Source organism: Bacillus songklensis (assembly GCF_042649685.1).
In the GTDB taxonomy this organism is placed as follows: domain Bacteria; phylum Bacillota; class Bacilli; order Bacillales; family Bacillaceae_H; genus Bacillus_BA; species Bacillus_BA songklensis.
Genome location: NZ_JBHRZT010000073.1, coordinates 440,284 through 495,537 on the forward strand (window position 1 = coordinate 440,284; position 55,254 = coordinate 495,537).

The window sequence follows — 55,254 nt, forward strand, 5'->3', positions numbered from 1 at the left end:
CCAATAAAGTGTTCTTGCCTACTTTATGTGTTTTATTCTTGATCATTGTATTACGAGCGGTAACGTTAGATGGAGCAGTCGAAGGATTAAATGCGTTTTTCAAACCGAATTGGGATGTTATCTTTGATGGGAAAGTTTGGGTATCCGCCTACGGCCAAATTTTCTTTAGTTTATCTATTGCATTTGCAATCATGGTGACGTATTCCAGCTATCTTCCAAAGAAATCGGATATCACGAATAATGCATTCATCACAGGTTTTGCCAACTCGGGGTTTGAGCTGTTAGCCGGTATCGGGGTATTCAGTATTCTAGGGTTTATGGCAAAACAACAAGGAGTAGGCGTTGATGAGGTAGTATCAGGCGGGGTTGGTTTAGCTTTCGTAGTCTTCCCGCAAATCATTAATGAATTTCCTGCGTTCAATGAGTTTTTTGGATTTTTATTCTTTACTTCTTTAGTGCTAGCTGGATTTACATCGTTAATCTCCATTGTAGAAACGTTTGTTGCCGGTGTTCAAGATAAGTTTGGAGTGTCCCGTACGAAATCGGTCCTTATTGGGGGAGGCCTTGCGTCGGTTTTATCGTTACTGTTTGCAACGCAAGGTGGATTACACTTCCTGGATGTTGTAGATTATTTCATTAATAGCTTTGGTGTGACAATGGCAGGTTTAGTGGAAGTTATTATCATTGCATGGGTATTCAAAGAGCTGAAAAATTTACAACAGCATGCTGACTCTGTGTCTGATATGATGTTAGGAGCATGGTGGAGAATTTGTTTATCTGTTGTAACACCAGTCGTACTAGGCTATATGATGTTTGATAATATTAAAACCAACATTGCTGAAAATTACGGCGGTTATTCGACAGCTTTTGTTGTTTCATCCGGATGGGTCGTAGCAGGGGCGGTTCTCCTTGTCGGGCTTATCCTCTCAACTGCCAAATGGAAAAAAGAGACGGTTAACAATGTATCTTCTCAAAATAAGGGGGCTGCAAGCTAATGGAAACAAGTGCACTTATTATGATGGTTAGCGGAATGGTCATTATTTGGGGCGGATTAGGTGCAAGTATTACACACGCAGTAAAGAAAGCCAAAGAAAGTAAAGCCTAATAAAACAAAAAGGTTGGAGGCGTTTCGTTTCCAACCTTTTTTGTTAAATCATCTACGATTTCTTTTGCCTTAATTTTATTCTTTCTGCTCGCTCCCACATTCTTAATTGGGGATACGGATCAAACGACCATTCCGTTATACCATTGTCTTTATACATACCGTAATGCAAGTGAGGAGGGAATTTACCGGAAGTGCCGGGCGGGCCGTAGCCGGAGCTTCCCACACCGCCGATGAGCATGCCGGGTTCAACGATTTGCCCCACCTCTAAATCTTTGGCGAAGCCGCTTAAGTGTGCAAAATAATGATAGACGTTGTTAAGATCCCGAATGCCAATTCTCCATCCGCCATATTTATTCCATCCTTTTAATTCAATAATCCCATAACAGGTGGAACGAACAGGTACCCCGTAACCCGCAAATATATCGGTTCCTTCGTGAATGCGACGTCCTCCCCATCCACGTGCATCTCCCCATGTGCTTCTATAACTGTAATTGGAGCGTAATGGAACGGGGAATACTTTATCGTGAAGGTCCAGCCGATTGAATTTCTCAAACATCTTAGCATTGCCGATGATAATGTCAACCGCTTTTGCTCGTCTGTAATAATTCCACAAGGCCATCTTGATATGCTCATGACTTGTTCCAAACGATTGAAGGTAACTGGCGATGGACAGAATTAAATCTTCATCGTTATGGACATCAGCTTTGCCATCTCCATCCCCATCTTTCCCGTATCCTCCAAAAAGGCGAATGGTAGCGGGATTAGTATCGTCTGGATTTGGATTCAAAGGTCCTGCCCACTTTCCGGGTTCAAAATAAATGGATAGGGCTCCTTGTTCTCTTGGAACATTTTTTCTTCCACGCCTCGCACTCCGCTCGTATTGATCCAACCCTGCAAAATAAGACCAAGGGATTTGAGTAAACGCTTCAGCTTTTTTGTATAACTCCATCCGACGGGCATTTATTTTTTCTTCATCTTGCACATTTGTCGCAGCATAACCTATCATACAGTCAGAAAAAGTGAAGATGAAAAGTAGAAACCATATTAAAGCTTTCAATTTCGTTCCTCCTTCCAACTGCCTCATAAGAATAGTGTGCGTGATAAAAACCAATTCATAAATATAAATTATTACCAATATATTTAAAAGCAGAAAAATGGAATAGGGGTAAACGGTTCGGTTTTTGAAGAATAAATAAAAGCAAAAGACCCGAAAGTAATAAAGTGAATCTTTTTTCCAATATTTTAAAAGATGAGAATTAGATAAAGATTAGGCAGAGAACTTGTCGAATATTCTTTTTAATGTTAAAGTGACATATAGCTATGCTTTACTAAAAGAGTCATATATACTTACATATACATTGAAATTTGGAACGATCATGAATGGGGTGAATGTAGATGGCTACAAAAGAAGAACATGTTCGCAAACCAGAATGGTTGAAAATTAAATTAAACACAAATGAAAACTATACGGGTTTGAAAAAGATGATGCGTGAGAACAACCTTCATACGGTTTGTGAGGAAGCAAAATGTCCTAATATTCATGAATGTTGGGCTGTTCGCCGTACAGCTACCTTTATGATTTTGGGCGATGTTTGTACACGCGCTTGCCGTTTCTGCGCGGTTAAAACCGGTCTGCCGTCTGAACTTGATTGGAAGGAACCAGAACGTGTAGCGGATTCTGTGCAATTAATGAATTTGAAACATGCTGTTATTACCGCCGTAGCTCGCGATGACTTAAAAGATGGAGGAGCGGCAGTGTTTGCAGAAACGGTACGAGCAGTACGCCGTAAAAATCCATTTACATCAATTGAAGTTCTCCCTTCTGATATGGGAGGAATAGAAGAAAACTTAAAAATGTTAATGGATGCTCGTCCTGACATCTTGAATCACAATATTGAGACGGTTCGGCGCTTAACGCCAAGAGTCCGCGCGCGTGCTAAATATGACCGTTCGTTAGAATTTTTACGCCGTGCAAAAGAAATGCAGCCGGATATTCCAACGAAATCAAGCTTGATGATCGGGTTGGGCGAAACAAAAGAAGAAATTATGGAGACAATGGATGATTTGCGTGCTAATCAAGTAGACATTATGACCATTGGCCAATACTTACAGCCTACAAAAAAACATCTCAAGGTTGTTAAATATTACACACCTCAAGAATTTGAAGAGCTAAGAGAGATTGCTTTAAGCAAAGGATTCAGCCATGTAGAGGCAGGTCCTCTTGTTCGCTCATCTTATCATGCTGATGAGCAAGTTAACTCTGCTACAAAGCAAATGCGCGATAAAGAAAATGCATAAAAAAGTCCCCTGGTGATTCCGGGGGATTTTTTTATGGGGAAATTTTACCGAAATTCATCTCCCACTTACTCATTGGACTACGCCCTGCACATTCCTTGAAGTGGGGGTATTCTTTCGGAAAATGATAAAAATGTTCATTTTATTAAAAATAATGATGATAATATCGATTATCTACTAGGGAAGTCTAATGGTTTAGGCTGAGAGAAGAACGCTTGAAGTTCTCTGGCCCTTTGACTCCGGTCTGGCCCATGCCAGCGGAGGGAAATGGTACCAGAGGGTCACGAAAGGGTATTCAAGTGCCAATGCGTGAGATGGAACAGCATTTTATAGTAGGAGTATTCGGTGAAGAGAAAAATCCTTCAATCCGCGTTTGTGACAGCAGCGGTTTCGATACGGATCCTTCCCAGAAGGGTATCCCAAAAGTACGATTTTTGTACTTTTGGGATACCCTCTTAACAGAGAGGTCCTTATCTTACTAATAGCGCTTTTCATGCTTATTTGGGGATTTAGTCCTTTAATTGATGTTCCATGGAAGAACGGTTTTTAACGTCACCATCTATGGGATCGTTTAATTCGTTTTTCATTTCGCCGTTTGCATCTTCCCCATCACTCATTTTGCGCCCTTGTGGGGATTTCAGCATGTCCCGAATCGTGTTTTCAATGGATTGCTCTATGTTTGGAGTGGTAGAGCCAACTGTGCTATAGTTTTCGATATCCTGCATAATCTGCGGATTATCTGTTACGTAGACATGGTAATATCTAGGAATCACTGACATAGCTGTCCGCTTGACCTGATCGGCTGCTTCCATTCGATTATCCGCATCTGTTTTGTAACCGATGAGTACCTCTTCATCTGTTACTAGTGTGGCTACATCATTAATATTAGGAATAGCAACAGCTAGACGGCTAATGGTATCCGCTGCTTTTTCACGGTCAAATGTTGCTATTTTTTGGTACAAGTTTGCGTTATTGCCGGTTGAACTCTTTTGGTGTCTTACAAATCCATAACGGGACTTTCCGCGGTTGTCTGTCATGTCTTCTTCATTATAAATTTCATTTCGTTCTGAAACATTAATGGTATTGCCGTTTTTTTTGTACAAAGCCTCTTCGTCTTCTGTGGCACCTGACTGACATCCGGCGATGGTAAAGAGGGAAGCGGTGACAATATACCAAAACTTCTTATTCAATATTAACACCCCCTTAGTGGTTAGGGTGCTGCATTTACCATGATTTTTTCGTGTTAATTGATGGTTTCATGCTGATAATTATGGTATTGTTAACAGAAAGGAGGGAAGAATGTTTCATGATTTGTATCAACAATATTTGTTATGAAGTCATAAAAGATGTCCGAAATGGCTTCAATGAAGAGGCGTTCAAAGCACGATACAGTGATATTTTAACCAGATATGATTATGTTGTGGGTGATTGGGGATATAATCAGCTTCGTCTGCGTGGATTTTTTGACGATCAAAATCAAAAAGCGACATATGACACCAAAATTAGTACAGTGAATGATTATATACAAGAATACTGCAATTTTGGCTGTGCTTATTTTGTCGTGAGGAAAGTACATAAATAAAAAAGGTCAAGAAGAAAGACGCTTTGTCCTTCGCTTGACCTTTTTGTTTAGATAACTTCGTATAAGAACTCACGTAGTTCCCCGGCATCTTCTTCATCGAGCTTATAAACGTCCTCTAAATAGCCGGGCTCATCTAGATCATCCTGCCCGATAATGGCAAAACGCCCTCCTTGAATATCCAGTACCAGATGTTTTCCATAATAGCGGTCAGACTGAATAATTGCTAAATCGAATCGCTGTTTGTCTCCCATGAAGCTAACGAACCTTGTTCTTGTTTGTACAATATCATCATATAAAAAAAATCGTTCACCCATCCTATTATCCTCCCATCGATATTCCTTGGTACCTATGTACAACTCCAACTTCATTTTTTAACATCAAGCTTCACCTTTGATTCTTTTATGCCTCTTCCGATTTTCTCATCTTGAATCAGCGAAAAAGGTCTTCCTATGAGCCTTTGCCGATGGACCGTAAGGTAAAGCGGCAGAGGCTTACGCATAAAGAATGCAGCATGGGCTTTTTTTGCCTATGCTACATTCTTTGTGTGGATTTATATATATCATAACAAGAAATGTCTCGATTTACATAATGAAATTCACTAATGATATTTTTAATTATGTTAAAATAAAGGTAAGTCAAAGAAAGGGGAATTACGATGTATTTTGTCGACCGTAACAAAATTGAACAAACGTTAAAATTTTTAGAACAGCAATGCACACTGTTTAAGCAGCAAGAAACATGGGAGACATTATTTGAACAGAAGGCTCTTGAACGCATTGGTCACTTGACTATTGAATGTATATTGGATGTAGGGAATGCCGTGATAGATGGATTTATTATGCGTGACCCTGGAAGTTACGATGATATTATCGATATTCTAATGGATGAGCGTGTTGTACCAGGTGAAGAAGGGAAGCAGTTAAAACAAATCGTTCGTCTTCGAAAATCGCTTGTTCAAGATTATATCAATGTTAATCATACAGAAGTGGCTGTGGCAATGAAAAAGGTCATGGGGGCAGTCGAGCAGTTTCCAATTCGTGTTCGCGAATATTTGGAGAATGAATTGGGACCGGTTTCAGCTTTTAAAAACTAATAAGAACGAATCAAAGATTTGTATTTCCAAATACAATAAGCTATCATTTGAAAGTAAAATTGACCTGTCCATTAAAGTAAACCAAGAATGGAAGGTCTGTTTTTTATTTACGGAGTTGGAGCTTGTCTAGTTTTGTACATATTAAGAACAAGTAACTGTGACAATAGGAGGATCATTATGAAAAAGTATAAAGGCTATTTAATTGATTTAGATGGGACAATGTATAAAGGAACAGAGTTAATTCAAGAAGCGCGTGATTTTATCATGGCTTTAAAAGAACAAAATATTCCTTATTTATTTGTGACGAACAACTCGACGCGTACGCCTGGGCAAGTAGCGGAGAATTTGAATAAATTTGGAATTCCTGCCGGGGAAGAGCAAGTGTTTACCACGAGCCAAGCAACAGCCAACTATTTATATGAACGCAGGCCGAATGGTTCTGCATATGTAATTGGAGAAGAAGGAATCCAACATGCACTGCAGGAAAAAGGATTTACATTGAAAGACGAGAATCCTGACTTTGTAGTAGTAGGTCTTGATCGCGGTGTAAACTATGAAAAATTCGCCAAAGCTTGCTTAGCGGTTAGAAGCGGAGCGATGTTTGTTTCAACAAACGGAGACATTGCCCTTCCAACGGAACGTGGATTGCTGCCGGGCAATGGATCGTTAACCTCTGTCATTACTGTTTCGACTCAAACAAAACCTGTCTTCATCGGAAAGCCTGAAAGCATCATTATGGAACAAGCGTTACAAGTATTAGGCACAGCCAAAGAAGAAACGTTAATGGTGGGAGATAATTATGATACCGACATTAGGGCCGGCATGAACGCTGGTATGGACACATTACTGGTCCATACAGGAGTAACAACAAAAGAATTATTAACCGGCTATGAAAAGCAACCAACGTATGTTGTAGATTCGTTAGAAGAATGGATTCCCCGTATCTGACAAAATGATAGAGGCCGGCTCAAAAGTTTATTCCTCTCTGTGCCATAAGAGTCTTTTCATCAAATGAACCGTCATAAGAACCTTTGATTTTACTCGATCCTCCATGAAGATTCATTTGATGGAGCATCCTAAAACCACAAAAGCATGGGGTTTTGGGAAGCTCCTTTTTTGGCTATATATATAGGAAAGTACAGATTGTGCGTTGAAATTGTCCGGCTTCAGCGGCTAGGGACTCGCGACGCTTCGCCTTCTTCTTCAGAAGCAAAAAGCGCTTCTGGTGAAGAAGTCTCCAGCGCGTGTCGTCCCTGGACGAGCCGCTTGTGCTTTTCACGTTGTCCGGCTTCAGCGGCTAGGGACTCGCGACGCTTTTCTAATTTCTTATTCTATATGAGCAGCCCGGTGAGCGAGACGACTGGAGGCCGCAGCGGCAATGGCTCCAACGATATCATCTAAAAAAGTGTGGCATTTGCCCGTTGATTTATCATTTAAAAAGCCTAAAATTCCTGGTTTTTGTTTATCGATATAACCATAGTTTGTGAACCCTATGGATCCATACACATTAACAATCGATAAAGCTAAAATTTCATCGATTCCATACAACCCTTCATCTGTTGCTAATATCGTTTGCAGTGGTTCCTCCAGCTTGCGTTGTTCTGCTAAAACGTCAAGATGGATTCCTGTTAAGATGGCATTTTGAACTTCCCGTTTTGCCAGAACGCGCTCTACATTATATAAACATTCTTCCATATCTAGGTTTTCATGATATTTTGACTGTAAATAATAAACAAGCTCCGCAATATCATTTGGAGTAACCCCGCGATTGTGCAGCCATTCCCTTGCCTTTTTCTCAAGTTCTGTCATTTCCTCTTTCTTCTTCAATCCATCTCACCTAATTTCTTAATAGTTTCTGTTGTTAGTATGGCACTTTGTTGGGAAACCATGTTGGGAGTTTGTAATGCTACTCTATTCTCGCAGCAAGTAACATTATGACAAATATTTCCTTACCCTTTCATATAATTTTAAAAAAAGATTAAGAAAGGATTTCAAATTATGATTAAAACGATTTACGATCATTATGGGGTAAAGCCAGCCGAACTGATTGATGTTTATCATTACAAAGGCTTTCAATACCGGAATGTGTTGTATATCATCATGGATGTAGGATATTTAGAACCGGAAGAAATGTATGAATTTCACCAAATGAGCCAATTTCTAATCGCCCAAGGAGAAAGACAAGTCGCTTCCTTCATGATAAACAAAAGCGGAAATATCATTACGGAAGAGGATGGGAAAAAAATTGCCGTTTTCCGTGTTCCTTATCAGCATCGAACCCCGGTAGTATCCTATGGGGGAGAGCTGGCCGCTTTCCATCAAAGAGGTAAATTGTTGCCTTATCCTATGGAAAAGAGTAATCGAATTGGCCAATGGAAAGCTTTATGGGAAAAAAGGCTGGAACAAATAGAGAAATTTTGGGGCATGAAGGTACAGGAGCATCCAAATGATGTCACCGATAAAAGGTTTATCGAATCATTTCCTTATTATCTTGGGTTAACAGAAAATGCCATTCAATATTTGGCCGATACTGAAATTGATGATTTACCGCGTGCGTTTGATACGGCGACTATATGCCATCATCGTTTTACTTCTGTTACCTGGCAGCATCCATTTTTTTTCAAGTTGCCGACCGACTGGGTGTTTGATCATCCAAGCCGGGATTTAGCGGAGTATATTCGCCATCAGTATTTTGAATCATCTGTATGGGAAGAAAGGAGACTATACACATTTTTGAGTGAGTACGAGAAAATAGCTCCACTTTCATCGTTTGCTTGGAGATTATTATATGCAAGACTTTTGTTCCCTGTTCATTACTTTGAATCGATAGAAGGGTATTACAGTACACGAAATGAGGAAGAAAAACAAAAATATGCTCGGAAAATAGAGAAAACCATCACTGAAAGTGTAGAGTACGAACAATTTCTATCCAATCTTTATCGTTCGGTTGGAATTTCCACTCAAAGGCATCATATTCCGGAAATAGAATGGTTCAAGTGACAAGAGCGGGCATTGTCGAAAAAAATTGTGATAAAATAAAAATGGATGATTTAATATTTTTTGACAATGAGGTGATGGGGAATGGTAAAACCGTATGTGTTTATTACACGCAAGCTGCCAGAAGAACTGGTACAGCCTTTAAGGAATATTGCGGCTGTCGAAATGTGGGACCAAGAAGAGGAGCCGGTTCCTTATGAATTACTAGTAGAAAAAACTAAAAAAGCTGCTGCATTATTAACAATGCTGTCTGACAAAATGGATGAGAATATCATGAAGGAAGCACCTCATTTAAAAGTGATTGCCAACTTAGCAGTGGGCTACGACAATATTGATATAGGGGCGGCTACAAGCAGGGGGATTGTAGTGTGTAATACACCAGATGTATTATCTGACACAACCGCTGATTTAACATTTGGTCTATTAATGGCAACGGCCCGCCGTCTAACAGAGGCAGCGGAGTATGTGAAAAAGGGCGAATGGCAAGGATGGAGCCCCTATCTGCTGGCTGGACGTGATATCCATCATAAAGCGATTGGTATTATTGGGATGGGGAATATTGGCCGTGCTTTGGCGAAGCGTGCTACAGGTTTTGAGATGGAGATTCTCTATCATAACCGGAGCCGCCAATTAGAAGCGGAAAAAGAGTTGGGGGCAACATATTGTTCGTTTGATGAGTTAATTACTCGCTCGGACTACATTGTATGTTTAACTCCTTTAACGAACGAAACGAAACATTTATTTAATGCAGAAGCCTTTAAGAAAATGAAAAAATCCGCCATCTTTATTAATGCTTCCCGTGGAGCGGTCGTAGATGAGGATGCCCTTCTTCAAGCATTGAAAGAAGGAGAAATTGCGGCGGCTGGTTTAGATGTATTTACGAAAGAACCGATTGATCAGCATCATCCGCTCCTCGGGCTTTCAAATGTTGTAGCTCTCCCGCATATTGGAAGTGCAAGCATAGAGACAAGAACAGCGATGATTCAGTTATGTATCGATAACATTCAACTTATGTTAGAAAGCCATAAGCCAAAAACAGTCGTAAACAAAGACGTATTGGCACAATATTGCTCATCTTAAAGATAGCCGTCAAGTTAAGAAAAGGCTTTTAGAATCTTTCTATTCTGACCATCCTTGTCAATAAAGAGTTGACAGAAAGGGATGGTTTCTTTGAGTTTGCCAACTTTGTCTTTACAGGAAGAAATGAGGACGTTTGAGTCAGCTTCTTTTTGTAAAAAAGGGGGATAATGTGGAGTTTTAAGACTTGGCCCATTCATTGGATTGTCGCTTTACGTGAACCATTCAAACTTTCGCATTCGAACTTTCATAGTGTTTTGTAAAAAAAGAAATGTGAAGGGGAATAAAACATGTTATTATTATTAAATAAAAAATTTTTTCAATATTTTAATTTATTGATTTTCCAAGGTGTGAAGCGTTTTCGCAAAGATATGAGGATTAAGTAGCTATTGTAAATTTTCAAATGTTTATCTATAATGTCTTTTATAGATAAACATTTGTGTTCTCTAAGAAAACAAAAGGGGTGGAAAAGATGGTTAAAAGTATTTCAGCCGGTTTATTAGGACTTGGAACGGTCGGCAGCGGAGTAGTAAAAATCATTGAAAATCATCAAGACAAGCTTATGCATCAAATTGGCTGTCCGGTTGAAGTGAAAAAGGTGCTAGTAAAAAACCAAGATAAAAAGCGCGATGTAAAAATCGATTCATATAAATTAACGACAAATGTAGAAGACGTTCTTTTTGATCCGGAAATTGATGTAATCATTGAGGTGATGGGAGGAATTGAACAAACGCGTGATTACATCTTAACAGCATTGCGCAACAAGAAACATGTGGTCACGGCAAATAAAGATTTGATGGCTCTGTACGGTTCTGAGTTATTAACGGTAGCCGCCGAAAATGAATGTGATTTATTTTATGAAGCAAGCGTTGCGGGAGGAATTCCAATCCTTCGTAGTTTAGTAGAAGGACTAGCATCAGATCGCGTGACAAAAATGATGGGAATCGTGAACGGGACAACAAACTTCATTTTAACCAAAATGAGCAAAGACGGCCGAGCATATGAGGATGTACTCGCTGAAGCCCAGGCACTCGGGTACGCCGAATCAGACCCCACTTCCGATGTAGAAGGATTAGATGCAGCACGCAAAATGACCATCCTGGCGACTCTCGGATTTTCTATGAAGATTGACCTCGATGATGTTCGTGTAAAAGGCATTACCGAGATTACAGAGGAGGACTTACAATATAGTAAGCAATTAGGCTATACAATGAAGCTAATCGGTTATGCCCATCGTACGGGAGATCATGTAGAAGTAAGCGTACAGCCTACATTGTTGGCGGATTCCCATCCGTTAGCATCCGTTAACGATGAATATAATGCCGTATATGTGTATGGAGAAGCGGTCGGCGAAACGATGTTTTATGGGCCGGGAGCAGGAAGCATGCCGACAGCGACAGCGGTTGTCTCGGACCTCTTGGGCGTCATGAAAAATATGCGCCTTGGAGTGAATGGCCGAAGCGCGGTAGCTCCTCAATATCCAAAGCAATTAAAATTGCCCGATCAAATGTTCTCAAAATATTTCTTGCGTATCCACGTGAAGGATCAAGTGGGAGCCTTTGCTACCCTTACAGCGTTATTCTCTGAAAGAGGCGTAAGTTTCGAGAAAATTATTCAGCTGCCTGTAAAAGATAGTGAATTAGCGGAAATCGTCATTGTGACGCATCAGGCATCATTAAAAGATTACGAGGAAGTGTTACAACAGTTGAACGATTTAGAAATCGTTAAAAGCGTAAAAAGCAGTTATCGTGTTGAGGGAGATGGATCATTATGATGTGGCGCGGCTTATTGCAGCAATATAAAGATTATTTGCCGGTAACAGAACATACACCGATGTTAACATTAAATGAAGGGAATACACCCCTTGTCCATTTACCTTCTCTTTCAGAAGGGCTGGGAATCAACTTATATGTAAAAGTGGATGGTGTGAACCCAACCGGATCATTTAAAGATCGTGGAATGGTCATGGCGGTTGCGAAAGCGAAAGAAGAAGGTAGTAAAACAGTTATTTGTGCATCAACAGGAAATACATCCGCAGCTGCGGCTGCCTATGCAGCGCGTGCAGGAATGGGCTGTATCGTGGTCATTCCAAACGGGAAGATCGCGATGGGCAAGCTGGCGCAAGCCGTCATGTATGGAGCTGAAATCGTAGCAATTGAAGGAAACTTTGACCATGCATTAGCAATGGTACGCAAACTGAGTGAGACAGCTCCCATTACCCTTGTAAACTCTGTAAATCCATATCGAATTGAAGGGCAAAAAACAGCTGCTTTTGAAATTTGTGACCAGTTAGGGAAAGCACCGGATGTACTTGCCATCCCAGTTGGAAACGCAGGTAATATTACAGCTTACTGGAAAGGATTTAAAGAATACAACGAACATCGCCAAACAGGTCTTCCGAAAATGCATGGATTTGAAGCTGAAGGGGCAGCAGCCATCGTTCGTAATCAAGTGATTGAAAATCCGGAGACGATTGCCACAGCCATTCGGATCGGAAATCCTGCAAGCTGGCAATATGCGGTCAATGCGGCAACGGAATCACAGGGAAAAATTGATGAAGTGACAGATAAGGAAATTGTAGAGGCATATCGTCTCATTGCAAGACGTGAAGGCGTATTTGCAGAACCAGGATCTGCTGCATCAATCGCGGGTGTGATCAAGCACGTCAAACAAGGTTTGATCGCGAAAGGTTCAACGGTCGTGGCGGTTTTAACAGGCAACGGTTTAAAAGATCCAAGCACAGCCATCGACGTAAATGATGTTAAACCTGTTGTACTGCCAAATGATGAAGAAAAAGTGTTTGCACACATTCAAGGTGTTGTTTCTGTATGATAAAAGATCAGCGCTTTATCATAACTGTTCCAGCGAGCTCGGCTAACTTAGGGCCGGGTTTCGATTCCGTTGGAATAGCCTTATCCAGATATTTATCTCTCAAGGTCGAACTTGCAGAGAAGTGGGAGTTTATTCCGAAAACAAAAGATGTAGAAGAGATTCCGACAAATGAAGAAAATTTAATGTATCAAGTAGCTGCACAAGTGGCTGAAAAATATGAGGTTCCATTGCCTCCGGCTAAAGTAGAAGTAGAAAGTGATATCCCTCTTACACGCGGCCTTGGAAGCAGTGCATCTGCCATCGTGGCTGGAATAGAACTTGCCAATGAATTGTGTGGCTTACAATTGACTATCGAAGAAAAACTGCGAACAGCAAGCCTAATTGAAGGCCATCCCGATAATGTCGGTCCTTCTCTCTATGGGGGATTGATTATTGGAAATCACCACGAAAAAAGTACGCAGGTTGTTCATCTCTCCGATATTGATTTAGAAATTGTCGCTGTTATTCCACGTTACGAGTTAAGAACGAGTGAGGCAAGAAGTGTTCTTCCTAAAGAGCTTTCTTATAGAACTGCGGTTGAGGCCAGTGCGGTAAGTAATGTGTTGGTTGCGGCATTGATGAGCCGCAATTGGCAGCTGGCAGGAGAGATGATGGAAAGAGACTTGTTTCATGAGCCGTATCGTGCTTCTCTTGTACCTGAATTGGAAGTGGTCCGCCTAGAAGCAAAGAAAAAAGGGGCTTTAGGGACAGCCTTGAGCGGGGCCGGTCCAACAATCCTTTGTTTGGCTCAAAAAGGCACTGGAAAAGATATTGCCGGCCATTTGCAACATCTTCTTCCTTCATGTGACGTAAGCCTCCTGCACGTAGATCAGCACGGGGTTCAAACTACAAGAGAGACAGTAAAAAACCATTGTCTATAAAGTGGAACTTCAAAGAAGAAAAATAGATTATTGTCATTCCCTGAAGGCTTTTGGGCCAGACCCTTTTCGGAATATCGGGAGCATCCTTTCAGCAGCCTTTTGTGAATTCTTATTCTACAGAATGGTATTTTTTAACAAATGATATAAAAAAGCCCCCGGGAATGGGGGCTTTTTCACATCATTAAAATACTTGTTCTACTTCAACAATGCCTGGTACTTCTTCTAAAAGTGCGCGTTCAATACCAGCTTTTAAAGTGATAGTTGAACTTGGGCAGCTGCCGCAAGCACCTAATAAACGTAATTTTACGATGCCATCTTCTACATCCACTAATTCACAGTCTCCGCCGTCACGTAGTAAGAACGGGCGAAGTTTATCTAATACTTCTTGAACTTGTTCTTTCATATCCATATCTGACATACTAATCGACTCCTTTCCTTATGATTTATTATAAACGGTCTTGCAGAAAAAATCTATTCAACTGCTGTCGGTAATGTTAACCTATATATAAATCCACATAAATCATTTGACGTGGATAAAAAACATCCACGCAAATGATTTACGCATAAGCGGCCGCCAATCTCCCTTACGGGTTCGTGTCAGCCGCTTATACGAAGACCTTTGTAAGCCTGCTCAAGGTGAGAGAACAGAAAGGCGCAAATAGAAGACGAACCAGTGACAGAGGTTAAAAAATTAAATTGGATTTATATATGAAAAGTGTTCGAGTATTTTTTGTAATGTGCAATCAAAATTAGGGCGTCCAAGAGGGGGAAGTACCATGGTAAAGGAAAAGGTGGAAATATGTGTATATGGGGCAGAGGTTATTTGTGCAAGTTGTGTCAATTTGCCTTCCTCAAAAGAAACGTATGATTGGCTGGAAGCTGCCGTTTCAAGGAAATTTCCAGATCAGCCCTTTGATTTATCATATATAGATATTCATAATCCTCCCGAGGATTTGGAAAAGAAGCAGTTTGCCCAGCGAGTCATTGAGGAAGACTTATTTTATCCGGTTGTTGTGATTAAAGGGGAAATTGTAGGGGAAGGGAATCCAAAATTAAAGCGTATTTATGAAGAACTTGAGAAATATGGATATCAGCCAAAAGAAACCCCGTAGAGCTCTACGGGGTTTCTTGTTATTGTATAAAAAAGCATGCATGACACATTGAAATGGTCCAGCTGCAGCTCCTAATCTTTCGGTCGTTTCACTTCTGTCCATGAAACCAAAAGTGGTTTCCCGGTCAGAAGCTCCAAAGTACAGGATGTACAAAGGCAGACGTGGTGATTGACGTCGCAGCGTCTGCCAACCTCCTGTTGTATTGTACAGCCACCTCCGCTTTTCTAACCGCTATGATGTTTATACATCCAAAGGATACCGGACTTTAAGAGGCGGGCTACCCGGCCTGTAATAGGCCGCTCTGCTAATAAGCCGAAGCCATGCTTTTTGCCTAAAGAGCCGAGAACGCCTTTTAATTTAATAGAAGGAAGTTCTTCTGGCAGTGATTCACCTTTCCATCTCTTTAACAGCACTTGAACAATTTGCTCGGCTTGCCCTTCCGCTAATTGTGCGCTTGGGGCATGAGGCAGACTTGCGCAGTCTCCAACCACATACACATGTTCATCAGTTGGAAGGTTATGATATTTAGTTAATATAACTCTTCCTTGAGGATCTTTTTCAACGTTAAGATCACGAACGACTTTAATTGGCTGAATACCGGCTGTCCAGACAATGACATCGCTATGAATAGGCTCACCGTGATTATAGACAGCGCTTTCTTCTACTTTTGTGATATTGGCATTGTTAATGACTTCCACCCCATGGGAAGTAAACCATTGCTGTACATAATTGCTTAATCTTTCAGGAAAAGCGGATAAAATATGTTTACCGCGGTCAAACAATTTAATAGTTAAGTCAGGCCGGCTTTCGCTTAACTCACTTGCAAGCTCAACACCGCTTAACCCTGCTCCGACAATCGAAACAACAGAATGGGCAGGCAGATTGTTTAACATTTGATACGTTTTTCTGGACGCATCGATTGATTGGATACTGTATGTATATTCTTCAGCACCAGGAACGTTATGATACTTATCTTCGCAGCCCAAACCAATAACTAAATCATCGTAGGAAACAGAGTCTTGGTCTTGTAAATGGACAACTTTATTTTCTAGATCGATATTTGTGACCATACCGTATTTAATGTGTAAACGAGAGTGCTCAGGAAATGCAACACGAACATGCTGGTCGGCGATGGTGCCTGCTGCCAATGCGTAAAATTCAGTTTTTAAGCTGTGATATGGAGCTTTATCGATGAGTGTGATTTGAACATCTTCTGGTAGTTGAGTCGGGAGAAGTCTTTGTAGTATACGCATGCCGCCATAACCGCCGCCAAGAATAACAAGATTCTTCATGGGAAATTCTCCTTTAGCTTCTAGACATTTACCTTCTATATTCGATAACATATTTTATTGGAATAACACTTTGTGATAACACGTTTAATCTTTATTGCATCTAAAAGTATAACGAAATTAATCAAAAATAACAACAAGTTTTCGGTTAATTTTCAACACATTTCGCTATGTCTCTAAATTGACGTTTTCTGTAAAACAAGGTACGATTAAAAATTAGTAGCGAGGTGAAAAAAATGATTAAGCCAATTGTAGAGTTTTGTATTAGTAATCTGGCTAGCGGTTCTCAAAAGGCACTGGAACAATTAGAGAAAGATCCGAATTTTGATATTATCGAGTATGGTTGTTTAGGGTATTGCGGAAAATGTGCCCATTCTTTATTCGCTCTCGTAAACGGAGAGATTGTCCTTGGAGAAACACCTGAACAATTAGTTGAACATATATACGAATATTTAGAAGAAAACCCAATGTTTTAAAAAAAGCTTGTCGAAAAACAATTTTTCGACAAGCTTTTCTAACGTCTTCTAATCAATATATAAATGAATGCTTTTTTAGAAAAATTTTGAGAAGGGGCAATGGGTTAGAAAATATTTCAATTAAGATAATAAATATTACATGACTGTCGCATGTTGCTCTCTAATTTCATACCAGCGATCTCGTGCCATCTCCACAATTTTTTGATCTCCGCTTTTCGTGTGCTTTTGAATAATTTGAGAAAAATAGAAAGCCGATTGTTTGTAATCGCCTATTCTTCTGCTTAATTCCCCAATCATATATAAAATTCTGGCTGCACTCATTTGTGTACCGCGAAAGTCATCTCTGCTATACGATTGTATATATTCCTGTCTTGCGTAGGTCAAAAAATGCATTTCACTCTGCTCATTTCCTTTTATGCGATAAAGCCAGGCTAGGCGAAGCAATAATCCTGCTGTGGTAATATGTTTCTCTTTTTTTAAGGAGGCACAATAAAGGGCTAACTTATAGCTGCTAATGGCTTGTTCAAGCGTTCTTTTCTCTCCGTAATTTTGGACTTTCCATTGATTCCAAACTTTTTCCTTGATGGTGTTAAGGGAGTTAGGAGGGAAGTAAGGCATAAAATCTTCTGTGGTGGAAAATCCGCAATGTGGGCAAACATTGACGTGATAAAAAATAGGATTCAATTCTTCTTTCTCATAATGAGTAAAAAAATCTGTATCATATTTAACCGCCTTAATAAAGCGTGAACGAATCTTTTTAGTGGAATATGCTTGGTGACAAACCACACAAGTTAGATGCCGATCATATAATGGTTCCAATTGACTCACGCTAATAGCCTCCCATCTAGGTATTTTTGATCATTAATCATTTTATTGATGATTATATCATAAATCTTTTGAACTATTTTGGTAGTTGTGTATAAAAAATAATTAGAAAGAACGGGGGGATAATAATTTCAGGTAAAAAGATAGAAAAAAACCCCCTTGATCGAAAGAATCAAGGGGTTTGAAACGGGGGATATTTTCATTGTGCTCTTTTTTAATTATCTTTATACTAGAAAGCAATAAAAAATTTGCTTGCAGCGGAGGACTAAAATGAAAAGCTTTCAATTTACCAAAATGCATGGTCTAGGAAACAATTATATTTACGTCAATCAGTTTGAAGAGAAACTGGAAGAACATGAGCTGGCAGCCCTGGCAGTGAAAGTATCCAATGTTCATACGGGAATCGGATCGGACGGGATGATTTTAATCTGTCCTTCTGATGTGGCACCTGTGAAGATGCGCATTTTTAATAATGATGGATCAGAAGGGAAAAATTGCGGAAATGGATTGCGCTGTGTCGCCAAATATGCTTATGAGCATAAGCTGGTACAAACAGAGGTATTCAAAATTGAAACTCTTTCTGGATTAGTGGAAGCACAAGTACAGGTGGAAAATGGTATTGTTCAAAGTGTGACGGTAGACATGGGGAAACCGCGTTTAGCAAGGCATGAAATTCCGATGCATGGACAAGATGTTGAGCAAGTAGTGGCTGAAAAAGCTTCTTTTAACGGAGAAGATTATGAAATTACCGCTGTTTCGATGGGGAACCCACACGTCATTTTTTATGTGTCAGATATTACTGAGGCACCCGTGACTACCTTAGGTCCTGTTGTTGAAAAACATGAGCGCTTTCCAGAAGGCATCAATGTCGAGTTTGTAGAAGTAGTAAGTGAAAACGAATTGCATTTTCGCGTATGGGAAAGAGGCTCAGGTGTGACGCAAGCTTGTGGAACAGGTGCCTGTGCAGCAGTCGTAGCATCCATATTAAACGGCTATACAAAGAAAAACGTGCCGACTACCGTTCATTTAGCAGGAGGAGATCTTGTTATTACATGGACAGAAGAAGGGAATGTTTTCATGACAGGGCCTGCGGAAACGATTTGTACAGGGACATATTATTATGAATTGTAAGGCGGCAGATTATTTGTTGAAGCAGCCAGTTATGAGTATACTAGGAATGAAAAGGAGGTCGAATGATTAATGAGTCAAGATATCCTAACAATTACTGAAGCAGCAAGCTTTCAAATAAAAGATATGATGAAAGAACACGGCGAGACAGGTGCTTATTTACGTGTTGCTATTCAGGGTGGAGGGTGCAGCGGGCTTTCTTACGGCATGGGGTTTGATCATGAAGTAAAAGAGGGCGACGTTGAATTTGAACAACATGGAATTAAAATTTTAGTAGACAAGGAAAGTGCACCCGCTTTAAAAGGAACAAAAATTGATTATAAACAGTCTATGCTTGGGGGCGGATTTACAATCGATAATCCGAACGCCATCGCATCCTGTGGCTGCGGTTCCTCTTTCCGTACCGCTGCAAATGCCGGTACGCCTGAAGAGTGTTGAGGAAGAATTTACCCTATAAGCTCAAATAAGCAAGGAAAGTGTTATAAAAAAATGACGGGTGCTTATTGCACCCGTCATTTTTTAACTCTATAAGAAAGTATAAATTATGCTTTAAAATTGTCTAGGTGCATGAGCGAGCTTGCTGCACTTTTCTAGTTAAAACATAGAAGTACTATGTAAAGGCTGAACTCTTGCTTTTGGATCAATGTAAGTTTTCGCATTGTTAACAGCCGTTGGACCTTCACCGAAGCCGGCCACAATCAGTTTTACTTTGCCCTCATACGTGCAAATGTCACCTGCTGCATAAATACCAGGGATGTTTGTTTCCTGTTTCGTGTTGACAACAATGGCATTCTTCTGGATGTCTAAGCCCCATTCTTTAATAGGCCCTAGCGAAGAAATGAAACCAAAGTTAACGATGACATCATCGACATCAATGACTTCCTTTGCTTCTCCTTTTGTATCTTCAAGAACTACTTGAGAAATGAACTCGTCACCAATAAATTCAACAGGGACATAAGGTGTTTTTACTTCTACTTTTGAGTTCATTAACGTTTCGACGCTATGTTCATGAGCGCGGAATTTGTCACTAGGTAGAATTATCAGTTGGAAATTTTTATTGGTACCAATAATACAAACGAATCATTCTGTTTTCAAGTGAATGAATATTCGTTTTTTAATATCGGTGAAGAAAGCAATTTCTGTATCGGAAAGAACGAGAAATAAATGAATTTTGTCTTGAAAAAGTTCGTGAAAAGGAATATCATGTTTGATAGGCATATTGTTAAGAATTTGTGACAATTATATAACAATTTTATGTACTTCTTTGTTTATTTACGTGAAGTAATTCACAAAGTTTGTCGTGTTACATTAGATGAGGCGATGGATAAGAACAAAGTGAGATGCTCACAATAAGGGAAAAACAACATTTCTTTCGTCAAGCTAAAGCTGATTATAAAATATTCAATAGAAAAGGTGGATGACATCGCAATGAGAAAGCCTAAAATTGTAATTCTTGGTGCCGGTTATGGTGGTCTTATGACAACTGTCAACCTTCAAAAGAAGTTGGGGGTTAGTGAAGCGGAAATCGTGCTTGTAAACAAAAACGATTATCACTATGAGACAACTTGGTTACATGAAGTATCTGCCGGTACTTTACACCACGATCGTTCTCGTTTTAAAGTTGCTGACGTTATTGATAAAAGCAAAGTGAAATTCGTTCAAGACACAGTAGTAGATATTAAAACAGCTGAAAAACGTGTTATTCTAGAGAACGGCGAATTGGAATACGATTATTTGGTTGTTGCCCTTGGTTATGAATCTGAAACATTCGGTATCAAAGGCTTAAAAGAGTATGCATTCTCAATTGCCAACATTAACTCTGCTCGCCAAATTCGTGAGCATATGGACTATATTTTTGCTACTTACAACAACGAGCCGGTTAAACGCGATGAATTGTTAACAATTGTTGTTGGGGGCGCAGGTTTCACAGGTATCGAATTAGTGGGAGAACTTGCAAACCGTGTTCCGCAATTATGTAAAGAATTTGATATTCCTCGTGAAAAAGTACGCATTATCTGTGTTGAAGCGGCTCCAATGGCTTTACCTGGTTTTGATCCAGAGCTAGTAGAATATGCTGTAACACAATTGGAGCGTAAAGGTGTAGAGTTCAAAATCGGCACAGCAATCAAAGAATGTACAGAAGACGGCATTATTGTTGCAAAAGATGATCAAGTAGAAGAAATCAAAGCCGGTACGGTTATCTGGGCTGCCGGTGTGCGCGGAAGCCACCTTATCGAAAAAGCCGGTTTTGAAAATATGCGCGGACGTGTAAAAGTAGATCCTTATTTACGTGCTCCAGGCCATGATGATGTATTCATCGTCGGTGACTGTTCATTAGTCATTAACGAAGAAATCAATCGTCCATACCCGCCAACTGCGCAAGTTGCTATGCAAGAAGGCGTTACATGTGCGAAAAACTTGGCTGTGTTAGTGCGTGGACAAGGTGAAATGGAAGTATTCAAACCCGATTTAAAAGGTACGGTATGTTCATTAGGCCATGATGATGCGATTGGTATCGTATTCGGCCGAAAATTATTTGGTTCAAGTGCATCATTCATGAAAAAAGTAGTAGATAACCGTGCATTATTCTTACAAGGCGGAGCGGGTCTTGTAATGAAAAAAGGTAAATTTAACTTCTTTTAAATAAAATGAAGGGAGACAGGCTTTTTAGCCTGTCTCCCTTCATTTTATGAAACGGTATAAGATTTTTGCACGGATGTCTTTTTTTATAAACAAAAAGAGGTGTATAGTAAAGGTAATAAAAACATGGGGGAATGGTGATGAAAGAGAAAAGAGGAAAAGTATGGCTCGCTGTTAGTGGCGTGGTACTGGCAGAAGACGGCCGGTACCTTGTAGTGAAGAAACATTATGGCGGTTTAAAAGGAAAATGATCGTTTCCGGCTGGATTTGTTGAACAAGGGGAAACCATCGATGAAGCTGTTATTCGTGAAGTATGGGAGGAGACGGGAATCTCCGCACAATTAATAGGAATGATCGGAATGCGATTAGGTGTTATACGGCATGATATTAGCGATAACATGATTATTTTTTTATTGAAAGCATATAATACAACCATTACGTTACAGCAAAAAGAATTGTCGGAAGCAAAGTTTTTAACAAAAGAACAATTGCAACAAGATCATGATGCGTCCCTGCTGGTGAAATATTTTATTGAACAGCGGCATCAATTGATGAAGATGTACCATAATTTTAATCCCGGTGAGCAGTTTGGGTATACCTCTTATAAAATCTTTGTGTAGAAAAGATTCTAAATAGTTGAGAAAAAAAGAGAAAAACATCATTGTATGCGTTTACATAACAAGAGAGGAGCCAGTTAGCTCCTTTTCAACAAAACAATTATTTGTTATATTATCAGAAAATTCAGTTAAAAAGGAGGGAGAAAGATGCAAAATGCGAATAGCTGCTTTTTATGTGATGGAAATGGTTACGTGTATGTATTAATGGGAGGTACAGAAACATGTCTTCACTGCGATGGAAAAGGAACGACGGAAGAGGCTGAACCGGAAGCCTCCAATCTATATTGAAGAATAAATTTTAGGGGAGGTTCAACCATCACGTATTTTTCCGTGAGGGTCGAACCTCCCCTTCTTATTTCTTTTATTGACGCAATTTTCGCCTTTTTAGTACACTAAAAAGGACGTGTACGGGAGGTGAAAATACCATGGAAATGAGTATTCCTATTTTATTAATATCTATTTTATTGTTTTTTGTTTTGTTTTTTGGAATCGGTTTCTTATTAAATATGTTATTAAGAATGTCATGGATCATGGCGGTCTTATATCCTATTGTCTTTATTTTAATTGTTGATGATATAAAATTCGTTGAATACTTTCAGAATCCAGCGGCGTCTTTTGCCCGTTTAGGTAACAAAATTTCTTCACTTGCAGCCGCTGATATTGCCATTTTAACAGCCGGATTTGTTGGTGCCATTGTCTCTGGCATCGTTATACGCTTGCTCCGTGCAAAAGGATACAGGATGTTCTAACAAGCACATAATGTTGTTTTATGTATGTCATGGACCGTTACAGAAAACACCATTGATTTATTATAAAAAAAACCATTTGTAAACCAATTGATAACTTGGAAACATATATATATCTTATTTGTTAAAATATGACAACAACTCGATTGCGAATAATTTCTCTTCCGTTTGGAAAGGAATAGAATCGTGAGAGGAGTTGTCATATTCGTAATGATGAAGAAAATAACAAGGCGTTTAAGTATGACATTATTGCTTATAGGAGCTTTCATTACAACAAGTGAAACAATCTCCGGTGTAGAAGCAAAAACGATTGCAGATTGGATTTATGACAAAACATCCATGGTCGGCTCTTACGAAAAACAGTCTGCTTACACATATGAAGAAAATAAATATAAAGCAAATGCCTTGTTTTATAAAACGTTATCCCGTCAAACTCAAGCACTCACCCAAATCTCCAGCCAAGAGACAGTGGTAAACGGGAATGCTCAAACATTGGAAACAGCTTTTGACTGGTCAAAGTATCCATCGCATACCGTTTTGGCCACCGGCTATACGGCAGGATATGAATCGACTGGAAAAAAGCCCGGCCATCCTTCTTACGGAATTACATACTCTGGGGTAAAAGTGAAACGTGATTTGTATTCAACAATTGCCGCTGATTTGAATGTATTCCCGATTGGAACGATTCTCTTTATTCCTGGTTATGGGTACGGAGTGGTCGCCGATAAAGGCGGGGCCATTAGAGGAAATCGTTTAGATTTGTACTATAAGACGGTTGAAGATGTATATCATTCGTGGGGCAAAAAAACATTGAGTGTTTATGTAATCAAGCGCGGGAACGGAAAGCTAACAGAAGAAGAATTGACTTTATTAAACGAGAACAAAGCCATGCAGGTGTTTCGGCAACAATATATAGGGCTAAAGTCTTCATAAAAAGCTTAGGCGGCAGAACCTAAGCTTTTTTCATTGAAGAATCCCTATAGAATAAAAAAGTAAATCAAACATGAAATGGCGATTCCTGTAAGACCTCCAAAAAACACTTCAATCGGTTGATGGCCAAGCAATTCTTTTAATTTTTTCTCTTTTTCTTTTGGTTCTTGTTCGGGCCACATTTTCGCTTCCGTTACAAAGCGGTTAAAGTCTGCCACTAGTCTATTTAACACGATCGCTTGTTCACCGGCATGGCGTCGTACACCAGTGGCATCAAACATGACAATAACGGCAAAGATGGTGGAGATAGCAAAGTAAGGGGAGCCGACCCCTTCTGATAAGCCGATAGCCGTCGTCAAGGCTGCCACGGCTGCTGAGTGGGAACTGGGCATTCCGCCTGTACTGAATACAAGCCCCCATTTAAGCTTTCTTGTAGCAATGAATTCAATGGGGACTTTAACAACTTGCGCAAAAATAATGGCCGCAAATGCGCTCCAAAGCGGAAAGTTTGTGAACAAATCCATAGATAACGCTCCTTTAACATGAATGACTAACAGATTATTTCCAATTTTGATATGATATATTATATAACCTTTCCCTAAAAGAAAGGGAGATAATCTCTAAAGAGGGAGGAGGATATGGGTGTCTTTCTATCCTCTAGAGTACTATGAATTTTTTATAAAATTCAATGAAGGAGATTATTATACGTGCCACGATTTGTTAGAAGAAATATGGATGACAGAAAAAGATAATTTGTTTTTAAAAGGGTTACTGCAGATGACAGTTGCATTGTATCATTATGGATATGGAAATGTAAAAGGCGCGAGAACCATGATGCAAACAGCGTGTCATTACTTGCAAAGCTATCGTCCTTTTCACTGGGGGCTTGATCTTGAGCATGTTTTTGTATTTATGGAGGAATGTTTGAGCCTCATTCCTAAACAAATAGATTTCGTGCCGTTTGAACTCGTTCACACGTTGCCTGAATTGCCTGATTTTGTTTTATATTTGGAAGAGTAACAGAAAGGGGTTTTTACATGTTTACTATAAAGAATGAAGTCAATTTACATAATGAAACTGAAGCTTTAGTTATCGGGATTTTTAATCAAAACCAGCGGCCCCAAGGATTACTGGCTGAAATTGATGAAGCGTTGAATCACGAACTGCTCACCTTGATCAAAGAAGGGGACATTGGTGTTAAAGCAAAACAAATTTCAAAAATTCATACGCTTGGCAAGCTGGGAGCAAAACGGTTATTTTTTGTCGGTCTCGGCAAAAAAAAGAAACTGACAGAACAAGACTTAAAAGAAGCGTTTGGTTCTTTATTTAAAGAAATACAAAAGTCTAAGCTGACAGAAGTTTCGGTTGCTATCGATACATTTTTGACAGATAACCTCGATACATATGATGCAGCCTATGCATTAAGCGAAGCATGGCCTCTCGCAACCTATCGATTTGAAGGCTATAAGAAAAAATCAAACGAACCAGAAAAATCGCTGGAACATGTGACGGTGTATGCGGACGGCGACGAACAAGAAATCAGTGCAGCGTTAACTGTAGGATTTGTGTACGGAAAAGCGACAAATTCGGCTCGTACGCTTGTTAATCTTCCTGGGAACATGCTGACCGCAACAGACTTAGCCAATTACGCGGCAGATTTAGCGAAAAAGTATGATTTTGAGTTAGAAATACTCGAAAAAGAAGACATGGAAAAGCTCGGAATGGGTGCGTTTCTTGCTGTTAATAAAGGGTCTGTAGAGCCTCCAAAGATGATTGTCTTGAAATATCAAGGGAAAGAAACATGGAGCGACGTGATTGGCCTTGTCGGAAAAGGGATTACATTTGATACAGGCGGTTATTCACTCAAACCAAAGGATGGAATTGTCGGTATGAAAACTGATATGGCTGGAGCGGCTTCTGTATTGGGAGCAATGGAAATTATCGGCGAACTGAAGCCGGAGCAAAATGTTGTTGCAGTGATTCCTTCAACAGATAATATGATTAGCGGCGAAGCATTAAAACCGGACGATGTCATTACATCTATGAGCGGCAAAACAATCGAGGTGTTGAATACAGATGCCGAAGGAAGATTGGCATTGGCCGATGCTGTGACGTACGCCAAACACCACGGCGCGAACTATTTAGTGGATGTAGCTACGTTAACAGGCGGTGTCATCGTGGCGCTGGGTATGCATACAACAGGTGCGATGGCAAATAATGAGGAATGGTTTGAACAAGTGTTGGAAGCAAGTATGGAAGCAGGTGAGCCAATCTGGCGCTTGCCGATTTTTGAACGGGATAAAGAACGTGTTAGAAGCAGTAAGATTGCTGATCTGAACAATTCTCCAGGTCGTGAAGGCCATGCCATTATGGGCGGTGCTTTTATCGGAGAGTTTGCAGAAGACACTCCATGGGTTCATTTGGATATTGCCGGAACATCTGACACGAAATCAAGCCATTCCTTAGGGCCAGCGGGTGCAACAGGCGTGATGGTCCGAACGTTAGCGATACTTGTGGAACGGTTTGAAGCGGAATGAGGGAAGAATGAAATGCTTGTTCTGTCCGCTTACAGGGCAGGCATTTTTATTTGTATAGGTACAAGAAAGCATAGATCGCTCGTTTCACGCCTGCCCGTGAAACCAAAGAGCGGTTCCGCCATTATTGAAGATATTTGAAGAGAGAAATCTCGAAAAGCTATTTTTGAAGCTTTTCGGGATTTTTTTATAGGACAACCTATGTGATTCTGGATACAATAATAAAAAGTCATTTACAAGGAAGTGAAGCTATGTTTTTTGGAAGGGTGAAAATGACATCTTCTAAAGATAGCCGGATTCCTCCTAATCAGCATGTCACCACTAAATTTCCTATACTACATCATGGTAATGTTCCTTACTACGCTGACTTAGCTGAATGGGACTTAACGGTTTTTGGCCTGGTGGACAATCCACAAGTATTTACATATGAACAGTTAATGAAGCTCCCGCAAACAAAGATTACCACTGATATCCATTGTGTAACAGGCTGGTCGAGATTGGATAATATGTGGACAGGAATATCTTCGTTAGAGCTTTTAAAGCGTGTCAAAATAAAGCAAGATGCCCGTTATGTTATTTTTCACGCAGAAGAAGGCTGGACAGCCAATTTGCCGCTCGAAGATTTTTTAAAAGAGACCACCTTGCTGGCTCATTCGCATAACGGGGAGCCGTTGACTCCTAAACATGGTTTTCCAATCCGAGCAGTGGTCGCTCATTTATACTTTTGGAAAAGCGCCAAATGGCTTCGCAAGATTGAGTTTACAGCCAAAGATCAACCTGGCTTTTGGGAACGAAATGGTTATCATAATTACGGAGATCCATGGAAGGAACAACGCCTTTCGTGGGATTAATGGTCCATAACAGAAGGTAAGGATTTTGTCCACACGGCTTTTGTTTAAGAAGCATATAATAATCGAACAATTGACGGTAGGAAGTCTAACAATTTGATTGCTCTTTTTTATTAAGTATGATATTGTTTACGGAAATACCTAAAAAGAGGTGACTGGAAATGAGAAACGTAACTCTTACAGATATTTTTACTCATCCGATTGCCCAAAAATATTTGAAACGATCTGGCGTTGCTCATGCCGTTGCCGTCGCTTATCATGCTTATCGTTTTGCTGTACAATATAATGTCAGCCCCGACTTAGCGGCAAAGGCCGCCTTGCTGCATGATATTGGGCATTATGAATGGTATACGGATGGTAAATGGGATTACAGAAAGTATAAGGAAAATGATATCCATGCTATTAAAGGGGCAGAAAGAGCTCATAAGCTGCTCATTCGCCTGGGAGAAAACCCTCAACATGCAAAAGAAATTGCACTAGCCATTTTATTGCATACCGATTCTTATTTGCCGGAGGGGACATTGCATCAACGGCCTCTTCAAAAGGTGGTACGCCTTGCCGATGAAGCCGATGAGGAACCGGGAGGAAAACATCATTACCGTCAAATAGATGACTCACTGGCTCTCAAGAAGATTAGAGAGTTAGATCAAAAAATAGAGCAGTGGCTTAAATATAAACCGTATGAACAGTTAGGATCATAAACAGCAGTGATAATATAATCATTGCTGTTTTTATTTGTGTACCGAAAAGTCTTGCCAACATAAAGAGATGGTAAGACGATAGCAATTGGATGATGTTTGGAACTTGCCCATATCTACAGGAGGAAATTAAGGAAGCCGATGTTGCAGGATATACGGAGAGTCATGTAGAACATAAGGAAAAGGGTAGAAAGTATATCCAGGCGCGGGGGGAATTGAACTATAAACTCTTTCTTGGTTTGTTTGAAAAAGGAGTGGATCGATGAATGGATTTGAAAGATACACTAATGGAAGCGTTAGGAATTGAAATCACACATCTCAGTAAAGAAAAAGTGATAGCAACAATGCCAGTGGATGGACGAACAAGGCAGCCTTTTGGTTTATTGCACGGCGGGGCATCTGTCGCGCTGGCAGAAACGGTAGCCAGTATCGGGGCATATGAATGTGTCGATCAGGAGCATGAAGCCTGCGTAGGGTTAGAGATCAATGCGAACCATATTCGTTCAAAGCGGGATGGAGTGGTGACGGCAACGGCTATTCCTTTACATAAAGGTAAAACGACGATGGTATGGGAAGTGAAAATAACGGATGAGCAAGAGGAGCTGATTTGCATTTCCCGTTGCACCATGGCTGTATTAAAGCTAAACAAATAGGACCGGAGAAAAAAAAGCGCCTTTTCCCGCGGCTTGTACAGGAAAAAGGCGCTTTTTATATGTTTACATTAAATAGCGTAAGAAAATGTAAATGTGAGAGATGATGAGTGCAACCAACGTTAAAGGAGCGCCGATTTTCAAAAACTGCATATAGCTGAAGCCGTGCCCTTCGCGAGAAGCGATACCGGCAACGATAACGTTGGCGGATGCACCGATTAAGGTTCCGTTTCCGCCTAAACATGCACCAAGGGCAAGCGACCACCAAAGAACGTCAATTTGGGCAGAATCTGGTGATAATCCCATTCCAACAGCCATGTCTTGAATAAGCGGAATCATGGTAGCCACGAAAGGGATGTTATCGATTGTCGCAGAGGCAACGCCAGAAATCCATAAGATTAAATAGGAAGCAGTCGTAATATCCCCGCCTGTAATATCCAGAGCTTTTTGTGCGAGAGACTTGATGAGGCCAATATCCACTAAACCTCCGACCAGTGTGAATAAACCGACGAAGAAGAAGATAGTGACCCACTCGACAGAAGCGAACACTTCCTCTAAATCATGTTCCTTGACACCAATCAACATTAAAATAGTTCCTCCAGCCATGGCGATGACTGCAGCGTCTACGTGAGTAATGGAATGAGTGATGAATCCAAGAATCGTCAGTGCAAGGACAATTAATGACTTTTTCATTAGCACTGCATCTTTGATATAATCCTTTTCATCTAACTGCATGAGTTTTGCAATGAGTTTTGGATCGGCTACAAGCTGCTTGCGATAAGCAAAATAGAGAATCCCTGCCGTAACGAGTGTAATAATGAGAACGACTGGAGCTAAATTCAATAAAAAGTCGTTGAACGTTAAGTGTTTATTGGCAGATCCGATCATAATGTTTGGCGGATCACCAATCAAAGTGGCCGTCCCGCCAATGTTTGAGAACAGAACTTCTGAAATCAAATAAGGAACGGGATTTACATTTAGAATCCGTGTAATAGAAAATGTAACAGGAACAATTAATAAAACTGTCGTTACATTATCGAGAAAAGCAGATGCTAATGCTGTTAAAAGAGAAAGTATAATTAAGATGTTGATGGGGTTGCCTTTTGCGATTTTCGCGGCTTTAATCGCAACAAATTGGAAGACACCTGATTTACTTGTAATTCCTACAAGAATCATCATTCCAATTAAAAGTGTAATCGTTCCCCATTCAATGTGATGGTTATAAGCTGTTTCCAGATCTACAATACCAAAAGCAATCATTAACCCGGCGCCCAGTAAAGCAATGATTGCACGGTTAATTTTTTCAGAGATGATAATAGCATACGCGACTAAAAAAATGACAATGGCCGCGTAATATTGAAAGTTTGAAACTTCATGGACGGCTGTTTCGTGCACCGATGTTCCCTCCTTGTTATTCTCAGTAAATAGAAAAGTCGTCCCCCAACGCACAAGATGTGCCAGCAAAGACGTTATGAATCCGCAGATGTACATGCAAAGGTGTTATGACAGGGTGTCATATAGTCAGTCTTCATTTCTTATTGTGTGTAAACAACCTCGCTTTCGCACTTCGGGCAGCTTAATGCAGCAGAATCTGTTTCGAGGTCTTGTACATAAAAAGCAAACGAACAGGACGTGCATTGTAATTTTAAAAAGCGGTCAATCAGCACTTTTTCAGATGAAATTCCAGACTTTGACGTATCGATTAACTCAGCATGTACATCTTTTTCTGAATCATCTTCAGCAATAAGCTGTCCCTTTTCTTCTTCCACAGTCCGCCATTGTCCGCCCGCAATATGTTGTTCTAACTGACTGTGCGATGCCTGGTCGAGCATTTTTTTAGCTAATGAGATAAGCTGCTCGTTTGATAAAGAGGAAAAAGATAAATCCTCCCCAAGTCTTTTCCAGTAGCCCTTTAATTGATCTTCTGTAAAGACATATTTGGCAATCTTATGTATGACAACATTTTTCATCATCTATCCTCCTTGTCATATAACAATAATCGCTTATTTTCGACTATAGATAATTATATTCTTTTTCTATTTCCATCACAATGAATTAGTTGACAATTACTGAAAAATCAAATAAAGTCTTTAAATTGCTGTAAGCAGCTGGCATAATAGGTAACGCAAAGATGTTTCATATTTTAAATAACAGTAAAATGAAATGTATTGTTCCCTATTTTGCGAGATTTCGGTAAAATTGGACAATCCATACTGAGCCTTAATATAGCTAAAAAGTAAGAATGAGGTTTTACGATGATTAAAAACAAATACATAACGAGCTATTTTCCGTTACTATCAATTGTGCTATTTAGTATGTCGCTGGGAATATGCATTAGCTTTTGGCTGATCGGATTATTCCGTTCTTTAGGGGTATATGAGGGTTTGATGACCTTTTTCTCGGCAAGAGAGCTAACGCTTACACTATTCCTGTTATTGAGTTTCCTTTTTTTTATGTTGTTTGCAGCTTTAAAGCTCATCAGTGATACATTGATGGGACTTTCCTTGCTGTTTTTCTCTACAGACCTGAAAGGGGAGGGAGTGGACAGAGCGAGTAGGGGAGTGATCCTTTTCGTCATCGGGTCCTTTATTTCGATTATCGTTTCACATTCGTTGTTATTTATCGTCATAACCTTTCTGGCAACGGCTTGCACGTATTTTGTGTATGCAGTATATCGAATGCATGAGATGTTTAAACCAGCTGCGCTTATCGGCTTTATCTTTTTTCACGTTTTTTCATGGTCCATCTTTACGCTTGTTATTGCTTATTTCTCTTTCAAGTTTTACCACAGTATGTTAAACAGTTTGCCTGTTTAATAAAGGTGTGTGGCCCTTGTCTCAACAGTTTCAAGAGATTGAGACTGAACCATAAATTCGAAAAATTGATTGGTTTTAGGTTTTATGTGAAATGGACCGTCAACAAAACCTGGTATTACCGGGTTTACATGACGGTCCATTTTGAGTCACCCCATATTCTCTTAATGGTTTCCTTCTGTCAATCTTTTCCACACGAAAAGATGAGGGCTTTCTTCCGCTAATCTCTGATTGCTTTTTGGTTTGTCACTTCCAATCCAAACCCCGACCGTATACCGATCTTTCATACCGATGAACCATAAATCCTTATAGTCATTTGTGGTACCGGTTTTTCCCCCGGCATAGCCTTGACTTCCTCTTATTTTTTTAGCTGTACCGCTGTTTATGACTTCCGCCAACAACTTTCTCATCGTCGTATTGGTTGTACTCTTCCAGACTTGAACGGTTGGCTCTTGCCATTTGTATAATATTTTCCCTTTAGCATCCGTGACTTTTAAGATGGCGCGGGAAGAGGTATACTTCCCGTTGTTGGAAAATACGGTGTAAGCATTTGTCAGCTCAAGAGGCGTCACTCCATAAGTGAATCCGCCAACAGCTGCTGTTAGGTTATGATCCTTTGGAACGATATGCTGAAATTGGAAAGGTTCCATGTATTGAAATCCTTTTTCAACTCCGACCTGATTCAGCAAACGTACAGCAGGCGTGTTGTAGGAATATTTAAAAGCTGTTTTCAATGTTGTCATCCCATAGTGACGGCCGCTTGCATTTTGAGGGCAATAGCCGTTTAAACAAAATGGTCCGGCATCTACTAAACTATTTTCTGTTGCTCCGTATTCATTTATGTAAGGGACATAGACGAGTAGGGGCTTTATGGCTGATCCGGGCTGGCGAACAGCTTGGTAAGCCCGGTGGAAATCTAATTTTTTATAATTCTTCCCACCAATGATGGCACTGATTTGATGGGTTTGATGATTTAACACGACAATTGCTCCATTGACATCCTGCATGGGAAGAGCTTGCTTGAGAACGGAGGTTCCTTTTTCTTGTAAGGGACGGGACAATCCTGTATAAATATGAACGCCGGACCGCAATACTTCTTGTACCCGTTGTTTTAGCTTGAATTGGAGGCGCCGTTTCTCTTCCGGAACTGCCTCGTCAATTTGCTTGGTAAATCCTTCTTGATCAGCAATGAGCTCTTTTAATTCCTCGTAAACATATGTCGTATAGTCAGGATATAAATCCATGTTTTTTTCAATATTGAGAGTAATAGGCTCTCCCATGGCCTTTTCGTAAACAGCTCTATCTATTTTTTTTGCTTGAGCCAACTTTTTAAGAATGAATTGCTGGCGGGACTTAGTATTCGGTTCAACAGACAGCGGATCGTAAAAACTCGGATTATTTGGGATAGCACATAGAAAAGACATTTCCCCTAATGTGAGCTCATGGACGTCCTTTTGAAAGTAATAATGGCTGGCTGTGTCGATTCCGTATATTCCATGGCCAAAATAAATGCTGTTTAAATAGAGTTCTAAAATCTTCTTTTTAGAGAACTGCTTTTCAAGTTGATAGGCATACAGCAGCTCATTGATCTTTCTTTTATAGGATTTTTCATGGGTTAAAAACAAATTGCGTGCCAGCTGCTGGGTGATAGTACTACCTCCTTGCTCAATGGACTGGCTTTTTAGATTAATGGTAAATGCCCGAATAATTCCTCCTATATCGAATCCGTGATGCTGATAAAAATGTCGATCTTCCGTGGTTAAAAAAATATCGACGACGGTTTGGGGGATGTGCTCAATTGGTAAGTACTTTCTTTTTTCCCCATCGTGCATTTCCGAAAATACTATGCCATTTTCATCGTACATATAGCTGTTTTGGGAAAGTGACACGTGTTGAATGTGGACTTGCCGTTGAATTGCTTTATGAAGAGACTGAATGTTGTTCCATTCAATCGTCAAATAAAAAAGAACCACGATAAACAAAGGTATTTGAATACATAATATGAGAAATCCTGCAAACGCCCTCAATCGGCTCACTCTTTCTATAGTTCTTATGTCACGCTTGTCATTTTAGCAAAGCATGGGAGGAATCGCTACAGAAAGTTAAGAGCCTTTTTCACATTTTATTTATATTAATGGGTGCATATTTTTATGGAAAGTTTATCTTTTGCAGCTTTATCTTAAAAAAATAATAATTAGGGATAATTGTCTCAATCAATAAGACAGGCAGATGAATAAAGTAGAAATGAAACGCCTCGAAAAATTCAGAATCTTTTTAAGGAAATGCAAAAAAGAGGCGTATAATCAACTTTTACATGATATAATGAAGTAATGATAGTGTACGGATCATGTTTTGGGGGTGAAGAGTAGATGAATTATGATCATCAGTATTTGTTTATCGATTTTGAGTTTACGATGCCTGAGAGTAAAGGGAATCCGAAGGGCTTTTTCCCTGAAATTATTGAAGTAGGTATTGTCTCCGTTACCAATCAAGAAATTCGCGACACATTTTCTTCGTATGTAACACCCGCTGCTTTTCCTTTATTGACAGAGCGCTGCAAATCCTTTCTAAATATTCAACAAGACCAAGTAGACAACGGAATAAGTTTTGAGCAGTTAGTCAAGAGATTGGAAGAGTACGAGCGCCGAGGTGCGAGTACTATTATCACATGGGGAAATATGGATATGAAAGTATTGAGACATAATTGTCAAAAAGCAGGTTTATCGTTTCCCTTCAAAGGAAAACAGGTGGATTTGTCCATGGAATATAAGCGGTTCTTCGGAGATCAAAATCAAACGGGGTTATGGAAAGCTGTACAGGAGTATGGGAAAGAAGGAACCGGCAAACATCATTGTGCTTTAGATGATGCACTGACAACGTACAACATCTTTAAGCTTGTAGAAAACGATAAACGTTATTTAGCAAGGCCGGAGCCAACGACTATTGGAGACCGTGTTGATTTCTCTAAATTACTCAATAAGTTTGCATTGTAAAAGCCAAATCATCTACGAGAGTGATTTGGCTTTTTTATTTTGGCTTATAAGAAAGTATAAGTGCAGCCAAGCAACCGCCGGCGCCTAAAGGCTTGGCGTTAGCTAAGCTTTCTCTATTCCCGGCCTTTGAAATAATCTTGTTTTAATGCCTTCAATTTCTCTTTGCTCATGGAACCAAAAACGGAATCTTCCTTGTCTAGCTCCTCCATTAAATGCTCGATCGCAAGTTTTAAAGAAGAGTAATAGTCAGGAATCTCTCCTTCGAATTTCTTGACCATGGTTTTGGGGATATTGGTTTGCTCATTAAAAGCTAGTGCACGCCGTTCATGGAAAAAACCAACCTCAGCTTGTTTCGGATGGTGCAAATCACCTTGCTGCGGATGCTTAAGAACCGCCTTTACTTTCACTAAATAATGAGAAGAACGATCTTGTGTAATTTCGCCAATATACTTTCCTGTTTTGTAAATGCCTGTCACAATATCGCCAATTTTCAATTCTTTTTCGTTTGACATGTTTGCTCCTCCTTGATAGATAGTTGTAAAAATATTATAAAGGATATAAGAGAGGTTGATCATAGGTGAGGTGTTAAACTTGTTATTGTTTTTGACTCTTCAATTGTTTCTTTATTTTCCCGAAGATAAATCCGAATACATACCGGCAGCTTTTACAATGCTGCTTTTTGGGGCGGCTGCTGTATTGACTATGAAGTTTATTATAAAGATATCTAAAAAGGAAGCGCAAGCGGCTAAACAACTGGAGGAAAAACTAAAGGACCATAATCAGGAATAAAGCTTCTCCTCCCCGTATTATTCCTTCGATAAAAAGGGACCGGAAAGGTTTAAATTATGGGCCTGGTGGCAAAGATGTTGAAGACATAAGACATTTTTTGTTGGAGGATTATATGAAAAAAGCAGCTAGCACAGCGTTGCTTTCTTTTTTTCTTTTAGCCGGTTGTATGGAAGAGCAAACAACTAAAAAAGATATAGAGTTGTTTAATGCTGTAGGAGATTCACTTGGGAAAGTAACCTTGACCGAAAAATCGGACGGTGTGGAAATGGAATTCAAGCTGGAAGGTCTTCCGCCTGGTGAACATGCCATTCATATTCATGAAAAAGGCAGTTGTGACGCGCCAGACTTTAAGTCATCGGGGAATCATTTCAACCCTGAGAAAAAAGAGCACGGTCTTCTTCATCCGAAGGGAGCCCACGCAGGGGATCTGCCTAATTTAATTGTAGAAGATGATGGCAAGTTTGCTGGGACGCTAATGGCGCCAGGAGTAACAATGAAAGAAGGAAAAACTTCTTTGCTCCAAACCCAGGGCACATCTCTTATCATTCATAAAGGCAAAGATGATGGAATGACACAGCCGGCCGGAAATTCAGGTGAGCGAATTGCATGCGGTGTGATCTCTGAGAATAAACAGAAAGCAAAAGGAAAAGAGGAAGAATCAGGCGGGAAAGAAGGACAAAACAAGCCCGGTAAAGAGGAAAAATAAAAAAGAGGGGATGATTAGAGCGCCATACCTTGAATCATCCCGCTGAAAGGACCCGGCGCGAGAAATCCAATCAAACGGAGGATGTTTCTACGGGTCCTTTCAGTTTAAAACATGATGACTCATTTCAAGGCTTTCGCTTTATACATCGGAAAAGGCTCGATAAAGGCGATCCAGCCCATCTTTTAAAAGCTCTCTCGGGCAGCCGATATTTAAACGAATAAAACCGCTTCCTTGTCTGCCATACTTTGTACCGGGTTCCACGGCAAGTTTTCCTTTTTCAAGCAGCAGTGTTCTGATTTTGGCATCAGAGAGTCCCAAGCCGCGGCAGTCAATCCAGATTAAATATGTTCCCTCAGGTTCTACTAACTTTAACTTAGGAAGACGGTTACGGATAAAGTCGGAGGCGTATTGAATGTTGTCTTGTAAATAGCTTAATAGATTCTCCAGCCATCCTTCGCCGCCGCGGTATGCGGCCTCCATCCCGACAATGCCAAATAGGTTTAAAGAGAAAAAGCCTTGTTTGCGCTGTATGCGATTATACTTTTCTCTAAGCTCTTTATTATCAATGATTACAGCCGATGCCTGCAAACCTGCTAAGTTAAACGTTTTGCTTGGTGCGATAAATGTAATGATATTGCTTTCTCCGTCACGATGGAGAGAGGCGATTGGAATATGTTTATGAGGCTTATATACAAGGTCCGCATGAATTTCATCTGACAGTAAAATCACGCCATGTCTTTGGCAAAGCTCATACACTCGCTGCAGTTCTTCTGCGGTCCATACCCTTCCACCTGGGTTATGGGGGCTGCATAAAATCATCATCTTTACCCCTTGGGCCAGCTTCTCCTCTAAGTCGGCAAAGTCCATCTTATATCTGTCATCTTGTAAAATTAACGGGTTTTCAATAAGTGTACGACCATTTTCTTTTATCATGTTAAAAAATGGGCTGTATACGGGTGTTTGAATTAAAATAGGGTCTTTTTCGTTCGTAAATGCCTGGATGGCCATACTAATGGAAAAGACAACCCCTGGACTGTAGACAATCCAATCGGATTCCGCTTTCCAATCATGTCGATTCTCCAACCATTCTAAAATCGCATCACTTGTTTCATTGTTTGGCACTGTATAGCCAAAGATTCCATGCTTTAATGCTTTTTCCAAAGCTTGTTGTACGGCGGGAGGAGCGGGGAAATCCATATCGGCTACCCACATGGGAAGCAAATCTTCTCCTCCAAAAAGTGAATTCACGTTATCCCATTTTACAGAATGAGTCTGCATTCGATTCGTGATATAATCAAAAGGCTGTTGGCTCAAAGTTTATCCTCCTTATGAAATAAAAAGTAATTTCTTATATATTTATTATTCCATTCAAATGGGATGACTCCTTTTTTGTCCTGCTCTAGCAGGCCGAAAAAGGCAAGGGCGGTATATTCGATAAAAAGCAAGAGGTGACATTGATGAATAGTATGCAAGATACAAATATAAAGCTGATGGAGTGCTTATTAAGTTGGGATCCGCTAGGGTACGGAACAGATTCATATGAGACGGAAGTAGTGGATGTTATAGAAGCGGTTCACCGTTATGATGATAGAGAACGGCTCGCTCGCCGTATTCAAAGCATTTATGAATTTTCCTTCGAAGAAATCATCCCCTTGCCAGTTTGTCAGAAAAAGGCAAGTGAGCTGCTAATGATTAAAAACAGCGGCACGTGTGAATTGTAGGTCATCAGGATCGCACAAAAGGGGGAAATTTCTCCCTTTTGTGCGATTCTCTAGTATAGAAACTGTAACATATGCTGGTGAATGGCTTCAGGTTTTTCTTCCGGGACGAGGTGACCTGTTTTTTGAAATGAGATAAGAGTAGAATTTTGGATATCTTGTTTTAGACGCTTTCCGATATTTAAAGGTACCACCCGATCTTCTTCTCCCCAAATTAATAAACTAGGAACTTCAATTGAACGCAAGTCTTCCGAAGATAAATCTCCTTCCCGATGACGAATCATTCTTGTTAAAGCCATAAAAATCTTATCGTCGGAAAAAGGCTTCATATATCCTTGAATCATTTCTTCATCAATCATGTTCAAATCATAGACCACATTTTTTAGATTACCATCTATTCCTTTTCGAGCCAGCCATGTTTTGATCCAAAGATAAAAATAGGGAAGATAAGAAGAGAGAATTAAGCCATAGTGAGATCGGCTTAAATAGCCTGAACTGCATAATAAAATGATTTTATCCACCAGATCCGGCTCAAGTTTTGCCGTATTCAGTGAAATCTGTCCTCCCATTGAATGCCCGACGAGTATCACTTTATTTAAGTGAAGTTTACGGATAAGTTGAGTGATGAGTTTAGCTAAATTTTTATAGGAATAGACAAATGTCAACGATTTTTCACTTTGTCCAAACGGCGGTAAATCCACGGCTATAACAGAAAAGTCCTTAGTTAATAACGGAATAAGGCGGCGAAAGCTAAAACTTGAAGATAAAAAGCCGTGAACAAGAACGATAGCAGGCTTTGCGGGTGTATATCCGTAGAGCTCGTAATAAACAGAGACACCGTCAATGGTTTCAAAGTGTGATGAAAAAGAGGCATGTTCCATCATATTTCTTCGCTCCAACCATGTTTTTCTAATAGTTTCCCCGTTTGTATATAGATTAAGCGCCTGAGGCTTTTCCAATTTTTATTTCTAATCCATGTTGAGCGAAAATTCAATTTCTTATAAATTTATTTGTTATAATGATTTTTGAAACGATTTAGAAAATAGGGGGATTTAAAATGTTTTTAGAAGAAAAAGAATTGGAAATCCTTGAAATACTGGAAAGAAACAGCCGGATTTCCGTCGATACGATTGCCAAAATGGTGGATTTGCCGCTTGAAGAGACAACGGCGATTATCGAGAAGCTTGAGCGCGAAAAGGTTATCGTGCAATATGGTACAGCCATCAATTGGCGCAAAGTGGACGGCCATGAAAATGTTACGGCCATGATCGATGTAAAGGTAACGCCTAAACGAGGGGTAGGCTTTGATGGAATTGCAGAGCGTATTTATCGGTTCACGGAGGTTAAATCCGTTTATTTAATGTCAGGAGCATATGACTTGTCTGTTATCGTAGAAGGCAAATCAATGGCGGAAATTGCTTATTTCGTTTCGGAAAAGCTGTCGACGTTAGATTCGGTTTTGTCTACGACTACCCATTTTATCTTAAAGAAATACAAGCACGATGGAATCATTTATGAGCAAGGCGAAGATGACCGAAGAATTGTGGTGTCTCCGTAATGAGATCTTATGTATCCAAACAGGTTAAACAATTGAAACCTTCAGGCATTCGACGTTTTTTCGATTTAGCGGCCAGCATGGATGGAGTCATTTCGCTTGGAGTGGGTGAACCTGACTTTGTGACCCCCTGGTCTGTATGTGAAGCTTCAATCTCATCATTAGAACGAGGGCATACATCTTACACAGCCAATGCTGGTTTAATGGAACTCAGAAAAGAAATTGTCTTTTATTTGCAATCGCATTTTCACGTTAGATATGATGCGCAATCAGAAGTGATTGTAACGGTTGGGGCAAGTCAAGCGCTAGATATCGCGATGCGTGCCGTGTTAGATTCTGAAGATGAAGTGATTATCGCAGAGCCTAGTTTTGTTTCGTATGCTCCTCTCGTCTCACTCGCAGGGGGACGTCCTGTAGCAGTTGAAACGTCTATTGAACATGAGTTTAAATTACAGGCGGATCAACTTGAAAATGCGATAAGTCCCAAAACAAAAGCTCTTCTTCTTTGTTCACCTAATAATCCAACGGGAAGTATATTGAACAGAAAAGAGCTTGAAGAAATTGCCCGTGTGGTCAAAAAGTACGACTTGCTTGTGATCGCCGATGAAATCTATGCGGAACTATCATACGATGAGCCCCATTGTTCCATTGCTTCTTTGGAGGAAATGAGAGAACGTACAATTTTAGTCTCAGGATTTTCAAAGGGATTTGCAATGACAGGTTGGCGTTTAGGTTACATTTGTGCTCCTGAAGAATTAACTCAAGCGATGCTGAAAATTCATCAATACGCGATGATGTGCGCGCCGACGATGGCTCAATATGGAGCGATTGAAGCATTACAAAATGGACAGGAAGACGTAGAGCATATGCGAAAGAGTTATCGCAGACGCCGGAACTACATAGTGGAGTCGTTAAATCAAATTGGGCTCGATTGTCATATGCCGGGAGGTGCATTTTACGTTTTCCCATCCATTGCTAGAACAGGGATGACATCTGAAGAGTTCGCTGAGCGCCTTCTTATGGAAGAACGAGTGGCTGTTGTACCTGGAAGCGTATTTGGAAAAGGCGGAGAAGGACATATTCGCTGCTCTTATGCTTCTTCCATGGAAGCTTTGCAAGGAGCTATTGTCAGAATGCAGCGCTTTATGGAAAGAAATTGCCGCAAATAGATGGGCACCCTGAAGATTTAGCCAAAAGAAAGGCGGCAAAACCTAGTTAGGTTTTGCCAGCCTTAAAAAAGGGGGGAATACTATAGAAAGCCTTATATTTGTAATATAACCATTCATTGGTTGTTTTAAACAAGCCAGGGCCACTTTTTATCAAAAAAGCAGGGGAATATCAAATTAGGAGATGTTCGGTTCCGGCACATTGAGTCGCTTCCCTCTTCATTGAAAAGGCAAAAAGTGTCTTCACTCGGGAGGACTGCAGCGCTTTTCTTATTCTGCAAGGTCATATTTTTGTTCAAATACTGTTTTCATAAGCTGTAAGTATTGCGATTCGTTTAATTCTTTGACTTTCCTTAAGATAGACTTTGCTTTTTCCACTCCAATTGCCTGAATCAATTCTGACAGTTCTCCATCCATTTCTACATTTACGATTCCTTCTTCTTGAGCCCCCGTTAACTCGGTGATTGGAACATCCAACACGGTTGAAACTTTTAATAATGTTTGGCGGTCCGGAATTTTTTCGCCATTTTCGAATTTGGCAATGGTTGAGATTCCTAAGCGAGCTTTTAAAGCAAGTTCTGTTTGAGTCATCTTTTTAAGCTCACGGTACATTTTAATATTTTGTCCTATACGTTCCATACATCCAGCCCCCTCATTAACATTATTTCACATATATCTTATCATGATTACGCATAGAGATATTGGAATTTTCCGAACAAATCGTGACATTTTTTAAATAGGGATTTTATCCTGCATGAACGGGCAGTAAACCCTCTGCTTCAAAACCTAGTGTATTCGAAGAAGGTTAAGCGAATAATGCTGTGCACGTTTTTTAGCAAATTTATTTGAAAAAGAATGCCTGGTTCTCTTAATGTTGTCCAAAAGTAATATAATGTAAATTTAGGTATCTATAAGGATTTTTAGAGACTGGTCTATATGTAACAAAGGGGAGAAAAGCATTGTTTAATGACTGGAACGGGGAGGGAGAAAACTTGAAGGAAGAAGAGTTAATAGCGAAAGCAAAAGAAGGCAACATGAGGGCTTTTCATCAACTCATCCAATTGCATTACTCAACAGTCGAAAAATTTGCCTATCAGTTAGGAAATAGGCGTGATGAAATAGAGGATATTACACAAGAAGTATTTATTAGAGTATATCGTTTTTTAGATCAGTTCACACAGGCCAAGTTTACCACCTGGCTTTATAAAATCACCTTAAATGTGACGAGGGATATGGCAAGAAAACGCAGCCAAAATTTAAAAAAGGTATTTAAGTTTCAACAACAGCCCAGAGAAGACTATCCGCAAGTAGAAACTCATTTGCTCCAAAACGAGGAAGATCGCATGCTCCATATGTGCCTGCAAACATTAGATGAAAAATATCGTACACCCATCATCCTTTTTTATTTTCACGACAGGAAGTACGAAGAGATAGCAGAGATTATGTCGATTAGTTTATCCACCGTAAAAACCCGCATATTACGTGGGAAAACAATGCTAAAAAAAGCAATGGAAGACTTGAGTAAGAAAGAAGGTGGCAGCTATGGATGATAAAATGTTCGAACGGCGGTTAAAACAACTAAAAAATTCATATGAACAGCTTCCGACTGTTAGCTCCCCTCAGACCATTATGGAACATATTCAAAAGCGTGAAGTGAAGCACTCAAAGAGAACATGGTTCCACTTGCCTTATGTGGCCAGTTTCATTGGAGTGCTGCTGATTGGTTCCATTCTCGGTATGCAATTTTTTAATCATCTTCCAGCAAAGAATCAATCAAATCTGTCTGCTTTGCCGAAGCAATCTAGAGAACAGATAAGTCAGGAAAACAACGAGAAAGACCAACAGGGAAATAATCAAAACAATGATGAGAAGTCATCCTCCTATAAGGTTAGTGAGAAAGAATATAAAGAAGCATTAAAAGATTTATCGATGCTTTATGACCAGATGGCTGGGGATATGAAGGAGAAACTCCACACAGAAGAAATTGAGCACTACACATTTGTAAGAGAAGCGAAAGAAAAGTTAAATGCATTTCAAACAAAGGCAAAAACAGAGACCAAAAGTGAACAGGGCTTTTTTCGATATTGGGATGAACATCGTACAGTTATCATTCAAAAAATGTCGACTCCTGACATTCAATATGCAGAGCTTGAAAGGGATGCTAAAGCGGAAGATGGGCAAATGCGAGGGTATATAGAATCCCGTCTCCAGTCTCTGCTTGAAAAGCAAAACGAACTATTGCCTGCTTATCAAGAGAGGTGGAGCGATCTTCAATCTACCATTCCTTCAGTCAGAGATATCGATGCACTTTTAGGGCAGCTAAATAGTACACAATCTCAGGATCCTGAGGAAATTAATGAATTTAAATTGTTGGCTTTGGGGAGTGGATACGAATTTTATGATGCAGGAGAAGGAATGATTGATTTACGGGTTAACTACAAAGGAATGCAAGAAAAGTTTCATCCTTATCTTAGTCCAGCGTTCGAGCAACGTTTAGATTTACTTTCTAAAAAGAAAATTACTGTAGATGGTACGTTGAATATTACATTCGAAGAATTAGGCGATTATATTGTGAAACTGGAGAAAACCATTTTAGCAGATTCTTCTTCTCCTAGTGCCAAAACGTTGTACGAACAATATAAACAAGCTCTCGGATACTATTTACTCGGGGTGGATAATATGGTTGTGTTTGATTCTAATGGCGTGTTAAAAGAAGAAGTTAAACAAAACTATGAGCACTTTTTAACAACATATGAAGATACGAAAACATACAAAGTGGTCAAACCATTTTTTGAGATGTTGAAAGAGTTCAAATTTACAAATGTGGATGAAGTGAAAAAGTTCCAAATAAATTACCCTGTTCTGTTGAAGTCTGAAGAGACGCAGGGAGAGAGTGAAAGAATAGACGAGGCTTTATCTCCTCTGCCAGAGGATCTTCAAACCATTTACGAACAATACAAAACTACAAAAGATGATTCGTTGTTAATAGGGTTACGCCCTTACGATGTTATGCGTTTTTATACTCAAGCGACCTTAGAAGGGGAGTATGAAGCCATTTATGCTCTGTACAGTGAGGATGATGAAGCGGTACCGCCAAAAGAAAAAGTAGTAGAAGATTTAAAAGCAATGGGAAAGATGGATTTTTCGTATATAAACAGCATCTTCAATTATGCGCAGGAAAGTGTTGATGGGACAACAGCAACCGTACGGTTATACACGAGAGAAAATGATTTTAACCTTGAGTTTAAACTAATGCAGGGAAAAGATCATGTTTGGAAAGTAAAATGGCTCCCTATGCAATGAAATCATACGGAAAAATGTAAACTTCTTCATATTTTTGCCTGGTTTTGCGAATGATAAATAGAGCATAAGTCGTTTCTTTGATTACAATTGTATTTTATGCTATAATATTTTATTGCATATACATGGGCGAAAATAAAAAAATAGGAGTGTTCTCATGACTGAAAAATTTGAAGTAGGAAATGTTGTAAAAGGAAAAGTAACTGGAATTCAACCATACGGTGCGTTTGTTGAGATTGATGAAAACACACAAGGTCTTGTTCATATTTCTGAGATTAAACACGGCTTTGTAAAAGATATCAATGAACATTTAAAAGTCGGCGACGAAGTAAATGTAAAAATTCTTTCCATTGATGCGGAATCAGGTAAAATCGGTTTATCAATTCGTGCAACAGAAGAAGCACCGGAAAAAGAAGAAACAACTGCTAAGCCAAAGGCTCCAAAGAAGCGTCAAGCAACAATTCAAACGCAAGCGCAAACAGAAGCGCCTCAAGGTTTTAATACATTAAAAGAAAAGCTTCAAGAATGGATTGAGCAATCCGACCGCAAAGATTTAATCAAAAAATAAGGCAATGAAAAAGCGTCCTGAGGACGCTTTTTCATTGCTCAAACCATTATTCAGAAGAACCGGTTAATTAAAATAACGAGGAAGCAAAATTAACAGAGCGTTCTTTAGAGTTAGGAGAATACTTTACACGAAAGTTGTTGGAAGTGAGCAATCCTTGCCAGACTTTAACATGATTAAAAAAGAAAGGGCCCTTTTTGAAGAGGCCCTTTCTTTTTTATTTAACGTGTTGCTCGTGCTTCAGAACGTTCAACTTCTTCAGAAGGTTTAAATAATAAGCCCAAGTTAATTAACCCGGCAATTCCTACTAAGCCATAAATAATACGTGCAAGGGCAGAATCTTGTCCGCCGAAAATTGCGGCAATTAGGTCAAATTGAAAGAATCCAATCAATCCCCAGTTAATGGCGCCGATAATCGTAAGAACAAGTGCAATGCGTTGAATTGCGCTCATACGGTAACCTCCTTATATTGTGGTTCATTCTTTATATTGTTTTATTAGCCGAAAAATATGCATGGTAAACGTGAAAGTGGACATAACATTTGAAGAGTCACTTTTCTTTACAGGGGCACAAACGTTGAGCATAATGGAAATGGTAAGGAGGGATTCTAATGAATAGTTTTACATTTTATAATCCAACGAAGCTGATCTTCGGAAAAGGGCAATTACGGCAGTTAGAAAGCGAGCTCACTCACTATGGTAAAAAGGTACTCCTTGTATATGGTGGAGGAAGTATTAAAAGAAGCGGTCTTTATGATCGGGTAATGGCCATTTTAGAGAAAGCGGGGGCACAAGTGTTTGAGCTGCCGGGCGTAGAGCCGAATCCGCGCCTTTCTACAGTGCATAAAGGAGTCGAGATTTGCAAAAATGAAAACATCGATTTCCTGCTAGCCGTTGGCGGGGGCAGTGTGATCGATTGTACAAAAGCGGTGGCTGCCGGAGCGAAATATGACGGCGATGTGTGGGATATCGTGACCAAGAAAGCAGCGGCAGCTGATGCATTGCCGTTTGGCACAGTGCTGACACTTGCGGCAACTGGTTCGGAAATGAACTCAGGCTCTGTTATTACAAACTGGGAAACAAAAGAAAAATACGGTTGGGGAAGTCCGTACACGTTCCCAAAATTCTCTATTCTAGAACCTGAAAATACATTTACGGTTCCAAAAAATCAAACGATTTACGGGATCGTCGATATGATGAGTCACGTATTTGAACAATATTTCCACCACGTTTCCAATACACCGCTCCAAGATCGCATGTGTGAGTCTGTATTGAAAACGGTGATGGAAGCCGGGCCAAAGCTCGTAAATGATCTTGAGAATTTTGAACTTCGTGAGACCATTCTTTATGCTGGCACAATCGCTTTAAACGGTATGCTTCAAATGGGCTACCAAGGTGATTGGGCGACTCATAACATCGAGCATGCGGTATCTGCCGTGTATGACATCCCGCACGGCGGCGGCTTAGCGATTCTATTCCCGAACTGGATGAAACATACACTAAAAGAAAATGTCGGCCGCTATAAGCAACTAGCGGTTCGCGTATTTGATGTGAATCCAGAAGGAAAAACAGATGAAGAAACAGCGCTGGAAGGAATTGAAAAACTGCGTGAATTCTGGTCCAGCATTGGGGCTCCTTCCCGTCTTGCGGACTATGATATCGGTGACGAAAATCTTGAGCTTATGGCTGATAAGGCGATGGTTTACGGTGAATTCGGTCGTTTTAAAGTATTAAATAAAGAAGATGTGCTTGCCATTTTAAGAGCATCTCTATAATCAGAAAGCCTTCCCCGGGATTAGTAGTATCAGTTATTTCTTCAACGGATATGAATGGGGATGAGGCCTCCTGCTCCTGAAACAGACGAAGAATCTGATGAATAAAAAGTAGTAACAAGTTTAGCTAATTGTTACTGCTTTTATTATTGTTTGCCCCATCTTTTTTGTTTGCGGTCCCCGTAAATCAGACAATGTTTTAAAACTTTTAGTCTGTATCCGTTTACAAAAAATGACCCGTCTTGCATTCTGGTGGTTGTTTCGTTAAAGTGTAAGAAGCAGGATAATATTGATATGGAGGAACAAATGATGACACATGTTCGTTTTGATTATTCAAAAGCACTGACTTTCTTTGGTGAACATGAACTTACATACTTACGTGATGCTGTGAAAGTAGCTCACCATTCTATCCATGAAAAAACAGGAGCAGGAAATGACTTTCTGGGGTGGGTGAACCTTCCTGTTGATTATGATAAAGAAGAGTTTGCCCGCATTGAAAAAGCAGCGGAGAAGATTAAATCAGATTCTGATGTATTGCTTGTAATTGGAATTGGTGGTTCTTATTTAGGAGCACGTGCAGCGATTGAGATGATGCAACATTCATTCTATAATGTCCTTCCGAAAGAAAAGCGCCAAACACCGCAAATCTTATTCGTAGGTAACAATATCAGTTCTACATACATGAAAGACATAATGGACTTATTAGAAGGAAAAGATTTCTCCATCAATGTCATTTCAAAGTCTGGTACGACAACAGAACCGGCCATTGCATTCCGCATTTTCCGCAAGCTTCTTGAAGAAAAATACGGTAAAGAAGAAGCGCGTAAACGTATTTATGCGACAACAGACAAAGCGCGCGGGGCCCTAAAAACATTAGCAACGGAAGAAGGCTATGAATCGTTTGTGATTCCAGACGATGTAGGGGGCCGTTACTCTGTCTTAACTGCTGTAGGATTACTTCCGATTGCAGCAAGCGGTGCAAATATCAACGAAATGATGAATGGTGCTGCGGCAGCACGTGAAGACTTCAGCAAGTCAGAGCTAGAGGAAAATGCTGCTTATCAATATGCTGCTGTCCGTAATGCGCTTTACAACAAAGGAAAAACAATCGAAATGCTGATTAACTATGAACCGGCATTGCAATACTTTGCCGAGTGGTGGAAGCAATTGTTCGGTGAGAGTGAAGGGAAAGACCAAAAAGGTATTTTCCCTTCATCAGCCAACTTCTCGACAGACCTTCATTCATTAGGACAATATGTTCAAGAAGGCCGTCGCGACCTATTTGAAACGGTCTTAAAGGTAGAGAAACCTCGCCATGAGTTAACAATTGAGGCGGAAGAAAACGATTTAGACGGCTTAAACTATTTGGCTGGTAAAACGGTTGATTTTGTGAACACAAAAGCATTTGAAGGTACAATGTTAGCTCATACAGACGGCGGCGTACCAAACTTAGTCGTAACATTACCTGAATTAAATGAGTATACATTTGGTTACGTTGTATACTTCTTTGAAAAAGCTTGTGCGATGAGCGGTTACTTATTAGGGGTTAATCCGTTCGATCAACCAGGTGTAGAAGCTTACAAAGTAAACATGTTTGCGCTTCTTGGCAAACCAGGATTTGAAGAGAAAAAAGCGGAATTAGAAAAACGCTTAAATCGTTAAGCTATAAATAAGCCCAACCGTTGCGGTTGGGCTTATTTACGCTTTTTTATGAATGGAAGGGAATCTTGCCGCTTGGTGAAGCGGGATAAAAAGAAAGAGAAGGGACATTCTAATCAAAAAAGGGGTGTGTCCAATGATTGAAATTCCTTCAAAATTAGAAGGGAAATCTTTTAAATTGTTTAATCTGGAGCAAGAGTTAAAGTCTTTAGGATACACAATTGGAGGAAACTGGGATTATGACCACGGTTCTTTTGACTACAAGATTGACGATGAAGTTGGCTATCAATTTTTACGTCTTCCTTTTCAAGCGAGTGATGGACAATTAGATTCAAATGGGACTACAGTAAAATTAGGGCGTCCATACTTGCTTTCACACAAATATCAAATTGGTTTAGATGACCACGTCCATGTAGGCAATGTCAAATCTTCTTTTGATCAATTTTCCGAACCGCAAGACCCTGATGCCGGCTTTCCTGAAAAATATATTGATTTAGGGAAATCATTAGTAAAAGAACTAGAGAATACATTATTAAATAGATAAAGGATTATATTTCCTTTATCTATTTAATCCTGGAAGTCTGTATCGAATAAATGCTGGTACATAACTTGTCCTGCCAAATGATTGGTTCGAATAATCTCGTTGGCCCCGGCGTGCCGGGCATTTAACTCTTGGGTAGGAGTCAGAATTTCTACAATCGAGTAAGCAGAAGGGTTCATGCCTTTCACTGCGATTAAAGTCAAGACGGTTTGCATGTCAGCAAGCTCCTCTGTTTTAGAAGGGTCTGCTGTAATCATTACTTTAGATGCTTCTTGGATATTTGCTCTTTGCAGGGTATGTGAATGGGTAGGGTTCCCTCTAATAAAGTGCAAATAGGGAGTAACCATTGGTTTTTTGGATAGACTTTCATCAATTAATACAAGATGAATACCAAGCTGCGCTTCTATATATTGAGTTAGGATGGACTTTACCCTTTCATTCCAGCCGACAAGAATAATATGTTTCTTTCCTGTGTAGGCTAAACTTCCATCTAGGTATGCATTTTCTTTAGCAACAGCAATAGAGGAGAGCGTAATAAAATATGTACTGATAAATCCTGTACCAAACAAAATTAATATCATCCCCACTACTTTCCCGGCTGCCGTTTCTGGAACAGAATCTCCATAGCCAACGGTTGAAATAGTTACAACGGCCCACCAGATTCCCTCGAACCATGATGCGAACTTTTTCGGCTCCAATAGATGGATGGTAATGCCAAAGGTTGTAATGAAGAAGATACTTAGAACAGCAAGCCGGAATAAGATAGAATGGCGAAAAAAACGAAATAAAAAATGTTCAGGCAAGAAAAAATACCTCCCACATAGATTGATTTTATTATTTCCCAATCTTGATGAAGGTATAATATAAACATTATGTCCTAAGCTTTTGGCTCGAAAAATTCAACCCATTCTCCATCCGGTCCATAGAAAAATAAATATTTTGCTCCGTTTGGCAATGTTGTGATTTCCTCATCGACAAAAGTAACGTTTAATTCTTTTAACCGTTCTTTTTCTTTTTCCAAATCGGAGACAGTAAAAGCCACATGGTGGACCTTTCCCTCAGTGGGTAAATCGCTTCTGTAACCTTGGATGAGTTCAATGATGATTTGTCCATGAAATCCCAAAAAGACCAGGCTAATTTCCGGTAATGACATGAAATCATTCCCCTCTTTAAAAGTAATTAATGTAATAGGAAAGTAGTGAACGTAAAAGTCATCATTCTCTTTTGAATGGGAGTGATGAAAATTGCTTATGTAAAAGTAGTGTTAGGTTTTCTTACATAAATTTTTTTATTATACTTATATCAGAATAATATGGCAATATGTAATAGCTCTATTTTCCTCTTGGAAAAAAAGAGGAAAATACAGGTTTTTCGAGAGGAGGAAGAATGTATCTATTTAGAGAATAGGGTTATTGGTTGAATGAATGGGATATAACGTGCCATCCAAGGCAAAAGAAATGCGCCCCGTTTCTTCAGAGACTACCAATATAAGGGCATCCGAACGTTCTGACAAGCCGATGGCTGCGCGATGGCGTGTTCCTACTTTCTTTTGAGTAGTAACGATTGAGGACAACGGCAAAACATTTGCTGCTGACACGATTTCATTGCCTCTAATGAGAACTGCGCCGTCATGAAGGGGACTTCCTGGATAAAAGATGGACTCAAGCAGAGTGTTCGTTAAAGTCGCTCCGATTGGCACCCCTTTTTGAATGAGACTTCCAACAGTCTGGGTGCGCTCAATTACAATAAGAGCCCCGTGTCTTCTTTCAGATAGATGATGGGCGGCCAGAGATAAAGCCATATGATTTGGGGTGTGGGGGGATAAATACTGCTGTAAATAATAAGAAGCCGCCACAGACTGAATTTCATTGAATTGTTTTTGTAAGGTTTCAAAATCGCATAAGATACAATACTCATCATGATCAAGGCTACTAATCAACTTTTCGGTCTCGAGCATGATTTGTGTTAAGTTTTGCTTGAGCTGGTCTTTAATGGTGTTTGTTAGTGAGAAAGCATGTAAATCCATTGCATTAAGCCTCCAATATGATAACCGTTCCGAAAAACAGATGTTTATTCTGGCAGAACCCTTCATCATCAGGAGGGATCTCTCACTGCTGAAAGGTTCACTTTATTTGTAATGTTTACGAAACAAGGGGGTTTATGCATGAAACAAAAATGATTTCTATGCTCATTATGAATACATATGCTAATATGCTATAATAAAAAGGTTATTTTTTACTTATATATGTGAAACAATTCGCAATAGAAGGAGGTAAAGATGCATCCCTCAAATAAACATGAAAAGCTCCTGGTCATTGTTTGTTTTGTGGTAGCCGTTATTATGCTGTTATCCTTTGCGAGAAATTTTTTTAGTTGAATGAACATAAATAAAAGTTGGATGCCCTATATGAGGAATACTTTTCCTTTATATTTTTTGTGGAATATTTTGAAATATTAGTTGACAATTGACCATGATATGTTAAAATTTGAAAAAACGAACTTATCAAGAGTGGTGGAGGGAACTGGCCCGTGGAAACCCGGCAACCTGCAAATGCAAAAGCAAGGTGCTAATTCCAGCAAAATGTAAACCATTTTGGAAGATAAGGTAAAATAGATTACCTCAACAGTCTTTCTGGAATGGAGGGCTTTTTTATTTGTAATGAATAATGGTGATTGAGCATTCGTCTCTAAGGAGGGCTGTGATGGTAAAGCAAGAAAATATAGATGAAGTATGGAAAAACGTTGTGAAAATGTTGGAGACCATGAAATATGGATCCATTACGCTGGTTGTGCAGGACGGAAAAGTTGTCCAGCTTGAAAAAAACGAAAAAGTAAGGATTCGTTAACAAGTCGCTGACTAGAAAAACTAAAGGCGGTTTTAACCGTTTATAGAGTTAAAACCGCCTTTTTTTATCGGAATAGGCAGTTTTGCCTAATAAGAAGAAAGAGGAGGTTTTAATTTGACAGACCGTTTAACATTTCTAAGTTGGAATGAAGATACTCCCGATTTTCCAACAGATAATGAAACAAAAGGAGCCATTCCGGCTCTAGAGTGGGCTTTTGAGCATTACGGTGATTCTATCGTATACGCCTGCAGCTTTGGGATAGAGGGAATTGTGTTAATTGATTTAATCTCGAAAGTAAAGGAAGACGCCGAAATTGTTTTCCTGGATACCAACTTGCATTTCAAAGAGACATATGAAGTGATTGATGCCATCAAACAAAGATTTCCAAAGTTAAATATCGTCATGCAAAAGCCGGATCTGGATTTGAAAGAACAAGAGATTCTATATGGAGAAGAATTGTGGAAGAGCAATCCAAATCTATGCTGTAATATACGTAAAATTATCCCATTACAACGTGCTCTGGAAGGAGCGGATGCATGGATATCGGGCTTGAGAAGGGAGCAATCTCCATCAAGAAGTAAAACCGAGTTTGTGAATCGGGATTTTCGCTTCCAAAAAGTGAAAGTTTGTCCGCTGATTCATTGGACATGGAAAGAAATTTGGCGATACGTCTATAAATTCGATTTACCTTATAATCGTTTACACGATCAAGGGTATCCGAGCATCGGTTGTGAACCTTGTACGTCTCCTGCTTATGATTTAAATGATCTCCGTTCAGGTAGATGGTCAGGACAGCAAAAGGTTGAATGCGGCCTTCATGAGTCATAAGAGAGAAGTTGAAGTGACATGTTGATTATACCGGCTTTTGTCATCGCTCTTTTCTTTGCTATAAACATCGGAGCAAGCGGAGCGGCCGCTGCTATGGGAGTGTCTTACGGTTCTGGAGCTATTAAACGTCCGGGCACAGCACTTTTTATATGCGCAATCGGCGTTTTTTAGGGGCATATATGGCAAAAGCGTATCGTGACCCAAATGTTAAAGGTTTGGATTGTGTCACCAATCGTTTCCCTTGTCATTTCCTATGTATTAGTAACCCTTTTGTTGAAGGGAGACTTTTATGCTTTTGTAGTTTTAGCCAGCGGTTGTCTGGCTACGGTTGGAATCATCAGTTTGATGAAAACCGCAAAAGAGGAGGAGAATTCGTTCTCGGAAAAAGAGGGGAAAGTTAATTTTTAACCCAAGTAAAAAGGTAAATTTAATATAATTAAAGGGAGGATAATCATCATGAGTCAAAGTATTCCACACGGAGGAACATTAATTAATTTATTTGAACCAACTTTCAACTATGAATCTATTATTCAAGAAATCGAGCTTGATAACACTGCGTTAAGTGATCTTGAACTTATTGGGACTGGAGCATACAGCCCGCTAAAAGGATTCTTGAAAAAAGAGGATTATGATTCGGTTGTAGATTATATGCGTCTTGCAGACGGTACTGTATGGAGCATACCAATTACACTGCCCATTCATGAAGAAAAAGCAAATGAACTCACGATCGGTGAGTGGATAAAACTTGTAAAAGACGGGGTTGTGTACGGTGTGTTAAAATTGGAGCAATTATATACACCGGACAAGGTGAAGGAAGCGGAGCAAGTATATAGAACAAGCGAGCTTGAACACCCAGGAGTTAAAAAATTATTTGAACGGCCAAATGTTTACGCAGCAGGGGAAATTAAGCTTGTCCGCCGAACAGACAAAGATAAATTTGCCTCCTATCATCTTGACCCAAAAGAAACGAGAAGGAAATTTGCGGAGCTTGGATGGAATACAGTGGTTGGATTCCAAACGCGAAACCCTGTTCACCGCGCCCATGAATATATTCAAAAATCAGCACTTGAAATTGTAGATGGACTCTTTTTAAATCCGCTTGTAGGAGAAACAAAGTCGGATGACATCCCGGCGGATATCCGGATGGAAAGCTATGAAGTATTGTTAGAAAACTATTATCCCCAAGATCGAGTTTTCTTGGCGGTATTCCCTGCAGCAATGCGATACGCAGGTCCGCGTGAAGCGATCTTCCATGCAATGATTCGTAAAAATTTCGGGTGCACACACTTTATTGTCGGTCGTGACCATGCAGGTGTGGGCAATTATTATGGCACATATGATGCACAAAAAATCTTTAGTAACTTTACAAGTGAAGAACTTGGCATTACTCTGCTGTTCTTTGAACATAGCTTTTACTGCACAAAATGTGAAGGAATGGCATCGACGAAAACATGCCCACACGGCAAAGAAGACCACATTATTCTTTCGGGAACGAAAGTAAGGGAGCTATTAAGAAACGGAGAACTTCCACCAAGCACGTTTAGCCGTAAAGAAGTAGTAGAGGTTCTTATAAAAGGATTGCAAAGACAGACGGTAAATTCTTAAGCAGGGAGAGATAGACATGGCAGGTGCAACAAATATTACATGGCATGATTCCGCCATCACAAAAAAAGAGCGGAGAGAACAAAATGGTCATCAAAGCTTTATTCTTTGGTTTACGGGTTTATCTGGTTCTGGGAAATCAACAGTGGCGAATGCAGTGGCAAAAGCATTGTTCGACCGTCAAATTCGAAATTATGTATTAGATGGTGATAACATTCGTTTTGGCCTTAACAAAAATCTGGGCTTCTCTGAAGAAGATCGAAAAGAGAACATCCGTCGCATCGGTGAGGTTGCCAAATTGTTTGTGGACGCTGGACAAGTGGTGCTGACTGCGTTTATTTCCCCGTTTCAAGAAGATCGAAACCAAGTACGTCAGCTTGTAGAGGATAACGAGTTTATCGAAGTATACGTGAAATGTCCATTAGAAGAGTGCGAAAAACGCGATCCAAAGGGACTTTACCAAAAAGCAAGAAAGGGAGAAATCCGTCAATTTACGGGCATCGATTCTCCTTATGAAGAACCGGCAGCTCCCGAGCTTGTTGTTGAAACGAACCTTCATTCAGTCGAAGAGTGTGTAGATCAAGTTATTGCGTATTTAGAAGAAAGAAAGTTTATTTAAAGGGAATAAAACTCCGGCATACGTAAAAGGCGGGGCGGAAAATCCTAATGCAAGTATTAAAAGAGCTACTGCGAGCTACGAGCAGGAAATGATATAAGACCAATGTAAAGGGGGGAGACAGAATGGGGAAAGCCTATTTGGTTGGTGCGGGTCCTGGCGATCCAGATTTAATTACAGTAAAAGGACTAAGATGCATACAAGAAGCAGACGTTATTTTATATGATCGTTTAATAAACAAGCAACTATTAGAATATGCCAAGCCTAGTGCAGACTTGGTTTATTGCGGGAAGCTGCCGAATTACCATACCATGAAGCAAGAAACAATTAACAACTTTCTAGTTAAATTCGCTAAAAAGGGCAAGGTGGTAACACGGCTTAAAGGCGGGGATCCTTTCGTATTTGGCCGGGGCGGAGAAGAAGCGGAGGCACTGGCCAAAAATGGAATCCCATTTGAAATTGTTCCAGGCATTACTTCTGGTATTGCAGCATCTGCCTATGCGGGTATTCCCGTTACCCATCGCGACTATAGCGCAAGTTTTGCTTTTGTAACCGGGCATCGAAAAGATAACGAGGAAGATAATATTAAATGGGAAAGCTTAGCTAAGGGAGTAGATACATTGGCCATATACATGGGGGTAGGTAATCTCCCTTATATATGCGAACAATTGATGAAGCATGGAAAAGACGGTGCTACTCCTGTGGCTCTTGTGCACTGGGGGACATATAAGAACCAACTTACTGTCACAGGTACATTGAATACAATTGTGGATATCGTCCAAAAGGAGAAAGTCAAAAATCCAAGCATGATCATTGTGGGTGAAGTCGTCGCGTTACGAGAAAAACTCCGTTGGTTTGAGGGAATCCAACAAATCCAGCAAGAAAAATCTTATGAAGCATATGTGAAAGAAGCTTTTTAAGAGGGGTCAGGTAATATGGAAGCAGTGTTGTATATTTGTCACGGAAGCCGTATGAAAAAAGCCTGTGAAGAAGCGCGTGCTTTTGTAGAAGCATGTATGGAGCGAGTGCCTCTGCCTATTCAGGAATTTTCATTTTTAGAGCTGGCAGAGCCAGCAATCGAACAGGGGTTTCGGCGCTGTGTAGAGCAAGGAGCAACAAAAATCTATGCAGTACCCGTTCTGTTATTGACAGCTGCCCATGCTAAGCATGATATACCCGAAGTCTTAACAAAACTCCATACACAATATCCACATGTGGATATTGTGTATGGCCGTCCTTTTGGTGTGCATGAAAGTATAAGTGACATTCTATATGAAAGAATTTTAGAGACAAAGGTGTCCCTCGATCAAGATTCCCTTGTTCTCCTTGTTGGAAGAGGAAGCAGTGATCCTGATGTAAAAAGAGACTTAGGAGACATCGCCAGCTTATTTA

64 protein-coding genes, 3 pseudogenes and 1 riboswitch (2 of these 68 cut by a window edge) are annotated in these 55,254 nt (G+C 39.9%); of the genes and pseudogenes, 47 read left to right on the top strand and 20 right to left on the bottom strand.

Annotated elements, in window-relative coordinates; genetic code table 11:
• On the top strand, positions 1–995 hold the 3' portion of the coding sequence (locus ACFOU2_RS25305) for a sodium-dependent transporter (protein ID WP_377919099.1). The gene continues 523 nt to the left of window position 1, outside the view; the window shows 995 of its 1,518 coding nt (coding positions 524–1,518); its start codon lies off the left edge, out of view; its stop codon occupies positions 993–995.
• Positions 995–1,105: a methionine/alanine import family NSS transporter small subunit gene (locus ACFOU2_RS25310; RefSeq protein WP_377919100.1), complete on the top strand. Its 111-nt coding sequence runs from the start codon at positions 995–997 to the stop codon at positions 1,103–1,105. Before ACFOU2_RS25305 ends, ACFOU2_RS25310 begins: the two co-directional genes overlap by 1 nt.
• Before the next feature lie 52 nt (positions 1,106–1,157).
• Here ACFOU2_RS25310 and ACFOU2_RS25315 read toward each other — a convergent pair whose 3' ends face one another.
• A complete protein-coding gene (locus ACFOU2_RS25315; protein WP_377919185.1) occupies positions 1,158–2,111 on the bottom strand; it encodes a M23 family metallopeptidase in 954 nt (317 codons plus the stop codon).
• Between the two features lie 389 nt (positions 2,112–2,500).
• Here ACFOU2_RS25315 and lipA point away from each other — a divergent pair, with 389 nt between their 5' ends.
• Both lipA and ACFOU2_RS25325 read left to right on the top strand, forming a co-directional pair.
• A complete protein-coding gene (lipA, locus tag ACFOU2_RS25320) occupies positions 2,501–3,403 on the top strand; it encodes a lipoyl synthase (protein WP_377919101.1) in 903 nt (300 codons plus the stop codon).
• A gap of 248 nt (positions 3,404–3,651) precedes the next feature.
• Entirely contained in the window at positions 3,652–3,882 is a 231-nt protein-coding gene (locus ACFOU2_RS25325) for a hypothetical protein (protein ID WP_377919186.1), read from the top strand.
• A 27-nt stretch (positions 3,883–3,909) separates the two neighbouring features.
• Here the strand turns inward: ACFOU2_RS25325 and ACFOU2_RS25330 are convergent, their stop codons facing one another.
• Positions 3,910–4,590, bottom strand: coding sequence for a YhcN/YlaJ family sporulation lipoprotein (locus ACFOU2_RS25330; RefSeq protein ID WP_377919102.1), 681 nt, complete (start codon positions 4,588–4,590; stop codon positions 3,910–3,912).
• Positions 4,591–4,706: 116 nt separating this feature from the next.
• Between ACFOU2_RS25330 and ACFOU2_RS25335 the strand changes: the two genes are divergently transcribed.
• Positions 4,707–4,982 carry a YutD family protein gene (locus ACFOU2_RS25335; RefSeq protein ID WP_377919103.1) on the top strand — a complete coding sequence of 92 codons (276 nt, stop codon included), beginning with the start codon at positions 4,707–4,709 and terminating at the stop codon, positions 4,980–4,982.
• Positions 4,983–5,029: 47 nt separating this feature from the next.
• Here ACFOU2_RS25335 and ACFOU2_RS25340 read toward each other — a convergent pair whose 3' ends face one another.
• Positions 5,030–5,296 carry a DUF3055 domain-containing protein gene (locus ACFOU2_RS25340; RefSeq protein WP_377919104.1) on the bottom strand — a complete coding sequence of 89 codons (267 nt, stop codon included), beginning with the start codon at positions 5,294–5,296 and terminating at the stop codon, positions 5,030–5,032.
• A gap of 341 nt (positions 5,297–5,637) precedes the next feature.
• Here ACFOU2_RS25340 and ACFOU2_RS25345 point away from each other — a divergent pair, with 341 nt between their 5' ends.
• Both ACFOU2_RS25345 and ACFOU2_RS25350 read left to right on the top strand, forming a co-directional pair.
• A complete protein-coding gene (locus tag ACFOU2_RS25345; protein ID WP_377919105.1) occupies positions 5,638–6,075 on the top strand; it encodes a DUF86 domain-containing protein in 438 nt (145 codons plus the stop codon).
• Between the two features lie 177 nt (positions 6,076–6,252).
• Positions 6,253–7,023 (top strand): TIGR01457 family HAD-type hydrolase, encoded by a 771-nt coding sequence (locus tag ACFOU2_RS25350; RefSeq protein WP_377919106.1) that lies wholly within the window; start codon positions 6,253–6,255, stop codon positions 7,021–7,023.
• 378 nt (positions 7,024–7,401) lie between these two features.
• Here the strand turns inward: ACFOU2_RS25350 and ACFOU2_RS25355 are convergent, their stop codons facing one another.
• Complete coding sequence (locus ACFOU2_RS25355; protein ID WP_377919187.1) at positions 7,402–7,884, bottom strand: phosphatidylglycerophosphatase A family protein; 483 nt, start codon at positions 7,882–7,884, stop codon at positions 7,402–7,404.
• A gap of 189 nt (positions 7,885–8,073) precedes the next feature.
• Here ACFOU2_RS25355 and yutH point away from each other — a divergent pair, with 189 nt between their 5' ends.
• The 5 genes from yutH (at position 8,074) to thrB (ending at position 13,901) form a co-directional block, all read left to right on the top strand.
• A complete protein-coding gene (gene yutH / locus ACFOU2_RS25360; protein ID WP_377919107.1) occupies positions 8,074–9,075 on the top strand; it encodes a spore coat putative kinase YutH in 1,002 nt (333 codons plus the stop codon).
• 81 nt (positions 9,076–9,156) lie between these two features.
• Positions 9,157–10,152: a 2-hydroxyacid dehydrogenase gene (locus tag ACFOU2_RS25365; RefSeq protein ID WP_377919109.1), complete on the top strand. Its 996-nt coding sequence runs from the start codon at positions 9,157–9,159 to the stop codon at positions 10,150–10,152.
• Positions 10,153–10,621: 469 nt separating this feature from the next.
• Positions 10,622–11,923, top strand: coding sequence for a homoserine dehydrogenase (locus tag ACFOU2_RS25370; protein WP_377919110.1), 1,302 nt, complete (start codon positions 10,622–10,624; stop codon positions 11,921–11,923).
• Positions 11,923–12,981: a threonine synthase gene (gene thrC / locus ACFOU2_RS25375; protein WP_377919188.1), complete on the top strand. Its 1,059-nt coding sequence runs from the start codon at positions 11,923–11,925 to the stop codon at positions 12,979–12,981. Before ACFOU2_RS25370 ends, thrC begins: the two co-directional genes overlap by 1 nt.
• Entirely contained in the window at positions 12,978–13,901 is a 924-nt protein-coding gene (gene thrB, locus ACFOU2_RS25380) for a homoserine kinase (RefSeq protein ID WP_377919111.1), read from the top strand. The genes thrC and thrB overlap by 4 nt, the downstream gene beginning before the upstream one ends.
• Before the next feature lie 181 nt (positions 13,902–14,082).
• On the opposite strand, the gene ACFOU2_RS25385 is transcribed toward thrB, so the two are convergent.
• Positions 14,083–14,319, bottom strand: a complete 237-nt coding sequence (locus ACFOU2_RS25385) for a NifU family protein (RefSeq protein WP_377919112.1) — start codon at positions 14,317–14,319, stop codon at positions 14,083–14,085.
• 358 nt (positions 14,320–14,677) lie between these two features.
• Here ACFOU2_RS25385 and ACFOU2_RS25390 point away from each other — a divergent pair, with 358 nt between their 5' ends.
• Positions 14,678–15,013 (top strand): YuzD family protein, encoded by a 336-nt coding sequence (locus tag ACFOU2_RS25390; protein ID WP_377919113.1) that lies wholly within the window; start codon positions 14,678–14,680, stop codon positions 15,011–15,013.
• A gap of 224 nt (positions 15,014–15,237) precedes the next feature.
• On the opposite strand, the gene ACFOU2_RS25395 is transcribed toward ACFOU2_RS25390, so the two are convergent.
• Positions 15,238–16,305 (bottom strand): NAD(P)/FAD-dependent oxidoreductase, encoded by a 1,068-nt coding sequence (locus tag ACFOU2_RS25395; protein ID WP_377919114.1) that lies wholly within the window; start codon positions 16,303–16,305, stop codon positions 15,238–15,240.
• Positions 16,306–16,538: 233 nt separating this feature from the next.
• On the opposite strand from ACFOU2_RS25395, the gene ACFOU2_RS25400 reads away from it, so the two are divergent.
• Positions 16,539–16,778, top strand: a complete 240-nt coding sequence (locus tag ACFOU2_RS25400; protein WP_377919115.1) for a YuzB family protein — start codon at positions 16,539–16,541, stop codon at positions 16,776–16,778.
• A gap of 135 nt (positions 16,779–16,913) precedes the next feature.
• Here the strand turns inward: ACFOU2_RS25400 and ACFOU2_RS25405 are convergent, their stop codons facing one another.
• On the bottom strand, positions 16,914–17,606 hold the full coding sequence (locus ACFOU2_RS25405) for a DUF2225 domain-containing protein (protein WP_377919116.1): 693 nt from the start codon (positions 17,604–17,606) through the stop codon (positions 16,914–16,916).
• A gap of 267 nt (positions 17,607–17,873) precedes the next feature.
• Between ACFOU2_RS25405 and dapF the strand changes: the two genes are divergently transcribed.
• Both dapF and ACFOU2_RS25415 read left to right on the top strand, forming a co-directional pair.
• On the top strand, positions 17,874–18,734 hold the full coding sequence (gene dapF, locus ACFOU2_RS25410; protein ID WP_377919118.1) for a diaminopimelate epimerase: 861 nt from the start codon (positions 17,874–17,876) through the stop codon (positions 18,732–18,734).
• Between the two features lie 69 nt (positions 18,735–18,803).
• The gene (locus ACFOU2_RS25415; RefSeq protein WP_377919119.1) at positions 18,804–19,169 is read left to right on the top strand and encodes a HesB/IscA family protein; all 366 of its coding nucleotides are present in this window, start codon (positions 18,804–18,806) and stop codon (positions 19,167–19,169) included.
• A 156-nt stretch (positions 19,170–19,325) separates the two neighbouring features.
• On the opposite strand, the pseudogene ACFOU2_RS25420 reads toward ACFOU2_RS25415, so the two are convergent.
• Positions 19,326–19,772 (bottom strand): annotated as a pseudogene (locus ACFOU2_RS25420) (NAD(P)/FAD-dependent oxidoreductase); the annotation flags it as partial.
• A 387-nt stretch (positions 19,773–20,159) separates the two neighbouring features.
• On the opposite strand from ACFOU2_RS25420, the gene ACFOU2_RS25425 reads away from it, so the two are divergent.
• The 5 genes and pseudogenes from ACFOU2_RS25425 to ACFOU2_RS25445 all read left to right on the top strand — a co-directional run bounded on the left by ACFOU2_RS25425 (position 20,160) and on the right by ACFOU2_RS25445 (position 23,667).
• Positions 20,160–21,374: an NAD(P)/FAD-dependent oxidoreductase gene (locus ACFOU2_RS25425; RefSeq protein WP_377919120.1), complete on the top strand. Its 1,215-nt coding sequence runs from the start codon at positions 20,160–20,162 to the stop codon at positions 21,372–21,374.
• A 137-nt stretch (positions 21,375–21,511) separates the two neighbouring features.
• A pseudogene (locus ACFOU2_RS25430) lies at positions 21,512–21,991 on the top strand (NUDIX domain-containing protein).
• A gap of 144 nt (positions 21,992–22,135) precedes the next feature.
• Complete coding sequence (locus ACFOU2_RS25435) at positions 22,136–22,276, top strand: YuiA family protein (protein WP_377919121.1); 141 nt, start codon at positions 22,136–22,138, stop codon at positions 22,274–22,276.
• 137 nt (positions 22,277–22,413) lie between these two features.
• The gene (locus ACFOU2_RS25440; protein WP_377919122.1) at positions 22,414–22,737 is read left to right on the top strand and encodes a YuiB family protein; all 324 of its coding nucleotides are present in this window, start codon (positions 22,414–22,416) and stop codon (positions 22,735–22,737) included.
• 207 nt (positions 22,738–22,944) lie between these two features.
• Entirely contained in the window at positions 22,945–23,667 is a 723-nt protein-coding gene (locus ACFOU2_RS25445) for a 3D domain-containing protein (protein ID WP_377919123.1), read from the top strand.
• A 44-nt stretch (positions 23,668–23,711) separates the two neighbouring features.
• Here ACFOU2_RS25445 and ACFOU2_RS25450 read toward each other — a convergent pair whose 3' ends face one another.
• Complete coding sequence (locus ACFOU2_RS25450) at positions 23,712–24,188, bottom strand: divergent PAP2 family protein (RefSeq protein WP_377919124.1); 477 nt, start codon at positions 24,186–24,188, stop codon at positions 23,712–23,714.
• A 118-nt stretch (positions 24,189–24,306) separates the two neighbouring features.
• Here ACFOU2_RS25450 and ACFOU2_RS25455 point away from each other — a divergent pair, with 118 nt between their 5' ends.
• The 5 genes from ACFOU2_RS25455 (at position 24,307) to ACFOU2_RS25475 (ending at position 28,397) form a co-directional block, all read left to right on the top strand.
• Positions 24,307–24,684: a DUF309 domain-containing protein gene (locus tag ACFOU2_RS25455; RefSeq protein ID WP_377919125.1), complete on the top strand. Its 378-nt coding sequence runs from the start codon at positions 24,307–24,309 to the stop codon at positions 24,682–24,684.
• Between the two features lie 17 nt (positions 24,685–24,701).
• Positions 24,702–26,201, top strand: coding sequence for a leucyl aminopeptidase (locus ACFOU2_RS25460; RefSeq protein ID WP_377919126.1), 1,500 nt, complete (start codon positions 24,702–24,704; stop codon positions 26,199–26,201).
• Positions 26,202–26,449: 248 nt separating this feature from the next.
• The gene (locus ACFOU2_RS25465) at positions 26,450–27,049 is read left to right on the top strand and encodes a sulfite oxidase-like oxidoreductase (protein ID WP_377919127.1); all 600 of its coding nucleotides are present in this window, start codon (positions 26,450–26,452) and stop codon (positions 27,047–27,049) included.
• A 158-nt stretch (positions 27,050–27,207) separates the two neighbouring features.
• A complete protein-coding gene (locus ACFOU2_RS25470; protein WP_377919128.1) occupies positions 27,208–27,747 on the top strand; it encodes an HD domain-containing protein in 540 nt (179 codons plus the stop codon).
• A 263-nt stretch (positions 27,748–28,010) separates the two neighbouring features.
• Positions 28,011–28,397, top strand: coding sequence for a hotdog fold thioesterase (locus ACFOU2_RS25475; protein WP_377919129.1), 387 nt, complete (start codon positions 28,011–28,013; stop codon positions 28,395–28,397).
• Positions 28,398–28,460: 63 nt separating this feature from the next.
• On the opposite strand, the gene ACFOU2_RS25480 is transcribed toward ACFOU2_RS25475, so the two are convergent.
• Both ACFOU2_RS25480 and ACFOU2_RS25485 read right to left on the bottom strand, forming a co-directional pair.
• Entirely contained in the window at positions 28,461–29,789 is a 1,329-nt protein-coding gene (locus ACFOU2_RS25480) for an ArsB/NhaD family transporter (protein ID WP_377919130.1), read from the bottom strand.
• A 140-nt stretch (positions 29,790–29,929) separates the two neighbouring features.
• Positions 29,930–30,364: a hypothetical protein gene (locus ACFOU2_RS25485; protein WP_377919131.1), complete on the bottom strand. Its 435-nt coding sequence runs from the start codon at positions 30,362–30,364 to the stop codon at positions 29,930–29,932.
• Between the two features lie 285 nt (positions 30,365–30,649).
• Here ACFOU2_RS25485 and ACFOU2_RS25490 point away from each other — a divergent pair, with 285 nt between their 5' ends.
• Positions 30,650–31,210 (top strand): DUF5366 family protein, encoded by a 561-nt coding sequence (locus ACFOU2_RS25490; RefSeq protein WP_377919132.1) that lies wholly within the window; start codon positions 30,650–30,652, stop codon positions 31,208–31,210.
• A gap of 161 nt (positions 31,211–31,371) precedes the next feature.
• Here ACFOU2_RS25490 and ACFOU2_RS25495 read toward each other — a convergent pair whose 3' ends face one another.
• Entirely contained in the window at positions 31,372–33,234 is a 1,863-nt protein-coding gene (locus ACFOU2_RS25495; protein WP_377919133.1) for a transglycosylase domain-containing protein, read from the bottom strand.
• 342 nt (positions 33,235–33,576) lie between these two features.
• Between ACFOU2_RS25495 and kapD the strand changes: the two genes are divergently transcribed.
• Positions 33,577–34,200 carry a 3'-5' exonuclease KapD gene (gene kapD, locus ACFOU2_RS25500; protein ID WP_377919134.1) on the top strand — a complete coding sequence of 208 codons (624 nt, stop codon included), beginning with the start codon at positions 33,577–33,579 and terminating at the stop codon, positions 34,198–34,200.
• A gap of 113 nt (positions 34,201–34,313) precedes the next feature.
• On the opposite strand, the gene ACFOU2_RS25505 is transcribed toward kapD, so the two are convergent.
• Entirely contained in the window at positions 34,314–34,712 is a 399-nt protein-coding gene (locus tag ACFOU2_RS25505) for a kinase-associated lipoprotein B (protein ID WP_377919135.1), read from the bottom strand.
• A gap of 55 nt (positions 34,713–34,767) precedes the next feature.
• Here ACFOU2_RS25505 and ACFOU2_RS25510 point away from each other — a divergent pair, with 55 nt between their 5' ends.
• Both ACFOU2_RS25510 and ACFOU2_RS25515 read left to right on the top strand, forming a co-directional pair.
• The gene (locus tag ACFOU2_RS25510; protein ID WP_377919136.1) at positions 34,768–34,989 is read left to right on the top strand and encodes a hypothetical protein; all 222 of its coding nucleotides are present in this window, start codon (positions 34,768–34,770) and stop codon (positions 34,987–34,989) included.
• Between the two features lie 112 nt (positions 34,990–35,101).
• Positions 35,102–35,695 carry a superoxide dismutase family protein gene (locus ACFOU2_RS25515; protein ID WP_377919138.1) on the top strand — a complete coding sequence of 198 codons (594 nt, stop codon included), beginning with the start codon at positions 35,102–35,104 and terminating at the stop codon, positions 35,693–35,695.
• A gap of 138 nt (positions 35,696–35,833) precedes the next feature.
• Here the strand turns inward: ACFOU2_RS25515 and ACFOU2_RS25520 are convergent, their stop codons facing one another.
• Positions 35,834–37,009, bottom strand: a complete 1,176-nt coding sequence (locus tag ACFOU2_RS25520; RefSeq protein WP_377919139.1) for a MalY/PatB family protein — start codon at positions 37,007–37,009, stop codon at positions 35,834–35,836.
• A gap of 143 nt (positions 37,010–37,152) precedes the next feature.
• Here ACFOU2_RS25520 and ACFOU2_RS25525 point away from each other — a divergent pair, with 143 nt between their 5' ends.
• Positions 37,153–37,416 carry a DUF1871 family protein gene (locus ACFOU2_RS25525; RefSeq protein ID WP_377919140.1) on the top strand — a complete coding sequence of 88 codons (264 nt, stop codon included), beginning with the start codon at positions 37,153–37,155 and terminating at the stop codon, positions 37,414–37,416.
• 50 nt (positions 37,417–37,466) lie between these two features.
• On the opposite strand, the gene ACFOU2_RS25530 is transcribed toward ACFOU2_RS25525, so the two are convergent.
• Positions 37,467–38,294, bottom strand: coding sequence for an alpha/beta fold hydrolase (locus ACFOU2_RS25530; protein WP_377919189.1), 828 nt, complete (start codon positions 38,292–38,294; stop codon positions 37,467–37,469).
• Positions 38,295–38,470: 176 nt separating this feature from the next.
• Between ACFOU2_RS25530 and ACFOU2_RS25535 the strand changes: the two genes are divergently transcribed.
• Positions 38,471–38,971: an Lrp/AsnC family transcriptional regulator gene (locus tag ACFOU2_RS25535; RefSeq protein WP_377919141.1), complete on the top strand. Its 501-nt coding sequence runs from the start codon at positions 38,471–38,473 to the stop codon at positions 38,969–38,971.
• Positions 38,971–40,137, top strand: coding sequence for an aminotransferase (locus ACFOU2_RS25540; RefSeq protein ID WP_377919142.1), 1,167 nt, complete (start codon positions 38,971–38,973; stop codon positions 40,135–40,137). Before ACFOU2_RS25535 ends, ACFOU2_RS25540 begins: the two co-directional genes overlap by 1 nt.
• A gap of 267 nt (positions 40,138–40,404) precedes the next feature.
• On the opposite strand, the gene ACFOU2_RS25545 is transcribed toward ACFOU2_RS25540, so the two are convergent.
• The gene (locus ACFOU2_RS25545) at positions 40,405–40,773 is read right to left on the bottom strand and encodes a helix-turn-helix domain-containing protein (RefSeq protein ID WP_377919143.1); all 369 of its coding nucleotides are present in this window, start codon (positions 40,771–40,773) and stop codon (positions 40,405–40,407) included.
• A 353-nt stretch (positions 40,774–41,126) separates the two neighbouring features.
• On the opposite strand from ACFOU2_RS25545, the gene ACFOU2_RS25550 reads away from it, so the two are divergent.
• The 3 genes from ACFOU2_RS25550 to yugI all read left to right on the top strand — a co-directional run bounded on the left by ACFOU2_RS25550 (position 41,127) and on the right by yugI (position 44,002).
• Complete coding sequence (locus tag ACFOU2_RS25550; RefSeq protein WP_377919144.1) at positions 41,127–41,684, top strand: RNA polymerase sigma factor; 558 nt, start codon at positions 41,127–41,129, stop codon at positions 41,682–41,684.
• Entirely contained in the window at positions 41,677–43,437 is a 1,761-nt protein-coding gene (locus ACFOU2_RS25555; protein ID WP_377919145.1) for a hypothetical protein, read from the top strand. Before ACFOU2_RS25550 ends, ACFOU2_RS25555 begins: the two co-directional genes overlap by 8 nt.
• 154 nt (positions 43,438–43,591) lie before the next feature.
• Positions 43,592–44,002, top strand: a complete 411-nt coding sequence (gene yugI / locus ACFOU2_RS25560; protein WP_377919146.1) for a S1 domain-containing post-transcriptional regulator GSP13 — start codon at positions 43,592–43,594, stop codon at positions 44,000–44,002.
• A 218-nt stretch (positions 44,003–44,220) separates the two neighbouring features.
• Here the strand turns inward: yugI and ACFOU2_RS25565 are convergent, their stop codons facing one another.
• A complete protein-coding gene (locus ACFOU2_RS25565; protein ID WP_377919147.1) occupies positions 44,221–44,451 on the bottom strand; it encodes a DUF378 domain-containing protein in 231 nt (76 codons plus the stop codon).
• Positions 44,452–44,609: 158 nt separating this feature from the next.
• Here ACFOU2_RS25565 and ACFOU2_RS25570 point away from each other — a divergent pair, with 158 nt between their 5' ends.
• The 3 genes from ACFOU2_RS25570 (at position 44,610) to ACFOU2_RS25580 (ending at position 47,973) form a co-directional block, all read left to right on the top strand.
• A complete protein-coding gene (locus ACFOU2_RS25570; protein WP_377919148.1) occupies positions 44,610–45,773 on the top strand; it encodes an iron-containing alcohol dehydrogenase in 1,164 nt (387 codons plus the stop codon).
• A gap of 306 nt (positions 45,774–46,079) precedes the next feature.
• The gene (locus tag ACFOU2_RS25575; RefSeq protein ID WP_377919149.1) at positions 46,080–47,432 is read left to right on the top strand and encodes a glucose-6-phosphate isomerase; all 1,353 of its coding nucleotides are present in this window, start codon (positions 46,080–46,082) and stop codon (positions 47,430–47,432) included.
• 133 nt (positions 47,433–47,565) lie between these two features.
• On the top strand, positions 47,566–47,973 hold the full coding sequence (locus tag ACFOU2_RS25580; protein ID WP_377919150.1) for a YugN-like family protein: 408 nt from the start codon (positions 47,566–47,568) through the stop codon (positions 47,971–47,973).
• Positions 47,974–47,996: 23 nt separating this feature from the next.
• On the opposite strand, the gene ACFOU2_RS25585 is transcribed toward ACFOU2_RS25580, so the two are convergent.
• The 3 genes from ACFOU2_RS25585 to cdaS all read right to left on the bottom strand — a co-directional run bounded on the left by ACFOU2_RS25585 (position 47,997) and on the right by cdaS (position 49,996).
• Positions 47,997–48,773 (bottom strand): ion channel, encoded by a 777-nt coding sequence (locus tag ACFOU2_RS25585; RefSeq protein ID WP_377919151.1) that lies wholly within the window; start codon positions 48,771–48,773, stop codon positions 47,997–47,999.
• Between the two features lie 74 nt (positions 48,774–48,847).
• Complete coding sequence (locus tag ACFOU2_RS25590; RefSeq protein WP_377919190.1) at positions 48,848–49,222, bottom strand: VOC family protein; 375 nt, start codon at positions 49,220–49,222, stop codon at positions 48,848–48,850.
• 144 nt (positions 49,223–49,366) lie between these two features.
• Positions 49,367–49,996 (bottom strand): sporulation-specific diadenylate cyclase CdaS, encoded by a 630-nt coding sequence (gene cdaS, locus ACFOU2_RS25595; protein WP_377919152.1) that lies wholly within the window; start codon positions 49,994–49,996, stop codon positions 49,367–49,369.
• A gap of 471 nt (positions 49,997–50,467) precedes the next feature.
• Positions 50,468–50,577, top strand: a riboswitch (SAM riboswitch).
• A 95-nt stretch (positions 50,578–50,672) separates the two neighbouring features.
• Here cdaS and ACFOU2_RS25600 point away from each other — a divergent pair.
• From ACFOU2_RS25600 to ACFOU2_RS25635, 8 genes and pseudogenes are all read left to right on the top strand, one after another.
• On the top strand, positions 50,673–50,816 hold the full coding sequence (locus tag ACFOU2_RS25600; RefSeq protein WP_377919153.1) for a YezD family protein: 144 nt from the start codon (positions 50,673–50,675) through the stop codon (positions 50,814–50,816).
• Between the two features lie 114 nt (positions 50,817–50,930).
• Positions 50,931–51,644 carry a phosphoadenylyl-sulfate reductase gene (locus tag ACFOU2_RS25605; RefSeq protein ID WP_377919154.1) on the top strand — a complete coding sequence of 238 codons (714 nt, stop codon included), beginning with the start codon at positions 50,931–50,933 and terminating at the stop codon, positions 51,642–51,644.
• Between the two features lie 18 nt (positions 51,645–51,662).
• Positions 51,663–51,809, top strand: a pseudogene (locus ACFOU2_RS25610) (inorganic phosphate transporter); the annotation flags it as partial.
• Between the two features lie 14 nt (positions 51,810–51,823).
• Positions 51,824–52,045 carry a hypothetical protein gene (locus ACFOU2_RS25615; protein ID WP_377919155.1) on the top strand — a complete coding sequence of 74 codons (222 nt, stop codon included), beginning with the start codon at positions 51,824–51,826 and terminating at the stop codon, positions 52,043–52,045.
• A gap of 55 nt (positions 52,046–52,100) precedes the next feature.
• Entirely contained in the window at positions 52,101–53,249 is a 1,149-nt protein-coding gene (gene sat / locus ACFOU2_RS25620) for a sulfate adenylyltransferase (protein WP_377919156.1), read from the top strand.
• A gap of 16 nt (positions 53,250–53,265) precedes the next feature.
• Complete coding sequence (gene cysC, locus ACFOU2_RS25625; RefSeq protein ID WP_377919157.1) at positions 53,266–53,865, top strand: adenylyl-sulfate kinase; 600 nt, start codon at positions 53,266–53,268, stop codon at positions 53,863–53,865.
• Positions 53,866–53,987: 122 nt separating this feature from the next.
• Entirely contained in the window at positions 53,988–54,782 is a 795-nt protein-coding gene (cobA, locus tag ACFOU2_RS25630; RefSeq protein WP_377919158.1) for a uroporphyrinogen-III C-methyltransferase, read from the top strand.
• A gap of 15 nt (positions 54,783–54,797) precedes the next feature.
• Positions 54,798–55,254 carry the 5' portion of a sirohydrochlorin chelatase gene (locus ACFOU2_RS25635; protein WP_377919159.1) on the top strand. Its footprint extends 323 nt past the window's final position, so the window shows 457 of its 780 coding nt (coding positions 1–457); the start codon lies at positions 54,798–54,800; its stop codon lies off the right edge, out of view.

Coding starts and splice junctions, on each gene's coding strand:
- ACFOU2_RS25385 (WP_377919112.1), bottom strand. CDS start 14,319: ATGTCAGATATGGATATGAAAGAACAAGTTCAAGAAGTATTAGATAAA.
- ACFOU2_RS25580 (WP_377919150.1), top strand. CDS start 47,566: ATGATTGAAATTCCTTCAAAATTAGAAGGGAAATCTTTTAAATTGTTT.
- thrB (WP_377919111.1), top strand. CDS start 12,978: ATGATAAAAGATCAGCGCTTTATCATAACTGTTCCAGCGAGCTCGGCT.
- ACFOU2_RS25490 (WP_377919132.1), top strand. CDS start 30,650: ATGATTAAAAACAAATACATAACGAGCTATTTTCCGTTACTATCAATT.
- cobA (WP_377919158.1), top strand. CDS start 53,988: ATGGGGAAAGCCTATTTGGTTGGTGCGGGTCCTGGCGATCCAGATTTA.
- cysC (WP_377919157.1), top strand. CDS start 53,266: ATGGCAGGTGCAACAAATATTACATGGCATGATTCCGCCATCACAAAA.
- ACFOU2_RS25475 (WP_377919129.1), top strand. CDS start 28,011: ATGGATTTGAAAGATACACTAATGGAAGCGTTAGGAATTGAAATCACA.
- sat (WP_377919156.1), top strand. CDS start 52,101: ATGAGTCAAAGTATTCCACACGGAGGAACATTAATTAATTTATTTGAA.
- ACFOU2_RS25615 (WP_377919155.1), top strand. CDS start 51,824: ATGGCAAAAGCGTATCGTGACCCAAATGTTAAAGGTTTGGATTGTGTC.
- ACFOU2_RS25515 (WP_377919138.1), top strand. CDS start 35,102: ATGAAAAAAGCAGCTAGCACAGCGTTGCTTTCTTTTTTTCTTTTAGCC.
- ACFOU2_RS25460 (WP_377919126.1), top strand. CDS start 24,702: ATGTTTACTATAAAGAATGAAGTCAATTTACATAATGAAACTGAAGCT.
- ACFOU2_RS25310 (WP_377919100.1), top strand. CDS start 995: ATGGAAACAAGTGCACTTATTATGATGGTTAGCGGAATGGTCATTATT.
- ACFOU2_RS25345 (WP_377919105.1), top strand. CDS start 5,638: ATGTATTTTGTCGACCGTAACAAAATTGAACAAACGTTAAAATTTTTA.
- ACFOU2_RS25340 (WP_377919104.1), bottom strand. CDS start 5,296: ATGGGTGAACGATTTTTTTTATATGATGATATTGTACAAACAAGAACA.
- ACFOU2_RS25465 (WP_377919127.1), top strand. CDS start 26,450: ATGTTTTTTGGAAGGGTGAAAATGACATCTTCTAAAGATAGCCGGATT.
- ACFOU2_RS25565 (WP_377919147.1), bottom strand. CDS start 44,451: ATGAGCGCAATTCAACGCATTGCACTTGTTCTTACGATTATCGGCGCC.
- ACFOU2_RS25415 (WP_377919119.1), top strand. CDS start 18,804: ATGAGTCAAGATATCCTAACAATTACTGAAGCAGCAAGCTTTCAAATA.
- ACFOU2_RS25425 (WP_377919120.1), top strand. CDS start 20,160: ATGAGAAAGCCTAAAATTGTAATTCTTGGTGCCGGTTATGGTGGTCTT.
- ACFOU2_RS25470 (WP_377919128.1), top strand. CDS start 27,208: ATGAGAAACGTAACTCTTACAGATATTTTTACTCATCCGATTGCCCAA.
- ACFOU2_RS25335 (WP_377919103.1), top strand. CDS start 4,707: ATGATTTGTATCAACAATATTTGTTATGAAGTCATAAAAGATGTCCGA.
- ACFOU2_RS25540 (WP_377919142.1), top strand. CDS start 38,971: ATGAGATCTTATGTATCCAAACAGGTTAAACAATTGAAACCTTCAGGC.
- ACFOU2_RS25505 (WP_377919135.1), bottom strand. CDS start 34,712: ATGTCAAACGAAAAAGAATTGAAAATTGGCGATATTGTGACAGGCATT.
- ACFOU2_RS25315 (WP_377919185.1), bottom strand. CDS start 2,111: ATGATAGGTTATGCTGCGACAAATGTGCAAGATGAAGAAAAAATAAAT.
- dapF (WP_377919118.1), top strand. CDS start 17,874: ATGAAAAGCTTTCAATTTACCAAAATGCATGGTCTAGGAAACAATTAT.
- ACFOU2_RS25545 (WP_377919143.1), bottom strand. CDS start 40,773: ATGGAACGTATAGGACAAAATATTAAAATGTACCGTGAGCTTAAAAAG.
- ACFOU2_RS25570 (WP_377919148.1), top strand. CDS start 44,610: ATGAATAGTTTTACATTTTATAATCCAACGAAGCTGATCTTCGGAAAA.
- lipA (WP_377919101.1), top strand. CDS start 2,501: ATGGCTACAAAAGAAGAACATGTTCGCAAACCAGAATGGTTGAAAATT.
- ACFOU2_RS25365 (WP_377919109.1), top strand. CDS start 9,157: ATGGTAAAACCGTATGTGTTTATTACACGCAAGCTGCCAGAAGAACTG.
- ACFOU2_RS25355 (WP_377919187.1), bottom strand. CDS start 7,884: ATGACAGAACTTGAGAAAAAGGCAAGGGAATGGCTGCACAATCGCGGG.
- ACFOU2_RS25440 (WP_377919122.1), top strand. CDS start 22,414: ATGGAAATGAGTATTCCTATTTTATTAATATCTATTTTATTGTTTTTT.
- cdaS (WP_377919152.1), bottom strand. CDS start 49,996: ATGGATTTACATGCTTTCTCACTAACAAACACCATTAAAGACCAGCTC.
- yutH (WP_377919107.1), top strand. CDS start 8,074: ATGATTAAAACGATTTACGATCATTATGGGGTAAAGCCAGCCGAACTG.
- ACFOU2_RS25530 (WP_377919189.1), bottom strand. CDS start 38,294: ATGGAACATGCCTCTTTTTCATCACACTTTGAAACCATTGACGGTGTC.
- ACFOU2_RS25350 (WP_377919106.1), top strand. CDS start 6,253: ATGAAAAAGTATAAAGGCTATTTAATTGATTTAGATGGGACAATGTAT.
- ACFOU2_RS25450 (WP_377919124.1), bottom strand. CDS start 24,188: ATGGATTTGTTCACAAACTTTCCGCTTTGGAGCGCATTTGCGGCCATT.
- ACFOU2_RS25575 (WP_377919149.1), top strand. CDS start 46,080: ATGACACATGTTCGTTTTGATTATTCAAAAGCACTGACTTTCTTTGGT.
- ACFOU2_RS25395 (WP_377919114.1), bottom strand. CDS start 16,305: ATGAAGAATCTTGTTATTCTTGGCGGCGGTTATGGCGGCATGCGTATA.
- ACFOU2_RS25435 (WP_377919121.1), top strand. CDS start 22,136: ATGCAAAATGCGAATAGCTGCTTTTTATGTGATGGAAATGGTTACGTG.
- ACFOU2_RS25555 (WP_377919145.1), top strand. CDS start 41,677: ATGGATGATAAAATGTTCGAACGGCGGTTAAAACAACTAAAAAATTCA.
- ACFOU2_RS25445 (WP_377919123.1), top strand. CDS start 22,945: ATGATGAAGAAAATAACAAGGCGTTTAAGTATGACATTATTGCTTATA.
- yugI (WP_377919146.1), top strand. CDS start 43,592: ATGACTGAAAAATTTGAAGTAGGAAATGTTGTAAAAGGAAAAGTAACT.
- ACFOU2_RS25535 (WP_377919141.1), top strand. CDS start 38,471: ATGTTTTTAGAAGAAAAAGAATTGGAAATCCTTGAAATACTGGAAAGA.
- thrC (WP_377919188.1), top strand. CDS start 11,923: ATGTGGCGCGGCTTATTGCAGCAATATAAAGATTATTTGCCGGTAACA.
- ACFOU2_RS25400 (WP_377919115.1), top strand. CDS start 16,539: ATGATTAAGCCAATTGTAGAGTTTTGTATTAGTAATCTGGCTAGCGGT.
- ACFOU2_RS25390 (WP_377919113.1), top strand. CDS start 14,678: ATGGTAAAGGAAAAGGTGGAAATATGTGTATATGGGGCAGAGGTTATT.
- ACFOU2_RS25370 (WP_377919110.1), top strand. CDS start 10,622: ATGGTTAAAAGTATTTCAGCCGGTTTATTAGGACTTGGAACGGTCGGC.
- ACFOU2_RS25325 (WP_377919186.1), top strand. CDS start 3,652: ATGCCAGCGGAGGGAAATGGTACCAGAGGGTCACGAAAGGGTATTCAA.
- kapD (WP_377919134.1), top strand. CDS start 33,577: ATGAATTATGATCATCAGTATTTGTTTATCGATTTTGAGTTTACGATG.
- ACFOU2_RS25485 (WP_377919131.1), bottom strand. CDS start 30,364: ATGAAAAATGTTGTCATACATAAGATTGCCAAATATGTCTTTACAGAA.
- ACFOU2_RS25600 (WP_377919153.1), top strand. CDS start 50,673: ATGGTAAAGCAAGAAAATATAGATGAAGTATGGAAAAACGTTGTGAAA.
- ACFOU2_RS25525 (WP_377919140.1), top strand. CDS start 37,153: ATGAATAGTATGCAAGATACAAATATAAAGCTGATGGAGTGCTTATTA.